At 72.4% G+C, this 54,610-nt stretch carries 59 protein-coding genes (2 of these 59 only partly in view); 23 read left to right on the forward strand and 36 right to left on the reverse strand.

Going from position 1 to position 54,610, the window contains the following annotated elements:
* Positions 1-1,565, forward strand: the 3' portion of a protein-coding gene (locus ACQPZ4_RS27085; RefSeq protein ID WP_433040918.1) for a tetratricopeptide repeat protein. It extends 1,123 nt beyond the left edge of the window; only the last 1,565 of its 2,688 coding nucleotides appear in the window; its start codon lies off the left edge, out of view; its stop codon occupies positions 1,563-1,565.
* Here ACQPZ4_RS27085 and ACQPZ4_RS27090 read toward each other — a convergent pair whose 3' ends face one another.
* Positions 1,566-2,426, reverse strand: a complete 861-nt coding sequence (locus ACQPZ4_RS27090) for a lipase family alpha/beta hydrolase (protein ID WP_433040921.1) — start codon at positions 2,424-2,426, stop codon at positions 1,566-1,568.
* Between the two features lie 220 nt (positions 2,427-2,646).
* Here ACQPZ4_RS27090 and ACQPZ4_RS27095 point away from each other — a divergent pair, with 220 nt between their 5' ends.
* Positions 2,647-3,186 carry a hypothetical protein gene (locus ACQPZ4_RS27095; RefSeq protein WP_433040924.1) on the forward strand — a complete coding sequence of 180 codons (540 nt, stop codon included), beginning with the start codon at positions 2,647-2,649 and terminating at the stop codon, positions 3,184-3,186.
* Between the two features lie 237 nt (positions 3,187-3,423).
* The gene (locus ACQPZ4_RS27100; RefSeq protein ID WP_433040927.1) at positions 3,424-5,244 is read left to right on the forward strand and encodes a glycosyl hydrolase 53 family protein; all 1,821 of its coding nucleotides are present in this window, start codon (positions 3,424-3,426) and stop codon (positions 5,242-5,244) included.
* A 46-nt stretch (positions 5,245-5,290) separates the two neighbouring features.
* Here the strand turns inward: ACQPZ4_RS27100 and ACQPZ4_RS27105 are convergent, their stop codons facing one another.
* From ACQPZ4_RS27105 to ACQPZ4_RS27120, 4 genes are read right to left on the reverse strand one after another with little or no spacing between them, the layout of a single operon-like run.
* On the reverse strand, positions 5,291-6,319 hold the full coding sequence (locus tag ACQPZ4_RS27105) for a LacI family DNA-binding transcriptional regulator (protein WP_433040930.1): 1,029 nt from the start codon (positions 6,317-6,319) through the stop codon (positions 5,291-5,293).
* 8 nt (positions 6,320-6,327) lie between these two features.
* Positions 6,328-7,164 carry a carbohydrate ABC transporter permease gene (locus ACQPZ4_RS27110; RefSeq protein WP_433040933.1) on the reverse strand — a complete coding sequence of 279 codons (837 nt, stop codon included), beginning with the start codon at positions 7,162-7,164 and terminating at the stop codon, positions 6,328-6,330.
* The gene (locus tag ACQPZ4_RS27115; RefSeq protein ID WP_433040935.1) at positions 7,161-8,081 is read right to left on the reverse strand and encodes a carbohydrate ABC transporter permease; all 921 of its coding nucleotides are present in this window, start codon (positions 8,079-8,081) and stop codon (positions 7,161-7,163) included. The genes ACQPZ4_RS27110 and ACQPZ4_RS27115 overlap by 4 nt, the downstream gene beginning before the upstream one ends.
* A complete protein-coding gene (locus ACQPZ4_RS27120; protein ID WP_433040938.1) occupies positions 8,078-9,379 on the reverse strand; it encodes an ABC transporter substrate-binding protein in 1,302 nt (433 codons plus the stop codon). The genes ACQPZ4_RS27115 and ACQPZ4_RS27120 overlap by 4 nt, the downstream gene beginning before the upstream one ends.
* Positions 9,380-9,642: 263 nt before the next feature.
* Between ACQPZ4_RS27120 and ACQPZ4_RS27125 the strand changes: the two genes are divergently transcribed.
* The gene (locus ACQPZ4_RS27125; protein ID WP_433040941.1) at positions 9,643-11,598 is read left to right on the forward strand and encodes a beta-galactosidase; all 1,956 of its coding nucleotides are present in this window, start codon (positions 9,643-9,645) and stop codon (positions 11,596-11,598) included.
* Between the two features lies 1 nt (position 11,599).
* On the forward strand, positions 11,600-12,181 hold the full coding sequence (locus ACQPZ4_RS27130; RefSeq protein WP_433040944.1) for a DeoR family transcriptional regulator: 582 nt from the start codon (positions 11,600-11,602) through the stop codon (positions 12,179-12,181).
* 51 nt (positions 12,182-12,232) lie between these two features.
* Here ACQPZ4_RS27130 and ACQPZ4_RS27135 read toward each other — a convergent pair whose 3' ends face one another.
* The 6 genes from ACQPZ4_RS27135 to ACQPZ4_RS27160 all read right to left on the reverse strand — a co-directional run bounded on the left by ACQPZ4_RS27135 (position 12,233) and on the right by ACQPZ4_RS27160 (position 16,726).
* Positions 12,233-13,285 carry an ATP-binding protein gene (locus ACQPZ4_RS27135; RefSeq protein WP_433040947.1) on the reverse strand — a complete coding sequence of 351 codons (1,053 nt, stop codon included), beginning with the start codon at positions 13,283-13,285 and terminating at the stop codon, positions 12,233-12,235.
* Positions 13,282-13,644 carry an STAS domain-containing protein gene (locus ACQPZ4_RS27140; protein WP_433040950.1) on the reverse strand — a complete coding sequence of 121 codons (363 nt, stop codon included), beginning with the start codon at positions 13,642-13,644 and terminating at the stop codon, positions 13,282-13,284. The genes ACQPZ4_RS27135 and ACQPZ4_RS27140 overlap by 4 nt, the downstream gene beginning before the upstream one ends.
* Before the next feature lie 136 nt (positions 13,645-13,780).
* A complete protein-coding gene (locus ACQPZ4_RS27145) occupies positions 13,781-14,779 on the reverse strand; it encodes an MEDS domain-containing protein (protein WP_433040953.1) in 999 nt (332 codons plus the stop codon).
* On the reverse strand, positions 14,776-15,147 hold the full coding sequence (locus ACQPZ4_RS27150) for a hypothetical protein (protein ID WP_433040956.1): 372 nt from the start codon (positions 15,145-15,147) through the stop codon (positions 14,776-14,778). Before ACQPZ4_RS27150 ends, ACQPZ4_RS27145 begins: the two co-directional genes overlap by 4 nt.
* Before the next feature lie 172 nt (positions 15,148-15,319).
* Positions 15,320-16,120 carry an SDR family NAD(P)-dependent oxidoreductase gene (locus ACQPZ4_RS27155; protein WP_433040959.1) on the reverse strand — a complete coding sequence of 267 codons (801 nt, stop codon included), beginning with the start codon at positions 16,118-16,120 and terminating at the stop codon, positions 15,320-15,322.
* A 51-nt stretch (positions 16,121-16,171) separates the two neighbouring features.
* Entirely contained in the window at positions 16,172-16,726 is a 555-nt protein-coding gene (locus ACQPZ4_RS27160; protein ID WP_433040962.1) for a nucleotidyltransferase family protein, read from the reverse strand.
* A gap of 81 nt (positions 16,727-16,807) precedes the next feature.
* On the opposite strand from ACQPZ4_RS27160, the gene ACQPZ4_RS27165 reads away from it, so the two are divergent.
* The 3 genes from ACQPZ4_RS27165 to ACQPZ4_RS27175 are packed head-to-tail and all read left to right on the forward strand — an operon-like array spanning position 16,808 to position 18,432.
* Positions 16,808-17,215, forward strand: a complete 408-nt coding sequence (locus tag ACQPZ4_RS27165) for a MarR family winged helix-turn-helix transcriptional regulator (protein ID WP_433040965.1) — start codon at positions 16,808-16,810, stop codon at positions 17,213-17,215.
* Between the two features lie 54 nt (positions 17,216-17,269).
* The gene (locus tag ACQPZ4_RS27170; RefSeq protein ID WP_433040968.1) at positions 17,270-18,154 is read left to right on the forward strand and encodes an NmrA/HSCARG family protein; all 885 of its coding nucleotides are present in this window, start codon (positions 17,270-17,272) and stop codon (positions 18,152-18,154) included.
* Positions 18,155-18,186: 32 nt separating this feature from the next.
* Positions 18,187-18,432 carry a hypothetical protein gene (locus ACQPZ4_RS27175; RefSeq protein WP_433040971.1) on the forward strand — a complete coding sequence of 82 codons (246 nt, stop codon included), beginning with the start codon at positions 18,187-18,189 and terminating at the stop codon, positions 18,430-18,432.
* A 68-nt stretch (positions 18,433-18,500) separates the two neighbouring features.
* On the opposite strand, the gene ACQPZ4_RS27180 is transcribed toward ACQPZ4_RS27175, so the two are convergent.
* Positions 18,501-19,025 carry a carboxymuconolactone decarboxylase family protein gene (locus tag ACQPZ4_RS27180; RefSeq protein WP_433040974.1) on the reverse strand — a complete coding sequence of 175 codons (525 nt, stop codon included), beginning with the start codon at positions 19,023-19,025 and terminating at the stop codon, positions 18,501-18,503.
* Positions 19,026-19,184: 159 nt separating this feature from the next.
* Here ACQPZ4_RS27180 and ACQPZ4_RS27185 point away from each other — a divergent pair, with 159 nt between their 5' ends.
* Positions 19,185-19,634: a group II truncated hemoglobin gene (locus tag ACQPZ4_RS27185; protein ID WP_433040977.1), complete on the forward strand. Its 450-nt coding sequence runs from the start codon at positions 19,185-19,187 to the stop codon at positions 19,632-19,634.
* Positions 19,635-19,827: 193 nt separating this feature from the next.
* Here ACQPZ4_RS27185 and ACQPZ4_RS27190 read toward each other — a convergent pair whose 3' ends face one another.
* Together ACQPZ4_RS27190 and ACQPZ4_RS27195 are read right to left on the reverse strand one after the other, a co-directional pair.
* Positions 19,828-20,433 (reverse strand): response regulator, encoded by a 606-nt coding sequence (locus tag ACQPZ4_RS27190; protein ID WP_433040980.1) that lies wholly within the window; start codon positions 20,431-20,433, stop codon positions 19,828-19,830.
* Positions 20,430-21,542 carry a sensor histidine kinase gene (locus ACQPZ4_RS27195; protein WP_433040983.1) on the reverse strand — a complete coding sequence of 371 codons (1,113 nt, stop codon included), beginning with the start codon at positions 21,540-21,542 and terminating at the stop codon, positions 20,430-20,432. Before ACQPZ4_RS27195 ends, ACQPZ4_RS27190 begins: the two co-directional genes overlap by 4 nt.
* A gap of 88 nt (positions 21,543-21,630) precedes the next feature.
* Here ACQPZ4_RS27195 and ACQPZ4_RS27200 point away from each other — a divergent pair, with 88 nt between their 5' ends.
* Positions 21,631-22,431, forward strand: a complete 801-nt coding sequence (locus ACQPZ4_RS27200; protein WP_433040986.1) for a hypothetical protein — start codon at positions 21,631-21,633, stop codon at positions 22,429-22,431.
* 11 nt (positions 22,432-22,442) lie between these two features.
* Here the strand turns inward: ACQPZ4_RS27200 and ACQPZ4_RS27205 are convergent, their stop codons facing one another.
* From ACQPZ4_RS27205 to ACQPZ4_RS27240, 8 genes are all read right to left on the reverse strand, one after another.
* The gene (locus ACQPZ4_RS27205) at positions 22,443-23,642 is read right to left on the reverse strand and encodes an MFS transporter (RefSeq protein WP_433040989.1); all 1,200 of its coding nucleotides are present in this window, start codon (positions 23,640-23,642) and stop codon (positions 22,443-22,445) included.
* Positions 23,643-23,686: 44 nt separating this feature from the next.
* Complete coding sequence (locus ACQPZ4_RS27210; RefSeq protein ID WP_433040992.1) at positions 23,687-24,088, reverse strand: SRPBCC family protein; 402 nt, start codon at positions 24,086-24,088, stop codon at positions 23,687-23,689.
* Positions 24,085-24,426 (reverse strand): ArsR/SmtB family transcription factor, encoded by a 342-nt coding sequence (locus tag ACQPZ4_RS27215; RefSeq protein WP_433040995.1) that lies wholly within the window; start codon positions 24,424-24,426, stop codon positions 24,085-24,087. Before ACQPZ4_RS27215 ends, ACQPZ4_RS27210 begins: the two co-directional genes overlap by 4 nt.
* An 11-nt stretch (positions 24,427-24,437) precedes the next feature.
* Complete coding sequence (locus ACQPZ4_RS27220) at positions 24,438-24,875, reverse strand: SRPBCC family protein (RefSeq protein ID WP_433040998.1); 438 nt, start codon at positions 24,873-24,875, stop codon at positions 24,438-24,440.
* A gap of 86 nt (positions 24,876-24,961) precedes the next feature.
* On the reverse strand, positions 24,962-26,386 hold the full coding sequence (locus tag ACQPZ4_RS27225; protein WP_433041001.1) for a non-reducing end alpha-L-arabinofuranosidase family hydrolase: 1,425 nt from the start codon (positions 26,384-26,386) through the stop codon (positions 24,962-24,964).
* A gap of 118 nt (positions 26,387-26,504) precedes the next feature.
* Positions 26,505-27,539, reverse strand: coding sequence for a LacI family DNA-binding transcriptional regulator (locus ACQPZ4_RS27230; RefSeq protein ID WP_433041004.1), 1,035 nt, complete (start codon positions 27,537-27,539; stop codon positions 26,505-26,507).
* A gap of 90 nt (positions 27,540-27,629) precedes the next feature.
* Positions 27,630-29,102 carry a non-reducing end alpha-L-arabinofuranosidase family hydrolase gene (locus tag ACQPZ4_RS27235; protein WP_433041007.1) on the reverse strand — a complete coding sequence of 491 codons (1,473 nt, stop codon included), beginning with the start codon at positions 29,100-29,102 and terminating at the stop codon, positions 27,630-27,632.
* Positions 29,103-29,110: 8 nt separating this feature from the next.
* Complete coding sequence (locus ACQPZ4_RS27240; protein ID WP_433066671.1) at positions 29,111-31,102, reverse strand: RICIN domain-containing protein; 1,992 nt, start codon at positions 31,100-31,102, stop codon at positions 29,111-29,113.
* A 363-nt stretch (positions 31,103-31,465) separates the two neighbouring features.
* Between ACQPZ4_RS27240 and ACQPZ4_RS27245 the strand changes: the two genes are divergently transcribed.
* Together ACQPZ4_RS27245 and ACQPZ4_RS27250 are read left to right on the forward strand one after the other, a co-directional pair.
* Complete coding sequence (locus tag ACQPZ4_RS27245; RefSeq protein ID WP_433041010.1) at positions 31,466-33,067, forward strand: glycoside hydrolase family 27 protein; 1,602 nt, start codon at positions 31,466-31,468, stop codon at positions 33,065-33,067.
* Between the two features lie 18 nt (positions 33,068-33,085).
* On the forward strand, positions 33,086-33,265 hold the full coding sequence (locus tag ACQPZ4_RS27250) for an RICIN domain-containing protein (RefSeq protein ID WP_433066674.1): 180 nt from the start codon (positions 33,086-33,088) through the stop codon (positions 33,263-33,265).
* 47 nt (positions 33,266-33,312) lie between these two features.
* On the opposite strand, the gene ACQPZ4_RS27255 is transcribed toward ACQPZ4_RS27250, so the two are convergent.
* On the reverse strand, positions 33,313-34,752 hold the full coding sequence (locus ACQPZ4_RS27255) for a sigma-70 family RNA polymerase sigma factor (RefSeq protein ID WP_433041013.1): 1,440 nt from the start codon (positions 34,750-34,752) through the stop codon (positions 33,313-33,315).
* 350 nt (positions 34,753-35,102) lie between these two features.
* Between ACQPZ4_RS27255 and ACQPZ4_RS27260 the strand changes: the two genes are divergently transcribed.
* From ACQPZ4_RS27260 to ACQPZ4_RS27275, 4 genes are all read left to right on the forward strand, one after another.
* Positions 35,103-37,838, forward strand: a complete 2,736-nt coding sequence (locus tag ACQPZ4_RS27260; RefSeq protein ID WP_433041016.1) for a beta-L-arabinofuranosidase domain-containing protein — start codon at positions 35,103-35,105, stop codon at positions 37,836-37,838.
* Between the two features lie 94 nt (positions 37,839-37,932).
* On the forward strand, positions 37,933-39,039 hold the full coding sequence (gene amcB, locus ACQPZ4_RS27265) for a cyclophane-forming radical SAM peptide maturase AmcB (RefSeq protein WP_433041019.1): 1,107 nt from the start codon (positions 37,933-37,935) through the stop codon (positions 39,037-39,039).
* Positions 39,040-39,046: 7 nt separating this feature from the next.
* Positions 39,047-39,238: a hypothetical protein gene (locus tag ACQPZ4_RS27270; RefSeq protein ID WP_433041022.1), complete on the forward strand. Its 192-nt coding sequence runs from the start codon at positions 39,047-39,049 to the stop codon at positions 39,236-39,238.
* Positions 39,238-41,913 (forward strand): tetratricopeptide repeat protein, encoded by a 2,676-nt coding sequence (locus ACQPZ4_RS27275; protein WP_433041025.1) that lies wholly within the window; start codon positions 39,238-39,240, stop codon positions 41,911-41,913. The genes ACQPZ4_RS27270 and ACQPZ4_RS27275 overlap by 1 nt, the downstream gene beginning before the upstream one ends.
* 30 nt (positions 41,914-41,943) lie before the next feature.
* On the opposite strand, the gene ACQPZ4_RS27280 is transcribed toward ACQPZ4_RS27275, so the two are convergent.
* Positions 41,944-42,492 carry an RICIN domain-containing protein gene (locus ACQPZ4_RS27280; protein WP_433041028.1) on the reverse strand — a complete coding sequence of 183 codons (549 nt, stop codon included), beginning with the start codon at positions 42,490-42,492 and terminating at the stop codon, positions 41,944-41,946.
* A gap of 46 nt (positions 42,493-42,538) precedes the next feature.
* Positions 42,539-43,006 (reverse strand): MarR family winged helix-turn-helix transcriptional regulator, encoded by a 468-nt coding sequence (locus ACQPZ4_RS27285; RefSeq protein WP_433041031.1) that lies wholly within the window; start codon positions 43,004-43,006, stop codon positions 42,539-42,541.
* A 60-nt stretch (positions 43,007-43,066) separates the two neighbouring features.
* Here ACQPZ4_RS27285 and ACQPZ4_RS27290 point away from each other — a divergent pair, with 60 nt between their 5' ends.
* Positions 43,067-43,867, forward strand: a complete 801-nt coding sequence (locus ACQPZ4_RS27290; RefSeq protein ID WP_433041034.1) for an alpha/beta fold hydrolase — start codon at positions 43,067-43,069, stop codon at positions 43,865-43,867.
* Between the two features lie 11 nt (positions 43,868-43,878).
* Here the strand turns inward: ACQPZ4_RS27290 and ACQPZ4_RS27295 are convergent, their stop codons facing one another.
* Both ACQPZ4_RS27295 and phzG read right to left on the reverse strand, forming a co-directional pair.
* Positions 43,879-44,004 (reverse strand): hypothetical protein, encoded by a 126-nt coding sequence (locus ACQPZ4_RS27295; protein ID WP_433041037.1) that lies wholly within the window; start codon positions 44,002-44,004, stop codon positions 43,879-43,881.
* A gap of 130 nt (positions 44,005-44,134) precedes the next feature.
* Positions 44,135-44,764: a phenazine biosynthesis FMN-dependent oxidase PhzG gene (phzG, locus tag ACQPZ4_RS27300; protein WP_433041040.1), complete on the reverse strand. Its 630-nt coding sequence runs from the start codon at positions 44,762-44,764 to the stop codon at positions 44,135-44,137.
* A gap of 129 nt (positions 44,765-44,893) precedes the next feature.
* Here phzG and ACQPZ4_RS27305 point away from each other — a divergent pair, with 129 nt between their 5' ends.
* Complete coding sequence (locus ACQPZ4_RS27305) at positions 44,894-46,066, forward strand: molybdopterin molybdotransferase MoeA (RefSeq protein WP_433041043.1); 1,173 nt, start codon at positions 44,894-44,896, stop codon at positions 46,064-46,066.
* A gap of 11 nt (positions 46,067-46,077) precedes the next feature.
* Here ACQPZ4_RS27305 and ACQPZ4_RS27310 read toward each other — a convergent pair whose 3' ends face one another.
* The 6 genes from ACQPZ4_RS27310 to ACQPZ4_RS27335 form a co-directional block, all read right to left on the reverse strand.
* Positions 46,078-46,428: an MmcQ/YjbR family DNA-binding protein gene (locus tag ACQPZ4_RS27310; RefSeq protein ID WP_433041046.1), complete on the reverse strand. Its 351-nt coding sequence runs from the start codon at positions 46,426-46,428 to the stop codon at positions 46,078-46,080.
* A 16-nt stretch (positions 46,429-46,444) separates the two neighbouring features.
* Entirely contained in the window at positions 46,445-47,089 is a 645-nt protein-coding gene (locus ACQPZ4_RS27315) for an SIMPL domain-containing protein (RefSeq protein ID WP_433041049.1), read from the reverse strand.
* A 52-nt stretch (positions 47,090-47,141) separates the two neighbouring features.
* On the reverse strand, positions 47,142-47,441 hold the full coding sequence (locus ACQPZ4_RS27320; RefSeq protein WP_433041052.1) for a hypothetical protein: 300 nt from the start codon (positions 47,439-47,441) through the stop codon (positions 47,142-47,144).
* 281 nt (positions 47,442-47,722) lie between these two features.
* A complete protein-coding gene (locus ACQPZ4_RS27325; RefSeq protein ID WP_433041054.1) occupies positions 47,723-48,085 on the reverse strand; it encodes a hypothetical protein in 363 nt (120 codons plus the stop codon).
* Positions 48,082-48,774 (reverse strand): cation transporter, encoded by a 693-nt coding sequence (locus ACQPZ4_RS27330; RefSeq protein ID WP_433041057.1) that lies wholly within the window; start codon positions 48,772-48,774, stop codon positions 48,082-48,084. Before ACQPZ4_RS27330 ends, ACQPZ4_RS27325 begins: the two co-directional genes overlap by 4 nt.
* The gene (locus ACQPZ4_RS27335; protein WP_433041060.1) at positions 48,774-49,103 is read right to left on the reverse strand and encodes an ArsR/SmtB family transcription factor; all 330 of its coding nucleotides are present in this window, start codon (positions 49,101-49,103) and stop codon (positions 48,774-48,776) included. Before ACQPZ4_RS27335 ends, ACQPZ4_RS27330 begins: the two co-directional genes overlap by 1 nt.
* 61 nt (positions 49,104-49,164) lie before the next feature.
* Between ACQPZ4_RS27335 and ACQPZ4_RS27340 the strand changes: the two genes are divergently transcribed.
* Positions 49,165-49,566, forward strand: a complete 402-nt coding sequence (locus ACQPZ4_RS27340; protein WP_433041063.1) for a BlaI/MecI/CopY family transcriptional regulator — start codon at positions 49,165-49,167, stop codon at positions 49,564-49,566.
* Entirely contained in the window at positions 49,563-50,555 is a 993-nt protein-coding gene (locus ACQPZ4_RS27345) for a M48 family metalloprotease (protein WP_433041066.1), read from the forward strand. Before ACQPZ4_RS27340 ends, ACQPZ4_RS27345 begins: the two co-directional genes overlap by 4 nt.
* 418 nt (positions 50,556-50,973) lie before the next feature.
* Here ACQPZ4_RS27345 and ACQPZ4_RS27350 read toward each other — a convergent pair whose 3' ends face one another.
* Positions 50,974-51,408: a hypothetical protein gene (locus ACQPZ4_RS27350; RefSeq protein WP_433041070.1), complete on the reverse strand. Its 435-nt coding sequence runs from the start codon at positions 51,406-51,408 to the stop codon at positions 50,974-50,976.
* A 183-nt stretch (positions 51,409-51,591) separates the two neighbouring features.
* On the opposite strand from ACQPZ4_RS27350, the gene ACQPZ4_RS27355 reads away from it, so the two are divergent.
* A complete protein-coding gene (locus tag ACQPZ4_RS27355) occupies positions 51,592-52,305 on the forward strand; it encodes a DUF1775 domain-containing protein (RefSeq protein ID WP_433041073.1) in 714 nt (237 codons plus the stop codon).
* Positions 52,306-52,334: 29 nt separating this feature from the next.
* On the opposite strand, the gene ACQPZ4_RS27360 is transcribed toward ACQPZ4_RS27355, so the two are convergent.
* Entirely contained in the window at positions 52,335-53,240 is a 906-nt protein-coding gene (locus ACQPZ4_RS27360; RefSeq protein WP_433041076.1) for an NADP-dependent oxidoreductase, read from the reverse strand.
* 143 nt (positions 53,241-53,383) lie between these two features.
* On the opposite strand from ACQPZ4_RS27360, the gene ACQPZ4_RS27365 reads away from it, so the two are divergent.
* Both ACQPZ4_RS27365 and ACQPZ4_RS27370 read left to right on the forward strand, forming a co-directional pair.
* A complete protein-coding gene (locus tag ACQPZ4_RS27365) occupies positions 53,384-54,034 on the forward strand; it encodes a cysteine hydrolase (protein ID WP_433041079.1) in 651 nt (216 codons plus the stop codon).
* A gap of 211 nt (positions 54,035-54,245) precedes the next feature.
* Complete coding sequence (locus ACQPZ4_RS27370) at positions 54,246-54,431, forward strand: hypothetical protein (protein ID WP_433041082.1); 186 nt, start codon at positions 54,246-54,248, stop codon at positions 54,429-54,431.
* 62 nt (positions 54,432-54,493) lie between these two features.
* On the opposite strand, the gene ACQPZ4_RS27375 is transcribed toward ACQPZ4_RS27370, so the two are convergent.
* On the reverse strand, positions 54,494-54,610 hold the 3' end of the coding sequence (locus ACQPZ4_RS27375; RefSeq protein WP_433041084.1) for a nuclear transport factor 2 family protein. Its footprint extends 291 nt past the window's final position; 117 of the gene's 408 nt are visible here — the last part of the coding sequence; its start codon lies off the right edge, out of view; it ends in the stop codon at positions 54,494-54,496.

The raw sequence follows: 54,610 nt of genomic DNA on the forward strand, positions 1-54,610 counted from the left end.
GGCAGCAGGAGCCGGACTGGCTGGCCCCGTTCCTTCCGGCACTGCTGCTGGAGCGGTACGCCGCCGACATGGTCGCCGGCGTACCGGCCTTGGCGAACTCGGTGAGCGAGGCGACGCGCGACGACCCGGCCCGGGGTGAGCGAGTGATGGTCATGCTCAGCCGGGCCGCGGCGCACACCGGCACGGCGAAGCTCGCGCTCGCGGCACTGCTGCGCCTCGACCCGTACCGGATGATCGCCACCGCGATCACGGTCGCGAGCCAGCTCACCTCCCCGTTGGATGCCCTGATCACGGCGTACCTGACCGAAGAGGGCGCCGGCCCGTTCACCGCGGCGGAAATCCGGCAGCTGTACGACATGGTCCCGCGCTCGGCCGAGGAGCTGATGTCGAGCAGCACCACGACGCTCCTGCGTCAGTACATCGCCGACCCGTCGGTGGACCCCGACGCTCCCGATACCCTGGCCGCACGCCTGCGCCTGGCGCGGGTGCTGCGAGACTCCGGTCTCCTCGGTGACGGCCGGCTCGCCGAGGCGGAGGCCGAATACCGTGTGGTGCTGGCCGTGCAGTCCCGGACGCTGGGCGACGAACATCCCGACACCCTGAGCACCCGGACTGACCTTGCTCGCGTCGTCGAAGAACAGGGCCGGTTCGCCGAGGCGGAGTCTGAGTACCGGGCGGTCCTCACTGTCAGGTCCACGGTACTCGGCGTCGAGCACGCCGACACGCTGTCGGCCCGTGGCAACATCGCCAACACGCTGCTGGCGCAGGGCCGGTTCACCGAGGCCGAGGCCGAGTACCGTGAGGTGATCGACGTGCAGATCCGTCTCCTGGGCCCCGAGGATCCCGAGACGCTCAGCGCTCACCACAATCTCGCCAACGCGGTGTTTCATCTGGGCCGCTTCACCGAGGCAGAGGCCGAGTTCCGCGAGGTGCTCGATCGACGTGTCCAGGTCGTAGGCGCGAACCACCCGTACACCCTGACGACCCGCAGCAACCTCGCCGGCGCACTGCGGGAGCAAGGCCGGTTCGCTGAGGCCGAAACCGAGTATCGCAACATCCTCGACGTCCAGACCCGGATGCTGGGCGCCGCACACGCCACCACGCTGAGCATGTACCACAACCTCGCTCTCGTGCTGGCCGACCAGGGCCGGCTCGAGGAGGCCGAGGTCGCGTACCGCGAGGTGCTCGTTGCCCAGACCTGGGTGCTGGGCAACGAGCATCCCGAAACGCTGCGCACCCGCAGCAACCGCGCCATCGTGCTGATGAAGCAGCGCCGGTTCGCCGCGGCGGAGGCCGAGTACCGCGCGATCCTCGCCCCGCAGAGCCGGGCCCTGGGCGCCGAACACCCCGAGGCGCTGATCGTCCGCCACAACCTCGCCCTGGTGTTGGAGAAACAGGGCCGGGTCGCCGAGGCGGAGGCCGAGTACCGCGACGTGCTGCTCGTGCAGACCCGGGTCCTCGGCGCGGAGCATCCGCACAGCTCAATCACCCGCGAAAATCTTGCCTCACTGCTCCGTGCACAGGGCCGGGAGGATGTCGCCGAGAGCGCCGAGCCGGCGGCCTGATCAGGCGCTCTTGGCGCTCGCGGAGAGCACGAGCTTGGTGACGGCCTCCGGATGGCTGACCATCACGGCGTGCGAGCTGCGGATCTCCACCGTCGTGGCCCCGGCCCGGGCGGCCATCGCCCGTTGCGCGGCCGGCGGGATGGCCTGGTCGTCGCGCGTGACGAGGTACCACGACGGAATGCTCGTCCAGGCCGCCGGACCGGACGGCTCACCGAGCGCGATCAGCGTGGCCGGACGCTGCGAGGCGGCCATCACCGCGGCCCGCCCGGCCGGCACGTCGGCGGCGAAGATGCGGCGGAACTGGTCGAGCTTGAGGTACACGTCCTGGTCCGTGGCGCCGCTGGCCGGATCGATCACCGGGGCGCCCGGGTACGGCCGCAGGTCGATGTATGGCCGCAAGTCGCCGCTCGCGCCACCGAGGTGGTTCGCGCCGTCGACCGACTCGCCCGCGGCCAGGGCGTAGGCGGCGATGTACACCAGCGCCTTGACGTTCGGGTTGCCGGTGGCGGCATCGGTGATGACCGCGCCGCCGTAGGAGTGCCCGACGAGCACGATGGGGCCGGAGATGGTGGACAGGAACGAGCGGAGGTACGCCGCGTCGCTGGACACGCCGCGCAGCGGGTTGGGCGGGGCGAGCACCGGGTACCCGCGGCGCTGCAGGTCCGCGATGCTGTCGGCCCAGCCGGACGCGTCGGCGAAGGCACCGTGCACGAACACGACGGTCGGTTTCGGGGCCGGACGGCCCCCGGCCGCGGCGCTGCCCGCGGCGGTCAGGGACAGGCCCAGCAGGACCGCGACCACGGCGGCGATGCCAGCCAGGGTGCGCCTGAACCTGGGAATGAAGGCGGTGTGGGTCACCATGTGTGCTCCTCGGACTCGATAATCGACAGCCGTGACGCTAGGCCGCGCGGCGGCGGCGCCGCTTCTGTCGCATGACCCAATCCGAGCGCATCTGCGCTCTCGCCGGCGGTGCCGGCAGCCGGGTCCGCGCCGCGGTGGGATCGGCTGTGCACGGCTGCTCACACGGCAGCACCCCGGGCTTTGGTTTCGGGCGGTCCGGCCGGCGGGTACCAGCGCCGGCATGGATCGTCATTTCGTCAAGGCGCTGCTGTTCGCCTGGGACCGGGCCGAGTTCCGGGCCGGCCTGCAGCATCTGATCGACCTCGACGAGGTGACGAGCCTGCTGGCCGCCCTGTCGGTCGAGGACCACGACCACGACGTCGAGCGGCGCGTGATGGACCTGCTGCGCTCCGGCCTGGACACGGCCGAGATCCGCCACGCGACGCTGTTGCTCGTCGAGGACGACGACGTCCGGCACAACCTCGCGGCCGGGATCGCCGCCAGTCTCGCCGACCGGCCGGAGCTGGCCGGGGCGATCCGGTCCGCGCTGGACGATCCGCAGGTGCGGGCCGAGTTGCGGGAGGCGCTCGAGTCGGCGCCGCTGCGGGCGGTGATCTGGCAGGTGGCCGAGCACCAGTTCGAGGGCCGTCGATGGGCGCTGATCCGGTCGGCGGTGCTGCTGCTGGTACGGCATCGCCACGCCCGCCGGCTCGCGCTGGCGCTGCGCCGCCACGGGGTCGTCCGTGCACTGCGCCGTCCGGAGCCGGGTCCGGGCGCGTGAGATCCCGGAAGACGATGAGCGAATCACCGTCATCGCACACAAGGTTTCAGGACGTTTCATCGCTCTGGTGGTGGTCTGATTCGTCATGCATGATGGCCCGAAATCTCCGGACGAAGGATTGCCACCATGCATGGTCAATCACGACGCTGGATCTCTGCCTGCACCGCGGTCGTCGCCGCCACGGCTTTCGCCCCGGCACAACCTGCCGCCGCCAACGAAACCCCGCCAGTCCAGGGCGTGGCGAGCAACATCGCCGGGAAGCCGTGGGTGACGTACTCGGCCAGTTCGGGGCAGGCGAGCGCGCGGCTCGCCGCGGACTCCGATGCGGCTACGGCGTGGCAGCCGACCGGGCGCGGCCCGCAGTGGCTGCGGCTGGACCTCGGTGGCGCCTACGACAACCTGCGCGAGGTTCGCGTGGTGTTCGCGGGCGCGAGAACGACGAGCCGCTACGTCGTGGAGGCCTCCGCGAACGGCGCCACCTGGACGGCGGTCGCTGACCAGAACCGCCACGCGTTCAGCCGCCCCGGCATCCGGTACCTGCGCATCAAGCTCACCGGAGCACCGGTCGGTATCGCGGAGGTCGAGGTCTACAACTACCTGCGTTCGGACCTCGTCGTCGGGGCTGACATCTCCTACGCCGACCAGGACGACAACCAGGACCACCTCACCTACTACGTCGACGACCCGGCTTCGGCGACCGACGTGCTCACGTCCGCGCGCAACGCCGGGATGCGGTACGTGCGGCTGCGCGTCTTCAACACCCCGCGCGACGAGAAGACCGGCGCCTATCTCGACCCCGCCTATCAGGGGCCGGATCGCACCCTCGCGGTCGCCAAACAGGTGAAGAAGCTGGGCATGGGGCTCGGGGTCGACCTGCACTACTCCGACTCGTGGGCCGACCCGAGCAAGCAGGCCAAGCCCGCCGCCTGGGCCGCACTGCCGTTCGACCAGCTCGTGACCGCGGTCCACGACTACACGCGCGATGAAATCCAACGGCTCGTGGCGCAGGGCACCGTGCCCGACAAGGTGGCGATCGGCAATGAGCTGATCAAGGGGTTCCTGTGGGGGTCGGAGCGGCCCGGGCCGTGGTTCACCGACCCCGCCGACTGGTGCTACGACTGCTACTTCAACCACGATCCCGCGTACGGCGCGCAGCCCGGCGGTGGCATCGCCTGGGACGACTGGCAGTCGACCGACCCGGCGCGGCGGGCCGACTACGAGGCGTCGTGGGACCGGTTCGCGACCCTGCAGGCGGCCGGGATCCGGGCCGTGCGGGAGGTCGCCGCGGCCAACCACCTCCGAATCGGCGTCGAGACGCACGTGATCATCGACAATGGACAGTTCGAGCGGACCCGAGAGTTCTGGCGGCAGTACCTGCACCGCCTGCACGCCAAGGGCCAGGACATCGACGTCATGGGGTTCTCGTACTACTCGGAGTGGCACGGCACGCCGGACGTCTTCGAGGCGCAGCTGCAGACCCTCGCCGCCGAGCACCCGGGCTACAAGGTTGACATCGCGGAGACCGCGCATCCGTCGGCGTTCTCCGATCCGATTCCGAACTCGCCGTACCCCGTGTCCGTGCAGGGCCAGCAGGACGCGCTGCTGCGGGTGTTCCGGATGGCCAACGACCTGCCCGACAACCGAGGGCTCGGCGTGCTCGTCTGGGAGCCGGCGCACTTCCAGTCGATGGTGAACTGGTCGACGTCCGCCTGGCCGGTGCTGCAGTGGAACTCCTCCATCAACGCGTACGGCATGGTGCCGCCGCCCGCCCCGACCGCGGTGCGGCTGCAGCCGGGCGACGGGCGGATCACGGTGACGTTCCGGGCGCCGACGGGCGGGAATCCGGAGCACATGCAGTACCAGATGAGCCTGGACAATGGCGCGACCTGGCGGACTCCCGAAGTGGCGGTGGACAGCGACGGCACGGTCGCGGCGAGCCTCACGGGGCTGCGCAACGGGGTGCGCTACACCGTGGCGGTCCGCGCCGTCAGCGCGCTCGGTGGACCCGGCGCCCCGGCCGCCGCCGGAGTGGTCGTGCTCAGGCCGACTCGCGGATGACGAGTGCGGACCCCGGCGCCCCGGCCCCGGCCGGGTGTGGTCGCGCTCAGGCCGACTCGCGGATGACGAGTTCGGTGGGGACGACGACGGCCGCCGGGGACTCCCCCTCGATCAGGCCGAGGAGGATGCGCACCATTTCGGCGCTGATCCGCGGGTATGGCTGGCGGATCGTGGTCAGCGGCGGCTGGGTGCCGGCCGCCACCTGGCTGTCGTCGAACCCGCCGACGGCGACGTCGGACGGGACGCGTTTGCCGGCGCTGTAGAGGGCGTTGAGCGCGCCGGCGGCCATCAGGTCGGAGGCGACGAAGACCGCGTCGAGGTCCGGGGCCTGCTCCAGCAGCCGGACCATGGCCGCCTCGCCGCCGGCGCGGGTGTAGTCGCCGTTGGCGATCAGGGCCGGGTCGGCGTCGTCGCCGAGGGCGTCGCGGTAGCCGGCGAGGCGTTCGGTGCCGCCCGGGGTGTCGAGCGGGCCGGTGATGGTGGCGATCCGGCGGCGGCCGGTGGAGCGCAGGTAGTCGACCATCTGGTGGGCGCCGTCGCGGTCGTCGGCGGCGACGTAGGCGGTGCGGCGCTCATAACCGAGGGGCTTGCCGCAGGCGACGACGGGCAGGCCGCGGTCGAGCAGTTCGGGGATGAGCGGGTTGCCGCGGTGCGTGGAGACGAGCAGCGCGCCGTCGACGTGGCCGGCGGTGAGGTACCGGCCGATGCGTTTGCGGTCCTCGATGCTGCTGGCCAGGGTGAGCAGCAGGGTGATGTCGTGCCGCGCCAGGGCCTCGGTGCAGCCGTGCAGCAGGACGTTGAAGTTCGGGTCCTCGAAGAGGCGGTCCTGCGGCTCGGAGAGGATGAACGCCACGGACCCGGAGCGCTGGGTGACGAGGCTGCGCGCGTGCTGGTTGACCACGTAGCCGGTCTTGCGCATGGCGCGTTCGACGGCGGCCTGCGCGGTGTCGCTGACGTCCCGGCCGCCGTTGAGGACCCGGGATACGGTACCCCGCGACACCCCGGCCGCCGCCGCCACGTCGTTGATCGTGGGGCGGCGGACGGGCTGCCGCCGGGGTTCGCGTGCGTTGGTCATGGGGCAGATCATCCCTTGACGGCGCCCGAGAGCCAATCGACGCGCCAGTACCGCTGCAGGGTCAGGAACAGCACCACCAGCGGGAGGATCGACAGCAGGGCCCCGGTGATCACCAGCGTGTAGAGCACGGGAGTCGTGTTGCCCTGGTTGAGCATGGTGTACAGCCCGACGGTCACCGGGAACCGGTCGTCGGAGGTGAGCATGATGAACGGCAGCAGGAAGTTGTTCCAGATCGCCACGAACTGGAACAGGAACACGGTGACCAGGCCGGGCACCATCGCCGGGGTGGCGATGCTGCCGATGATGCGCAGCTCCCCCGCTCCGTCGGTGCGGGCCGCCTCGATGAGCGAGTCGGGGATCGCGGCGGCGGCGTAGATGCGGGCCAGGTAGATGCCGTAGGGGCTGAGGATGCTCGGCAGCAGCACCGACCAGTACGTGTCGGTGAGGTGGAACTTCGCCAGCAGCAGGTACTGCGGGATGGCCAGCACGACGGCGGGCACCAGGACCCCGGACAGCAGGATGTTGAACACCGCCGTGCGCCCCGGGAAGCGATACTTGGCCAGGGTGTACCCGGTGATCCCGGAGACGGCCGTGGACAGCACCGCCCCGACCCCGGCATAGAGCGCCGTGTTGAGGATCCACTGCCAATACATGCCGCTCTGGTACCGCGTGAGCTCCGCGATGTTGTCCGCCAGCGCGCTGCCGGGGGCGAGCGTGAAGCTCGTGAACAGCTGCCCGTTGGTCTTCGACGCGGCGGTGACCACCCAGACGATCGGCAGCAGGCAGTACGCCGCCCCGAGCAGCAGGATGAGCGTCGGCAGGGTGGCCGGGCGGCGGGCGTTCACCGCTGCTCCTGTCCGAAGGCCCGGCGCTGGACGAGCTGCAGGAAGCCGAACGAGAAGACCAGGGTGACGACGGCCAGCACGACGGAGGCCGCGGCGGCCGAATGGATGTCGTCCCGGGCGAAGGCGTCCTGGTAGATCTTCATCAGCGGGGTCCAGCCCGACTGCAGGGCGTTGGTCAGCGGCCGCAGCGTGGTCGGCTCGCTGAAGACCTGCAGGGTGGCGATGAGCGAGAACACGAACGTCATGATCAGCGCCGGGGTGAGCATCGGAATCTTGATGCGCCAGGCGATCTGCCACTCGGTCGCGCCGTCCATGCGGGCCGACTCGTACAGCTCGCCGGGCACGGTCCGCAGCGCGGTGTACAGCACGATCATGTTGAACCCGGTCCCGCCCCAGACCGCGATGTTGGCCACCGAGAAGTAGATGCTGGTCGGGTTGAGCAGGTCCAGCGGCGGCTGCCCGAACTCCTTGAGCAGGTACTGGCCCGGCCCGACCGACGGCAGGTACATGAACCCCCACATGAGGCTGGCGATGACCGCCGGGACCGCGTAGGGCATGAAGATCGCGACGCGGGAGAAGGACCGGGCGCGGGCCCGCGGGAGGTCGAGCAGGAGGGCGAAGAGCAGCGCGAGGCCGAGCATGGTCGGCACGAGCACCGCACCGTACAACAGAACCCTGAGGCAGCTCTGCCAGAACTCGCCGTCGCCGAGCACGGCGCGGTAGTTGGCCAGGCCCACGAAGGACTCCGAGCGGGCCCGGGAGCCCAGGCCGAGCCCGGTGACCTTGACCCGGCGCAGCGAGAGGTACACGGTGTAGCCGATCGGCGCGACCATGAACAGCACGAACAGGCCGATCGCCGGGGTGAGGAAGGCGTACGGCACCCGGGCGGGCGCCGTACGCGCGGAGCGGCGTGTCATCCGGAGACCTTGAACCCGTTCTTCTTCAGGTCGTCGACCGTGGCCTGCTGCATCTGGGTGACCGCGGCCGGGAACGGGGTCTTGGCCGTGATGGCCTTGGCGAAGGCGTCCTTGTACGTGGCGTAGGTGACGTTCACGTTCGGGCCCCAGGTGACCCCGGCGGCGGTGCCGGCGTACTGCTTGGCCAGGGTGTAGAAGTCCGGCTGGTTGCTGAAGAACGCGGGCGGCTTGGCCAGTTCGCCGCCGGTCTGGGCGGCGGTCGCGGCCGGGTAGATGCCGCCCTCCTTGATCAGGCCGGCGACGGCCGCGGGGTCGGTGTTGAGCCAGGTGGCGAACTTGACGGCCTGCGCGATGTGCTTGGACTTGGCCGCCACGGCCGTGGAGGAGCCGCCCCAGCTGCCGGTCTTGTGCTCGCCGGCGGTCCACTGCGGCAGCTCGGCGATCTTCCACTTGCCGGCCGTGTCGGGGGCGTTGCCGGACAGCACGCCCGGGCCCCACACGGCGCTGGGCCAGGCGATGAGGGTGCCGTCGTTGAGGGCCTTGTTCCACTCCGGGGTGTACATCGGCTTGTTGTCGACGTCGCCGGCGGCGACCAGCCCGCCCCAGAAGTCGGCGAGTTTCGTGGTCGCGGCGTCGTTGACCTTGACCGACCAGGTGTCGCCGCTGACGCCGAACCACTGGGCGCCGGCCTGCTGGGCCAGGCCCGCGAACCAGCCGGGGTCGGCGGCGGAGAACGTCGTGAGGTACCGCTTCGGGTCCTTCTGGCGGACCTGCTTGGCCGTCTGCGCGAACTCGTCCCAGGTGGCCGGCACCTTGAGGCCGAGCTGGTCGAACACGTCGGCGCGGTAGTAGAGCATCATCGGGCCGGAGTCCTGCGGTACGGCGTAGACGGCGTCGGTGCCGAGGGTGATCGTGCTCCACACGCCCGGGGCGAACTTGGCCTTGGCGTCGGCGGTGTACTTGCTGATGTCAGCCGCGGCGTCGTTGCTGACCAGCGTGGGCAGGGCCTGGTACTCGGCCTGGAAGAGGTCCGGCGGGTTGCCGGCCTTGTTGGCGGTGAGGATCTTCGTGACGGCCTCGTCGCCCTGGGCCTGCTTGCTGACGCTGACCTGGATGTCGGGGTTGGCGGCGTTCCACTGGGCCACGACCTTGTCGATGCCGGGCACCCACGACCAGAAGGTCAGCTCGACCTTGCCGCTGGTGGTGTCGCCACCGTCGTCCCCGGAACTGCAGGCGGCGGTGATGAGCAGCGCGCCCGCGGCGGCCGCCGCGAGCAGGACTCGGATTCGCGATGTCATCTTGTCTCCAACGTGCGTTGAGTCGCCGGGACGATCGCCGAAGGTGGCCTCGGCAGCGTCGGCGGGCACGGCCCACTCGCTCGAGCACCTTCATGAGGTTCGGCATCGGCTCGGCGATCGGGGGGTGAACGACCGGGAGCGTTCACAGTTTTGGACCTCGATGGGGCACTGTCAAGACGTTGCTCGATGGTCAACTGATCCGGAATTATCTGCGATATGCTGCCGGTACAGAACTGGGAGCGTTCACAGCCGGGAGCCGGAACATGGATCAGCCGCACCAGCCGCCGCGCTTCCCGCGCGGCCTCGACGCCATCGCCTACGGCGGCGACTACGCCCCGGAGCAGTGGCCCGAGGACGTGTGGGCCGACGACGTCCGGCTGATGCGGGCGGCCGGCGTGAACCTGGTCAGCGTCGGCATCTTCAGCTGGGCGATGCTGGAGCCGGTCGAAGGGCAGTACACCTTCGAATGGCTGGACCGGAACCTGGAGTTGTTGCACCGCAACGGGATCCGCGTGGACCTCGCCACGCCGACCGCGGCGCCGCCGCCGTGGCTGAGCCACCGGTATCCCGAGACCCGGCTCGTCGACCGGCACGGCCACGTCCTCGGGCAGGGCGCCCGGCAGAGCTTCTGCCCCAGCGCGCCGCAGTACGCGCGGGCCGCGGCCGGCATCACCGAGCAGCTCGGCCGGCGCTACGGCGACCACCCCGCCGTCGCGCTCTGGCACGTGCACAACGAATATGCGGGGCTCAACGCCCACTGCTACTGCCAGACCTGCGCCGAGGCGTTCCGGGCGTGGCTGCGGGCCCGGCACGGCGACCTGGCCACGCTGAACGCGGCGTGGGGCACGACGTTCTGGAGCCAGCGGTACGGCGACTGGGCCGAGATCGAGCCGCCGCACGCCGCACCGGCCCCGGTGAACCCGGCCCAGCAGCTGGACTTCCTGCGGTTCTGCTCCGACAACCACCTGGAGAACTACCGGCGGGAGCGCGACATCCTGCGCGGGCTGTCCCCCGACGTCCCGATCACCACCAACTTCATGATCGCCAACTGCAAGGCGGTCGACTACTGGAAGTGGGCCGGCGAGGTCGACGTCGTGGCCAACGACCACTACCTGCAGGCCGAGCGCGACGACCCGCACGTCGAGCTGGCCATGTGCGCGGACCTGACCCGAAGCCTCGCCGGCGGCGCCCCGTGGCTGCTCATGGAGCACTCCACGAGCGCGGTGAACTGGCAGCCCCGCAACATCGCCAAGCGCCGCGGCGAGCTGGCCCGCAACAGCCTCGCCCACGTCGCCCGCGGCGCCGACGGGGTCATGTTCTTCCAGTGGCGGGCCTCGCGCTACGGCGCCGAGAAGTTCCACTCGGCGATGCTGCCGCACGGCGGGACCGGCACCCGGATCTGGCGCGAGGTCGCCGAACTCGGGCAGCGCCTGGCCGGCCTCGACCGGCTGCGCGGCACCCGCGTCAAGGCGGACGCGGCGATCGTGTGGGACTGGGAGTCCTGGTGGGCCCTGGAACTGGAGTGGCGCCCGTCGGTCGACCTGACGTACCGCGAACGGGTCGAGGCCTACTACACCGCGCTGTGGAAGGCCCACCTGACCGTCGACTTCGTCCACCCCGAGGCCGACCTGAGCCGGTACCCGCTCGTGGTGGCGCCGTCGCTGTACCTCACCACGGCCGCCGGGGCCAAGAACCTCGACGCGTACGTCACCGGCGGCGGCACCCTGCTCGTGTCGTACTTCTCCGGCGTCGTCGACGCCAACGACACCGTGCACCCGGGCGCCCATCCGGGCGCGCTGCGCGACCTGCTCGGCGTGACCGTCGAGGAGTACCTGCCGCTGCGCCGCGATCAGCGGGTGACCCTCTCCGACGGCACGGTCGCCGACGTCTGGGCCGAGGACCTCGCCGCCGACGCCGCGGAAGTCGTGCTCACCTACGCCGACGGCCCGGCCGCCGGGCAGCCGGCGACGACCCGCAAGGCGCACGGGCGCGGCACGGCCTGGTACGTCTCGACCCGCCCGGACCCGGCCGGCCTGCGGCGCCTGCTGGCCCCGGTGCTGGCCGAGGCCGGCCTGGCGGGGTCGCCGGACCTGCCGGACACGGTCGAGGTCGTGCGCCGCCCGCCCTACACCATCGCGATCAACCACGGCGACCGCGCCGCCGAGGTCGGCGGGGTCACCGTCGAGGCCGGCACGGTCGAGGTCATCGAGGAGGCATGAGGTGCTCATCGAGGCGCGCCGCGCCGGAATCGTCACCACCACCCGCGAACTCGGCGGGGCGGGCCTGCGGGAACTGAGCCGGCGCTTCGCCGTGTCGATCCCGACCATCCGCCGCGACCTGGAGATCCTCGCCGACCGCGGCCTGCTGCGCCGGGTCCACGGCGGCGCGATGCCGGTCACGCCCGACCGGCCGGCGGTGCCCGCGCCCCGACCGGCCCCGGACGACCTGCGCGAGGCCGTGCAGCTCGTCCAGCCGGGCATGGTGGTCGGCATCTCGGGCGGCCCGAAGGCCGTGCGGCTGGCCGAACTGCTCGACGACGTGCCCGGCCTGACCGTGGTCACGCCGATGCCGGTCGTCGCCGCCGCCGTGCACAACCCGCATACCCTCGTGATCCTGATCGGCGGCGTGCGCACACCGGGCGGCAGCCACGCCGGGCCGCCCGCCGAACGGGCCCTGCAGGCGCTGAACCTCGACCTCGCCGTCGTGCAGGTGCTCAGCCACCCGGCCCACGACACCCTCGCCGCCGCCACCGACCGCGCCCTGCTCGCCCGCGCCGCCCGGCGGGTCCTGCTGCAGCCCTGACCGGGCACGTCACGCCCCGGCACCGGCTGGACGCGGTGACGCGCCGGGCTCTCACGCCGGCGGCGGTGGGGCCGGCGGCCGGGCCAGGCGGGAGGCGCGCTCGGCGGGCAGTGGCACCGGCGGCCGGGTCCTCGTGCGGTGCGCGGCGAGGGCGGCCCGGGTGTGTGCGGTCTCGGCGCGGGCCATCGCGCCGCTGATCTGGCGGTCGCGGTCCGAGGCGATCCCGGTCGCGGCGCGGACGGTGAAGGTGCCGTCCTCGCGCCACATGTCGATGTCGTCGCAGGCCTGCCGGGCGAGCCACAGCCCCGCCCCGGCCCGGCCCGCTCCGGGCCGGGCCCGGTAGCCGGCCGCCGCGTCGGGCCGGCCCCGGCCGTGGTCGGTGACGCGGGCCTCGACCGTCTCGGCGCCGACCCACATGGTGAGCTCGACCGTCGGGGCGCCGTGCAGGTAGGCGTTGGTGAGGATCTCGTTGAGCGCGGCGACGAAGTCGGTGCGCACCAGCGTCGGCACGCCGGCCAGGTGCGCGGTCGCCAGTTCGCGCAGGCCGCGCAGGTCGGCGATGGTACTGGACCCGGCGTGCAGCACCGGCAGGTCCGCCGGTAGCGGGACGGGCATCCCCAGGTCGAGCTGGTCCAGTACGGTGCCCGGCTCGGCGTGCCCGGGGTTGGGACGGGCGCCGCCGGGGCCCAGCAGCAGGGGGTGGGTGGCAATGACGTGGCGCAGGAGCGGTTCGGGGGCCGTGGCCGGGTAGGCGCACACGACGTCGAACCGGTCGGCGGGGTCCAGGTTGGCCGCCGCCTCGCAGCGGGCGGCGCGGGCCCACGCCACCTCGGTCTCGCCGGGGTCGGGTTCGGCGATGACGGTCGCGCCGCCGCCGAACCGGGACGCGTGGCGGCGGTAGCCGGCCAGCGCGGCGGCCGGGCGGGAGTGGATGTCCGGCCGCGGCGTGCGCAGCACGACCCGGTCGGCGAGCAGCGCGCTGATCGCGGGCTCGTGCGCGCCGTCGCAGGCCAGCACGACCGGATCGGCGGACCAGCCGGTCCCGGCCAGGCGGGTGAGCAGGTCGCCGAGGTCGTCGTAGAGCAGGGCGGCGTGGCGGGTCACGACCGGCCCCCGGTCGCGACCGCATCGGTGATCAGGTGTACCGCCGCCGCCACGCCGAGGCGCTCCAGGGTCCGCACCATCTCGTGGCCCGGGGTGACCAGCAAGCGGCAGGACGCCTGCCGGGCCCGGCTGCGGCGGGCGGCGTCGAGCAGGACCCGGGCGCCGGCCACGGCGAGGAAGTCGCAGCCGCGCAGGTCGATGATCAGCACCTGGCCGGCGCTCAGGCCGGCGACGCTCCGGCGCAGGACGGCGGCGCAACCGGCCTCGGTGGCCGCGTCCAAGGGACCGAGCACCGCCAGGGTCATGGCCGGGCCCGCGGCAGCAGCCGCAGCGCCGTGCTCCCGCCGTAGCGTCGCCACCGGCCTCACCGCCCCTCACCGCCTCCATCGGTGTATGCACCGGCGGCGATCGGCCACGACGTCGAGCCGGCCGCCGGCATCCCATCGTCGCACGGCGCGACCGGCCCGGGCATCCAGCGGACGGGCCGGAAACCGGTCAGGCCTCGGGCCCGCGGTGGGTGAGCGCGTGCGGGAAGTACAGGCGGACCGCGGTGTTGCCGGGGGTCGTCCGGGTCAGGACGATGTCGGCGAACTGCCGGGCGATCCACAGGCCCAGGCCGGTCGGCGACTGTGCCGGCGGCCGGTAGCCGGCGTCGGGCGGGATGGCCCGGCCGCCGCTGTCGTCGACCTGGACCACCAGCATGCTGCCGTGCCGCCACCCGCGCAGCCGGACCGGCGCCGTGCCGTGCTGCAGCGCGTTGGTGAGCACCTCGTTGACGGCCGAGCTCACCTGCCGCACCGCGGGGGCGGCGAACCCGCGGGCGGCGGCCCACGCCGTGATCGCCTCGCGGCCGGTGGCGATGTCCGGCAGTACCGACAGGGCCAGATCGGTCTCGGCGACGTCCGGCGGGGCGGGCATCGCGACCTCGGCCCGCCCGGCCAGGTAGGCGCTGGCCGGGACGAACGTCGTGCTCAGCCGCTTGCCCCGGTCGGTCAGCTCGTGGTCGTGGATGCTGCGCACGTTCTCGATGACCAGGGTCGGGTGCCGCCGGCTGTCCCACAGGCACGTCACCGGGCATCCATAGCTGGCGTAGGCGTCATTGCACACCGACTCGTACGACAGGTACGCCGCGACCCGGTCGACCGGCGCGTCCAGGTCGGTGGGGATGTCCGGCTCGGCGATCACGTGCACGCTGCGGCCCAGCGCGTGCTGCTGCTCCAGGAACCGGCGGAACGACTCGTAGGCGAACCCGAGGCGCTGGTAGAACGCGTCGGACTCACCCCACGTCAGCGCCTCGGCGTCGGCGTCGGGGCCGAGCAGCGCCCGCAGCCTGCGCCGCGTGTCGGGGCTGACCACGATCAGCGTCGGCTCACCGGTGCTGACATGGCGCCGCAACACCGGCAGCAGCGAGCGGTCCAGCGCATCATCGGAATCCACGATCAGCGCGGTGTGCTCGAAGCGGCCCCGCGTCGGCCGACCGATCGGCGCGTTCATGGTTTCGCTCCCCGACCCTCGACCTCGTCCGGATCGGCGCGCGGGTACCGGTCGAGCACCAGACCGGGCAGGTCCGTCGCCCCACAGACCTCGGCGATCTCCCACACCGCGACCGAACAGCTCACCTGCACGATCGCGTCCGCCGCGGCCGCGGCGGCGGCCACCGCCTCCAGGACGTGCATGCCGGCCGCGCTGAAGAAGGTCACGCCGCCCAGATCGATCACGGTGACCACGCCCGCGACCGCCGCGCACAACCGCCCGGCCACGGCCCCGGCGTTGACCTGGTCGACGACGCCCACGACCGCGATCCGGTCGTCGGTCCAGACCAGCTCGCACCCGTCGAGCCGCTCCGAGCGCCTCACCGGCACGACAACCACCGACCAGCAACGGCGTCCGCGGTACGGGTCATGCCCTCAGTCTGCCACTCCCGTCACATTCCGCAATGGCCCCCGCGGAGCGGGTCACCGCCTCTTCGTCACCCCCGCCGGCGCCCCGGCAATCCTGAGCACGGCGGCGCGCCCGGCCATCCAGCGGCGGACCTCAGCCGGTCACGTCGACGTCGTAGTGGCTGGCCAGGTCGGCGACGACGAGCGCCCGCCCGGTCAGTGACATCAGCCCCGGGTCGGCGGCGAGGGCGGCGACCACCCGCCCGACCCCCTCGGCGCTCTGCGCGCCGGTCAGGTCCAGGTGCTCGGCGAACTGCATCACGCCCTCGGTGCGCACCAGCCCCGGATACAGCGCCACCGACGCCACCCGGTCAGCGGCGAGCTGCCCCGCCATCGCCTCGGCGAGCCGGTCGTCGGCCGCCTTCGCCACGCTGTACGCCACCCCGTACGACGGCTCGTGCCGCGCCCCGGCCTCCATCGACACGGTGACGATCGCGGCCGGCGAGGAGCGGCGCAGCAGCGGGGCGCAGATCGCGCTCGTGACATAGTGGGTCCGCACCCCACTGGCGAACATCGCGTCCCACAACCCGAGCGGCTGCTGCCAGAACGGGGCGTTCCACTCGGCCCACTCCCCCGCGTTGAGCCGTTCATAGCCGGCCCAGGCGTTGTTCACCAGCAGGTGCAGCGCGCCGTGCTCGGTTTCGATTCGCTGTTGTACCGCCTGAATCTGCGCCTCGTCGCGATGGTCGCACACCACGCCGATCCCCCGGCCGCCCGCCTCGCTGACCGCCGCCGCCGCGTCCTCGACGGTGCCCGGCAGGTGCGACGTCGGCCCGGACGCCCCGCCGGAGCGGGCGGTGATCCAGACCGTCCAGCCGGCTCGCCCCAGCGCCACCGCGATGCCCCGCCCGATGCCCCGGCTCGCGCCCGTCACCCATGCGACCCGCTCCGCCATACGCGCGACACTACTGCCGTACGCCTGGGTTCCCTTCGCTCGGCGTGCGTGCTAGATCTCCAGCCGCAGTCCGGCCCATCGGTCGAGCCATCCCTTGACCTCCAGGCGGCGCCGTACCGTCGCGCGGCCCGCCGCGTTGTCGAACGCCGGAGAAGGGCGGACAACCATGCCCACCAGGTCGGCCGGCCCATGACAGCACACCAGGCGAACAGCGTCTCCCCGCAGCGTGACCGCGACACACGTTGCCGTTTCGGGCCAGCGCGAGATCGCGTCCAGGGCGGACGTGTAGGGCTCATCGCCATTGCGCAGATGCATCCGTGCCTGATTGCGAATCTCCCACGGCACCCCAGGCAGGGCCGCCATGGCCTGCGCTTCGGCGCGTGCGTCCTCGCGCGGGTCCAGCCTCTCCGGATCGAAGTAGGCGACATCCACGTCGCGCTCCGGCGACGCCGGGAGGCCGCTGATCGAGTCCCAGACCCGGTTACGTACGAAGCCGGCACCGATCCACCAATCCGGCAACGCAAGATCGGCCGCAGCCCGCAGGACGTTCATCGCCGTCGGATCCGACTCGATCATGCCGACGACGTCCTGCGCGCTCAGAACCACCCAGCGACCCTATTCGCGAGCAGGTGCCCCGGTCCACGGCGGTAGACTCGGCGTTCGAAAACCGGACGAGGGCAGGCGGCCATGGACTACGGCGACAAGCTCTTCTGGCTCTCGGTCCTGATCCAGCGCAAGTACGCGCAGATCTGCGCCGAGCTCGACCTGACCCCCATGCAGGCCACGCTGCTGTGCGCGATCAAGGACGAGCCGGGGCGGATGACGCAGCTCGCCACCTCGCTGGGCATGACCAAGAACGCGCTGAGCCAGCTCGTGGACCGCACCGAGCGGCGCGACCTGGTCAGCCGGGTGAGCTCGGACGAGGACCGGCGGGTCATCATGCTCGGCGTCACGCCCGCGGGGAAGGTGCTCGCCGAGGCGGTGTTCGCCGAGACCGCCAAGCGCCTGCCCGACATCGCGGCCGGCCTAGACCCCGAGGACCAGCGCGCCCTGGAACGGTTGGCCACTGCCGTCGTGAACGCATCCTTGCTTTGATTCATGGCGTGAACTAATCTAGTTCACGCCATGAACCAACGAAGGGTGGGTACCGTGACAACGCAGGACAGCGGCACGATCGTGGTCTTCGGCGCGACGGGACAGCAGGGCGGGGCGGTCATCGACGGGCTGCTGGCCCGGGGAGCGCGGGTGCGGGCCCTCGTCCGCACCCCCGAGTCCGACCGGGCGCAGGCACTGGCCGCCCGAGGCGTCGAGCTGGCGACCTTCCGCATCGACGACCCGGCCGCACAGATTGCCGCGCTGGAGGGGGCCGGCGCGTTCTCCTTCATGACCCCGGACAGCAGCAGCCCCGAGGAGATCGAGGACGAGGTCCGGCTGGGCGCCGCCCTCGTCGACGCGGCCGTCGCAGCACGCGTACCGCACGTCGTGTTCAACTCGGTCAGCGGCGCGGAGCACGACTCGGGCGTCGCCCACTTCGCGTCGAAGGGCCGCGTCGAGCAGTACCTGCAACAGTCCGGGCTGCGCGCCACGGTGGTCCGCCCGACCGCCTTCATGGAGAGCTTCGCGCACGTACCGCTGACCGTGGAGCACGGCGAGCTCGTACTCAAGATGCCACTGCCGGACGGCGTCGGCCTCAAGCTGGTCGCGCTCAAGGACATCGGCCACGTCGCCGCCGCGATCCTGTGCGGTACCGCGGATGCGCCCGGCGGAGCCCTCGAGATCGTGGCCGACCAGCTGACGGGCAGCCAGATCGCCGCCGCGTTCGGCGCACATGCCGGCCTGCCGGCGCGCTATGAGGCCCTGCCGCTGAGCGCCGTCACCGACACCGAGGACCGCGCGATGTTCCGCTGGTTCGCGCAGGCGGCGGCGTACCCGTCCGACCTCGCCGCGGTGAAGGCGATCGAGCCGGCGGTCTGGGACCTGCCCGAGTGGATCCGCTCCTCCGGCTGGACCGCCCCCGCCGACACCGGTGCGTAGCCTTGCCCGGTGGGACCTTCGGTGGAGATCGCGTGGTCGCGGCCGTTGCACAGAATCCGGGAACGGTCGCGGCCTCCGACACCCTCATCGTAGCCGAGCGGCGCGGCGACGGCCCCGCCTACTGGATCGTGATGAGCCTGCTCCCGGCAGCCGGCCGGACTGCGCAGGACGTGACCGCGGCCTACGAGTCGGCCACCTCGCCCGGCGAGCGGCCGGTGTGCGTCCGGCTGGCCCGCGGCGAATGGGAACTCGACCCCTCGGTACTCCCGGCCGACTGAACCTCGGGTTCAAGGGCACACGCTCATGCCACGGCGGTCGTCAAGCGGCCTGGCGCAGCCGCCGGCCCTCAGCCAACCGCGATGTCGGCGAAGCGGGGAGCACCGGGCTCAAGATCGACCCGAGCGGCACGGGCGGTGAAGCAGATCGCGTGGTACCACCCACACAGCAGCAGCACGTCGAGCAACTGCCGCTCGTCGAACACCTCCCGCGCGGATCGCCACAGTTCGTCGGCGATGTCGGACGAGTCGTGCAGGGCGTCCACCAGCTGGATGAGCGTGGCTTCGCGCGCAGCCGTCCAGCAGGGATCGTCAAAGCGTCCGCGGGTGAGCGAGGCGATCTCGGCTGCCGTGAGTGCGGCGCGGTCGGCGAAGACCATCACGTGGACGCCCCACTCGTACTCGCAGCCGCAGCGCGCGCAGGTACGCAGGATGACGATCTCCCGCTCGCGAAGGGTCAGGGTCAGGTCGCGGCCGAGTTCGTACCTGCCCCAGTGGCTCATCGCGGCGGTCATCGGCAGGTTCCTGGCGAACGTCCGGAACAGGCCGATCGGCGGCGCACCGGCCGGCATCATCGCGGCGAGCTGCGCCGCCACGTCCGGCGTGAACGGCGGTTCGAGCGCTGGGATACGAGCCATGACCCCTCCAGGCGATTCGGATTCAGAAGCACCGTACCGCTTCGCTTTCCGAAGCACCAGAGCCCGCTGCGCCGGCAGGACGGTGCGCCGTCGCCCCCGCTGCGGCAAGCTGTTCCGATGCAGAGTGTGTACGAGGCGGCGGGTGGCGAGGCGGGTCTGCTGCGACTCGCCCACGCCTGGCACGAGCGGGTCATGGCCGACGAGATCGTCAGTCACGCGTTCAGTCACGGGTACCATCCGCAGCACACCGAACGGCTGGCCGCGTACTGGGCCGAGGCGCTCGGCGGCCCGGCCGTCTACTCGCAGCGCTACGGCGACGAGACGTCGGTGGTGCGCATGCACAGCGGCAACGGCCTGCACGAGGAGATGGACCGCAGGGCGATCGCGTGCTTCGATGACGCCCTGGACGCGGCCGGGCTGACCGCCGAGCCGCTGCGCCAGGTGCTGCACGACTACTTCGCCCACAGCACGACGACCACCATGGCCCAGCATCACGAGTCCGCCGACACCGTCCCCGACGGCCTGAGCATTCCACGCTGGTCCTGGAACGGTCCGCAGCCATCATGATCTAGCCAGGCGCGTGCCTGGTCGACCCGGGCCGGACGCACACCAACTTGGTCAAGCATCGCCGTCAGGACCGCCTTCGTCTCGCTGACCGGCACCCAGATCGCCACCGCGGTCAGCTCGGTCGAGCGTCGAGATCACGTTTGCGCTCGTGTCGCCGTTGGGGCGCGACGCGCTGGTGGCCGGCCCTCGCGGATCAGAGCCAGCCGTGTTCGCGGGCCTTGAGGGCGGCCTGTTCGCGGCTCGCGACGCCCAGCTTGGACATGATCGCGGTGAGGTGGTTGCGGATCGCGCCGGGCGACAAATGCAGCCGCCGGGCCACCACCGTCACCGGAATGTCCGGTTCGCTGTGTCGTAGGACGTCGAGTTCGCGCGGGCTGAGCGGGCACTCGGGCAGGCTCAGCGCGTCCGCCGCCAGGCCGGGGTCGACGTAGCGGCCGCCGGCGTGCACCCGACGGATCACGTCGGCCAGCGCACCGCCGGGCGAGCCCTTCGGCAGGAAGCCCTTGGCGCCGGCGGCGAGCGCCCGGGGCAGCTGCGCCGGGCGGCCCTGGCCGGTCAGGATCACCACCGCGCACGACGGCACCGTACGCTGCAGCTCGGCCGCCACCTCGATGCCGTCCAACGCCGGCATTCGCAGGTCGACGACGGCCACGTCGGGACGATGGGCACGGGCGGCCTCGACCGCGGCACGGCCGTCGGCGGCCTGGGCCACCACGTCGAGGTCCGGCTCCAGCCCGAGCAGGGCGGCCACCGCCACGCGGATCAGTTCCTCGTCGTCGGCGAGCAGGACCCGGATCACGATGACGAGGGTACGACGGCCTCGACCGTGAACTCGCCGTCCCCGGCCCGGGTGCGCAGCACGCCGTCGGACTCGGCCAGCCGGTCCGCCAGGCCACGCAGGCCGTCGCTGTGCGCGTCGGGCGCGGCTCCGGCCGGTACCCCATCGTTGGTGATGGTCAGGCGCACCTCGCCCGCGGTGTTTTCGATGGTGAGCGTGCACCAGCGGGCCCGGCTGTGCCGCAGGACGTTGGTGGTCGCCTCGCGGACCACCGCGGCCAGCACCGTTTGCGCGGGCAGGTCGCCGTCGGGCACCGTCACCGTGCAGCGCACGCCGGAGGAGTCCAGCACCCGCTCGATCGCCGCGAGCTGCTCGCGCAGCCCTGCCTGCCGGTACCCGTACACCGCCTCCCGCAACTCGACGAGCGTCGCCGCGGCCAACCGGCGCACCTCGGCCGCCTCCCGGCCGGCCCGCGCACTGTCCACCGCGGCCAGTCGCTCCGCCAGCTCGGCCTTCAACGCGATGATCGACAGGTTGTGCCCGAGCAGGTCGTGCACGTCCCGGGCGAAGCGCAACCGCTCCTCCGCGGTGATCAGCCGCGCCTGCGCCGCACGGCCCTGCTCGGCCTGCAGCAGGACGTCCCACAGCCACACGTGCAGCACGTTGATCGCGGCCAAGCCGGCGCCGAACCCGGCCGTGATGATCAATGTGTCGCCCAGTGTGCCCGGCGTGACGAGCAGCGCCAGCGCGACCGTGACCGCGCTCAGCCCGGCGGCGATGACCGGCCGGGTGAGCACCGCCACCAATCCCACGATGCACGCGGCCAGCCACGACCAGGTCGGCCAGCCACCGCCGGCCGGGCCCACCAGCGGCAGCGACGCGACGGCGGCCCCGGCCAGTGCCATCCGCGCCCACCGCCGGGTACGCGCGCCGATCCAGGGCGTCACGAGTGTGTACAGCACGGCGACCTGGGCCGCTGAGAACAGCACGATGCCGAGCGCGCCGACCGCCTGCCGGGCCGGGTCCGGCTCACGCCACAACCCGACCGCCGGCAGGAACAACGCCGCCGACGCGTTGGTGATGAGCACGACGAACGTGACGACCCTGACCCGGTCCAGGCGCTGCTGCATGAGGCCGACTGTAGGCCCGCGTCCGTCACGCCCGGACCGTGAAAATGTCACGGGTCGCCGGCGTTCCGACGACCGCACGCTCGGCGGCATGACAACACTCGCTGCACCCCGGACCTCCCGGCGGACCTTCGTCCGCCACGTCGTCGAAATGGTGCTCGCCATGGCGGTCGGCATGGTGGTACTCGACCCGCTGTGGCCGCTGCCACCCGCGATCGCCGACCGGACCGACGTCAGCGCCCTGGTGACGGTCACCGACATGGCGGTCGCGATGGCGGTGTGGATGTGGCACCGCGGGCACGGCCGCGCGGCGGTGGCCGAGATGACCGCCGCGTCGTACGTGCCGTTCCTGCTGCTCCTGATGCCCTGGTGGGCCGGCCTGGTCACCGACCGGACCGTGCTGATCGGCGGGCACCTGCTGATGCTGCCCGCTATGCTCCTGGCCATGCTCCGCCGCGCCGGGGAGTACGGAGCGCCGCGGCCGGTGCACGTCGAGCGGCACGGCCTGCTGGCCCGCTGGCCGAGCGTGCTGGGACTGCTCGCCACCGCCGACAACCTGGTCGACCCACGGCCCATCCCGTTGCCGGCGATGATGATCCTGCCGCTGGGGTACCTGGCGATCGGCACGGCACGGCGCACCCTGCGACCGCGGCCGGTCCTGCTCGCCCAGCTCGGCGCGCTGGCCGGCTACCTGGTCCTGCTTGTCGCGGCGGTCGCCGCCGGGCCCGGATGGGGTCAGATCCTGGTCGGGGCCGGCTGGATCTTCCACGCCGGCTGGGACGCCTGGCATCACCGGCGCGACCTGGTCGTACCGCGGCCGTTCGCGGAGTGGTGCGCGGTCGTCGACCTCATCATCGGGATCTCCGTCATCACGGTCGCCATCTCCCGGTGACGACCGACCGCTCAATGGTCGGAGTGGTGGAGCTCGATGCGCCGGAACATCGGCAGCGCTGCCACGACGAGCATGGTCAGGGCGGCGATGGTACCGCCGGTCAGTGCGACCGGCGCCGCGCCGATCACGGCAGCCAGTACCGGTGCGGCGGTCTGACCCAGCGGAAAGGACACGAACGACCAGAATTCGTCGTGGGCGCCCACGCGGGACAGCAGCCGTTCGGGAATGTGGGTGAGGTTCACGGTCTCCCACGTGACGGTGAAGAGCTCGGTCGCCACGCCCGCCAGGAACGACGCCGCGGCGAGCCAGAGCAGGCCCGCTCCGGCGCCGAGCAGGATGAGCGGGAGGGCGCCCAGTGCCATCGTCGCCAGGGCGAGCGGCATCGGGCGGCGCAGCAGCGAGACCCTGACCAGTACCAGGCTGGCCAGCAGCGCCCCGACCCCGAGGGCGCTCAGCACCAGCCCCCAGCCCGCCGGGCCGATCGTGTGGAAGGCGATGACCGGCCCGAGTACCGCCCAGACGCCCCGGTTGGTGGCGTTGAAGACGGCGAAGGCCAGGGTCACCGACCAGAACCACGGGTGGGACGAGAAGTACGTCCAGCCCTCCCGCAGGTCGCCGACCATGGTCCGGCCGCCGGCGCGATGCGGTGGGTCGGGGATCGCGATGCGGGCGAAGCACGCGGCGGCCAGCAGGAACGAGGCGGCGTCGGCGGCGATCGCCCAGCCGCCGCCGACGGACGCGGTCAGCAGGCCGGCGGCCGTCGGGCCGAGGATGCGGGCAAGGTTGTTCGCCGACGCGAGGAGGGAGCTGGCCCGCTGCAGCCCGCGCCCCGACGCCAGGTTGGACAGGATGCCGCGCAGGACGGGCGTGGTGAGGCCCTGGAAGACCCCGTTGCCGACCGCGAAGGGCAGCAGCAGTACCGGATGCTGGTGCGTGATCAGCAGGAGCGCGACGCCGGCCTGGGTGAGGCCGGCGCCCAGACTCGTCAGGGACAGCACGGTGGAGCGGCGGTAGCGGTCGGCGATGCCGCCGCCGACGAGCATGGTGGCGACGGTGGCGACCATCGCGGTACCGGTGACCGCGGCCACCCAGAAGGCGCTGCCGGTGAGGGCGAGCACCCCGAACGCGAGCGCGACCGGGGACATGGCGCTGCCGGCAAGGGAGATCGAGCGCCCGGCGAAGTACCAGCGGAACGACGCGGCGATGGGCACGGGTTGCCAGCCTGCCAACACCGGGCCGGCGCATCAACCGGGTTTCAGGCTCGCACGGCCGAGACGGTCTGCAGGCGACCGAGCTGGTCGTGCCAGCCGGTGCGGTGTCCGTCGAGGTGCGACGCCGACAGGCCGTGGTGGGTGAGCACCACGACCGTGGCCGGGCCGTCGGCGGTGAGGACCACCTCGACCGTCGAGGCGCCGGGCGGCAGGTCGCCGCTGCCGGGGATGCCCCAGCTGAACACGACGCGGTGCGGCGGGTCGATGACGCGGTACTCGCCGCTGGCCGCGACGGTGCCGAAGTCGAGGAAGAACCGGCCGCCCGGGTGCGGGTCGAGGTCGGCCCGCTCGCCGATCCACGCCACGATGAGCGCCGGGTCGGTGAAGTACGGGAAGACCACGTGCGGCGGCGCCTCGATGCGGACGGTCGCGACGATGTCGGTCATGGCTGCCTCGGCCGGGGGTGGGCGGTCTCGACGGCCTGTTTGAGCCGGCCCAGCGCGTCCGGCCAGAACTCGCTCAGCATGCGGCGGACCGGCTCGAGGGCCTCGGCGCGCATCGTGTACAGGCGGCGGACCCCCTCCCGGCGCTCGTTGAGCAGCCCGGCCTGCTTGAGGACGCCGATGTGCTGGCTGACCGCCTGTTGCGTCAACGGGAACGCGGCCGCGATCTGGCCGGCGGCGAGCTCGCTGTGCTGGACCAGCCGCAGGATCTGCCGGCGGTGCGGGTCGGCGAGCGCTCGCAGTACCAGATCGGGCGTTGTCTCCGTTCTGTGATCGGCCACGGTTCAGGGTCTCAGACCCGGAACGGGCTGCCGGAGCCGGTCTCGGCGAGGGTCCGGATGCTGGCCATGAACTGGTTCCACGCCGCGACGCAGGCATCCCAGCAGGCCAGGTCCGGGGTGAGGCCGGCGTGCCGGAAGTGCAGCCGGCTTCCCGTTTCAGTGCCCTGGATGTCGTACTGCATGTGCGTCCCGAGCCACTCCGCGGTGTGCCCGGTCGGCGTGGTCCCGTCCGGCGCGATGGACTCCCAGACCACCCGGTGCGGGCCGGATTCGAGCACCCGCACGGCGTTGGCGCCGTACGGGCCGAAGCTGGTGACGAGGACCCCACCGGCCGCGCCGTCGCCCTCGGTCGGGCCCCACCAGCGGCTGACCCCGTCCGCGGAGGTGAACAGGGCCGCCACCGCGGCGGGCTCCATCGGCAGGTCCATCTCGTACGTGAAGTCGTGCATCTCAATCCCCCTTCACAAGCGGCTGCTTGTACAAGCAGTCGCTTGTGAAGCTAGCGAGCGCCGCCGCCCGCGTCAAGGAGCCGGGCTCAGCGCTGCAGCGTCAGCAGGCCCGGTCGCCACGGCAGCAGGTTGTAGTCGCCGCCGGCGCTGGGGTTCTTGCCCTGGTACAGCAGCTGCAGGTGGCACGGGTCGACGGTCTTGGTCTGGTCGGGGTTGGTGCGGACCAGGTCACCGTGGCTGATGTCGTTGGTCCAGCTCGCGCCGCTGTTGGCCTTGCCCGCGAACGGGTTGCTCTCGCCGGCCGCGTTCGGGGTCCACGAGCCGCTCAGGCTGGACGCCGTGAACGAGCGGAAGTAGCGGCCGTTCGCGCCGATCGCCTCGACCAGCATCAGGTACTGGTTCTGGTTCTGGACCTTGTAGACCTCGACCGCTTCGAACAGGTTGTACTGCGAGTCGCTCATGATCGTGGTGTAGCTGGAGCCGAAGTTGCCGGGGAAGTTCCCGATCGGCATCGAAGCCCGGTAGATGTTGCCGTTGTCACCGGCGAAGAACAGGTACATGTTCTGGCCGTCGCCGATGAGCGTCTGGTCGATCACGCCGGTGCCGGAGCCGGAGATGCTGCCGGTGAACAGGGCCTGCGGCGAGGACCAGCCGTTGGGGTTGGCCGGGTCGCTGGACGTCTTGTAGTTGAAGGCGTTGGGACCCCACTGGTAGGCCAGCACCCAGATGTTCTTCGGCGCGAAGTAGAACAGCGTCGGCGCCACCGTGCCCGAGCTCATCCCGATCTGCGTCGCCGAACCCATGTCGGACCAGTTCGTGAAGGTACTGAAGGCCATCGAGCCGTACTGGCCGCTGCTGTTGACGTTCGACCCGTACACCAGATGCTTGCCGTTGTGGACGACGTTGGTGAAGTCCTTCAACGACACCCACCCGTTGGCCGGGCTCGCGAGGGCACCCGTCGACGACCAGCGGTAGGAGGACGGCAGGGCGCAGGTCGGCGTGGCACTGCCCGACGGGCTCGGCGACGGCGAGCGGCTGGACGACGGCGAGCGGCTGGGCGACGGCGAGCCGGGCGGGCCGCTCGGCGACGGTCCGTTGCAGGCGGTGCCGTTCAGCGTGAAGTCCGCCGGTACGGGGTTGGAGCCGGCCCAGGAGCCGTTGAAGCCGAAGGCGGCGGTGCCGCCGGTGGGGATGGCGCCGTTGTAGCTCACATTGGTGACGGTGACCTGCGCGCCGGACTGCGCGACCGTGCCGTTCCACAGCTGGGTGACCGTCTGGCCGGCGCCGAACGTCCACGTGAGGCGCCAGCCGCTGACGGCGTCACCGAAGTTGGTGATGGTGACGTTGGTATTGAAGCCGCCGGGCCAGGAGCTCGCGACGGCGTAGTCCACGCGGCATCCGGCGGCGGCCTGGGCCGGGCCGGCGGTCAGCACCGCAGCGGCCCAGGCCACGGTGACGGCGGCGGCACAGCCGGCGGCCACTGCCCGCGAGCGGGCGCGAGGAAGCCTCATCAGATCCTCCGGATTTCGGCGCAGAGAATGACTTTCGCGAATGTTAGCGCTCACGCGAGCGTCGTCAATGCGGACGAGCGGCCGAAGGGTCAGTGACCGCCGCGAATGGCTGTAACTTTCAGCGCGCGGGCGGGGCGGTGCTGCCCCGCACCACCAGCGCGGCGCCGAGCTCGACCCGGCTCTGCGCGGGCCGCTCCCCGGCGGCCAGGGCCAGCACGAGCCGGGCGGCCGCGGCCCCCATCTCCGCGAACGGCTGGTGCACGGTGGTCAGCGGCGGCCCGGCCCACGCGCACTGCTCGATGTCGTCGAAGCCGACCACGCTGAGCTCGTCGGGGATGCGCAGCCCGCACAGCCGCGCCGCCTCGTACACGCCGAGGGCCTGCAGGTCGTCGCCGCACACCACGGCGGTCGGCGGCTCGGGCCGCCGGAGCAGGTCCAGGCCGAGGTCGCGGCCGTCCTCGAAGGTGAAGACGCCGCTGCGGCGCAGCCGCTCGTCGAAGGGCACGTCGGCGGCGTCGAGGCCGGCCCGGAAGCCGTCGAGGCGGGCCCGCGCGGACAGGTCCTTCACCGGCCCGGTGATCACGCCGATGCGGCGGTGGCCCAGGCCGAGGAGGTGCCGGGTGGCCGCGAGGGCGCCGCTCCAGTTGTTCGACCCGACGGACGGCACCGGGTACACGTCGCCGATCGGGTCGAGGGTCACCACCGGGATGTCGTTGGCGTCGAGCAGGTCCAGGTGCTCGGCGGTGAACCCGGCGAAGCCGGCCACGACCCCGACCGGGCGGCGCACCAGCAGCGGCTCGATCCACGACTGCCCGGCCGCGGCGCGGCGGCGGATGTCGGTGAGGCTCACGGTCAGGTCCCGGGTGGCGGCCACGTCCTCGATGCCGCGCACCACCTCCAGGGCGATGTAGCTGAGCATCCCGGACAGCAGCACCTCGACGCCCGTCGTGCCGGGCGGGCCGGCCGGGCGGCGGTAGCCGTGCTCGCGCAGCAGCGACTCCACGCGGCGGCGGGTGTCGTCGCCGACCCCGGCCCGGCCGTTGAGCACCTTGGAGACGGTGGGCTGCGAGACGCCCGCGAGCTGCGCGATCTCGGCCACCGACAGCTCACCGCGCCAGCGCACCCGCGCGGCCGACGGACGCTGCTCGATCACACCGGGCAGTGTACGGGAGCGTATTCGAGAAAAGCGTTATGACCGGCCGGCCGCCGGGGTCGCCCCGGTCGACCGGCCGGACGCTCCGGTTCAGCGCTGCAGCGTCAGCACACCCGGACGGTACGGCAGCAGCCCGTAGTCGCCGCCGGAGCTCGGGGAGCGGCCCTGGTACAGCAGCTGCAGGTTGCACGGGTCGATCGTCTTGGTCTGGTCCGGGTTGCTGCGGACCAGGTCGCCGTGGCTGATGTCGTTGGTCCAGCTCGCGCCGCTGTTGGCCTTGCCGGCGAACGGGTTGGACTCCGACGCGGCCTGCGGGGTCCACGACCCGCTCAGGCTCGACGACGTGAACGAGCGGAAGTAGCGGCCGTTCGCGCCGATCGCCTCGACCAGCATCAGGTACTGGTTCTGGTTCTGGACCTTGTAGACCTCGACGCCCTCGAACAGGTTGTTGGTCGAGTCGCTCATGATCTGGGTGTAGGACGAGCCGAAGTTGCCGGGGAAGTTCCCGATCGGCATCGACGCACGGTAGATCTTGCCGTTGTCGCCGGCGAAGAACAGGTACATGGTGCTGCCGTCACCGATGATCGTCTGGTCGATCGGGCCGGTGCCGGAGCCGGAGATGGTGCCGGTGAACAGGGTCTGCGCCGAGGACCAGCCGTTGGCGTTGGTCGGGTCGATCGACGTGCGGTAGTTGAACGACGCGCCGCCCCACTGGTAGGTCAGCACCCACATGTTCTTCGGCGCGAAGTAGAACAGCGTCGGCGCCACGGCCCCGAAGTTCATGCCGTTCTGGCTCGCCGAGCCCATGTCCGACCAGTTCGTGAACAGGCCGAAGTTCATCGAGCCCCACGTCGAGCCGGTGTCGTGGGTGGTGGCGTAGACCAGGTGCCTGCCGTTGTACACCACGTTGGTGAAGTCCTTCAGCGACACCCAGCCGGACTTCGGGGTGGCCAGGGCGCCGGTCGACGACCAGCGGTAGGAGGACGGCAGCGTGCAGCTCCCGCCGGTGTTGCCCGGCGTGGTCGGGGTGGTGCCGCCCACGCGCACGAGCTGCCACTGCTGGTTGGTGCCGTTCCAGTCGCTGTACTGCACGACCGCTCCCCCGTCGGCGGTGGAGGCGCCCTGGACCTCGACCGCCTTGCCCGAGTTGCGGTTGATCAGCCGCACGTAGCCGCTGTCGGAGTCGGCCAGGCGGAACTGCTGGTTGGTGCCGTTGCCGTCGGTCCACTGCACGAGCTTGGCGGAGTCGGCGGTGGAGCGGTTGTACACGTCCAGGACCTTGCCCGAGTGCCGGGCCTTGAGCCGGTACCAGCCGCTGCCGGAGTCCACGAACTGCCACTGCTGGTTCTGCCCGCCCGACTGGGCGTACTGCTGGATGCAGGCACCGTCCGCAGTGGACACCCCGCACACGTCGAGGGCCTTGCCGGAGTTGCGGTTGACGAGGGTGTACCACGCCGAGGTGTCGACGGTCGCCGCCGAGGCGGAGGTCGCGTTCAGGGCGACCACCACCCCGGCCGCCACGACGGTCGCCGCCAGCGCGGCGCCGAGCGCTTTGCGTTGCACGGAGTCTCCTAAACGGTCTGGGTGAACGAACGGACGGTGACGGCGCCGCCGAGTGCCCTCGTGGCGTAGTTGAAGACGGCGTAGCGGTAGCCCATGAAGAACTGCCAGGCGTTGTTGAGCGTGAAGGCGGAGCCCAGCGCGGTGAAGGTCGTGCCGTCGGTGCTGTAGGAGAACCGGGCCTGCCGGCCGGAGCCGGGCCGGATGTCGGCGGTGGCGCGCAGCCAGATCCGGCCCCCGGAGACGCCGGCCGACGCCGCCACGGACCCGGTGCCGGTGGTGTTCCAGCTGCCGTCCATGCTCAGGCCGTTGACCATCGTCACGCGGGTGGCGCCGTTGTCGCGCTGCACGCCGATCCAGGCCGACGAGTCGCGCAGCATGGCCAGGCCGGTGCGGTCCCCGTCGGTCATCGCCGAGTAGTCCAGCTCCACGGTCGCCGTCGAGGACGGGCCCTGGATGCGCTGGGTCAGCGTGTTGCGGGCGTTGTACAGGTCGCCGGTCACCGTCGCGGTCTGCAGCCGCAGCCCGCTGCCCGCCGACCATTTCGTGTTGTCCGGGTTGTGGTTCCACTCCCACTGCGGGCCGAGCGCGCCGCCGGTGAAGGTGTCGGTGCCGATCATCGGCCTGACGGTCTTCGTGGTGGCGATGTTCGGCCGCGGGTAGTTGACGCCCCAGGCGCCGTTGACGGTCTGCAGCACCGGCCAGTCGCCGCTCCAGCTGATCGGGGCGAGCGTCGGCACCCGGCCGCCCGGGTAGGCGTCGGTGAAGGCCATGTAGTACCAGTCGCCGTTCTGGGTCGCCACCAGCCCGCCCTGGTGCGGCACGCCGCCGCCGGAGATCGGGCCGGGCGTGTTGAGCAGGACCTGGCGCTGCTCGTACGGCCCCCACGGGCTCGTCGAGCGCAGCACGTACTGGCCGTTGGCCGGGCGGGTCAGCCAGATGTAGTAGTAGCTGCCGCGCTTGTACATCCGCGAGCCCTCGAGCGTGCCGACGCTCGAGGGGGTCTGGTACACCGTCTGCGAGCGCACCTCGGAGGTCAGGTCCGAGGACAGCTGGGCCACGCTGATCGTGGTGTTGCCGTAGGCGACGTACGGGGTGTCGTTGTCGAAGAGCAGCCCGGCGTCGTAGTAGCACTTGTTGATCCGGGCCTTCTTCGACCAGCCGCCGTCGACCGCGGTGGAGCTGTACACGTAGGTGCGGTTGAACTCCGTGCAGCCCAGCCAGTAGAACGTGGCGTTGCTGGGCCGGTAGTTCAGCGCCGAGGCCCAGATGCCCTTGACGTAGGCCCGGCCGCCGCTGAGGTTGTAGGCGTTGGAGTCGAAGTCCAGGTTCGGCACCGAGTGCCCGGCGTACTCCCAGTTGACCAGGTCGTAGGAGCGCAGGATCGGCGCGCCCGGCGAGTAGTGCATCGTCGAGGCGGAGTAGTAGTACGCGTCGCCGACCCGGATGATGTCGCCGTCGGCGAAGTCCTGCCACACCACCGGGTTGGTGAACTGCCCGGTGCTGCCGCCACCGTCGGTGCGCACGAGCTGCCACTGCTGGTTGGTGCCGCCCCAGTCGGTGTACTGCACGATGTTGCCGCCGTCGGCCGTGGCGGCGTTCTGGACCTCGACCGCCTTGCCCGAGTTGCGGTTGAGCAGCCGCACGTAGCCGCTGTCGGCGTCGGCCAGGCGGAACTGCTGGTTGGTGCCGTTGCCGTCGGCCCACTGCACGATGCTCGCGCCGTCGGCGGTCGAGAGGTTGTAGACGTCGAGGACCTTGCCCGACGAGCGGGACTTCAGCCGGTACCAGCCGCCGCCGGAGTCGACGAACTGCCACTGCTGGTTCGCGCCGTTGTTGCGGGTCCACTGGGTGATGCGGGCGCCGTCGTCGGTCGCCGAGCCGTAGACGTCGATCGCCTTGCCGCTGTTGCGGTTGACGAGGACGTACCACGCGCTGGTGTCGACCGTGGCGGCGGCGGCCGGGGCGATGTGCAGCGCGACGGCGGCGACGGCGGCGAGCATCAGCACGGCGGCGAACGCGGTTGCGTGGCGGTGAGGGCGGAAGGGCATGAGCCACCTCACGGGCTTGTGAGCGTTAACAGAATCGTCGAGGTCGATGAGATTGCCAGAGGACGGCCGGGCATTCAACCCGAAAGAAGTGGTTATGCGGGCCGCGCCGGAATGGTCGCCCTGCGCATCGACGGTGTTTTGCGGCATGGATGACGACCTATTGAACGCCGCGGAACATTGTGGCAACGTCACGAGTCGGCGGGTCTCCCCCGCCACACCCCGCCCCTCGTCGCCGCCGGTGTCCGACCCCCGCCAGGATCGGACTGTTAGCGCTCACATCCCGGGCGGCGATGCGGTACCGCAGAGGAGTACCAGATGCATGGAACGAGACCCTGGCTTGCCCGCACGGTCACGCTGCTGCTGGCCGCCGGCGCCGCCGTGTGGTTCATCGGCGTGCGCACCGCCGAACCGGCCCAGGCGCTGCCCAACAACCTCGCCCTCACCCCGCCGATGGGCTGGAACGACTGGAACGCGTACGGCTGCAACGTCTCCGAGACCCTGGTCAAGCAGACCGCGGACAAGATCGTGTCCTCGGGGCTCGCGGCCGCCGGCTACCAGTACGTGAACATCGACGACTGCTGGATGCAGCACAGCCGCGACGCGTCGGGCAACCTGCAGCCCGACTTCGCCAAGTTCCCCGACGGCATCTCCGGCACCGCCGCCTACGTGCACGGCAAGGGCCTCAAGCTCGGCATCTACGAGGACGCCGGCACCCTGACCTGCGCGGGCTACCCGGGCAGCCTCGGCCACGAGACGCAGGACGCGCGCACCTTCGCGGCGTGGGGCGTGGACTACCTCAAGTACGACAACTGCAACAACAACGGCAGTTCCACGACGCAGCAGTACATCGCCCGCTACTCCGCGATGCGCGACGCGCTCGCGGCGACCGGGCGGCCGATCGTGTACAGCATCTGCGAATGGGGCGTCAACGCGCCGTGGACCTGGGCGCCGAACGTCGGCAACCTGTGGCGCACCACGGGCGACATCCAGCCCAACTTCGGCAGCGTGCTGAACATCTTCCACCAGAACGTCGGGCTGGCCTCCTACGCCGGGCCGGGCGCCTGGAACGACCCGGACATGCTCGAGGTCGGCAACGGGATGTCCGCCACCGAGGACCGGGCCCACTTCAGCCTGTGGGCGCAGATGGCCGCCCCGCTGCTGGCCGGCAACAACCTGGTCAACGCGAGCGCCACGACGCTGTCCATCCTGGGCAACAAGGCGGTGATCGCGGTCGACCAGGATTCGGCCGGCAAGCAGGGCCGGATGGTGAGCTCCTCCGGCGGGCTGGACGTGCTGGCCAAGCCCCTCGCCAACGGGGACGTGTCGGTGGTGCTGTTCAACGAGAACACCACGACCGCGACGATCAGCACCACGGCCGCCGCGATCGGCAAGTCCGGCGCGTCGTCGTACGCGCTGAGCGACCTGTGGAGCGGGGCGAGCAGCAGCACGAGCGGCACGATCAGCGCCAGCGTGCCCGGGCACGGCGTGGTGATGTACCGGGTCGCCGGCGGTACCACCGGAAACCCCAGCGGCTCGACGACCACGATCCGCGGCACGGGCTCCGGCCGCTGCCTCGACGACCCCAACGGCAGCACGACCAACGGCGTGCAGCTGGTGATCTGGGACTGCAACGGCGGCGCGAACCAGCAGTGGACGTACACCGGATCCAAGCAGTTCCAGGTGCTCGGCAAGTGCCTGGACGCGTACAACAACCAGACCTCACCGGGCACGAAGGTGGAGATCTGGGACTGCAACGGCCAGACCAACCAGCAGTGGAACGTCAACGCCAACGGCACCATCACCGGCGTGCAGTCCGGGCTGTGCCTGGACGTGAGCGGCGGCGGTACCGCGAACAACTCGCTCGTGCAGCTGTGGACCTGCACCGGCGGCACCAACCAGCGCTGGACCCGCGCATGAACTGACCCGCCGCCGCGAATTTTCAGGTGGTGCGGCTCCGAACCACGTCGCCGACATCGGGGCGGTGGCTCGGGCCGGATCGTCGGTGCACCGTCAGGCCGCTGCATTGACGTGCCCGGCGCGTCGCACAGCAACGGCACCCGGGTCCAGCTCTACGACTGCTGGGGCGGCGCCAACCAGCAGTTCCGCCTGAGCTGATCCGAGGGCGTGGTGTGGCGGTCGCGCGCGGCCGCCACATCACCGTGTCAGGACAGCGCCGGGCGGACGGTGAACGTGCTGCCGGCCCGGAACTGCGCGGTGCCGTCGGCCTGGCGCACCCACAGCTGGTCGCCCTCGCGGTGGATGAAGTACCCGCGGTAGTTCGACGCCTCCAGCATCACGTCGCCGCCGCCGGTGCCCAGCGGGCAGAAGGTCGCGTCGCCGCGGAACAGCCACGTGCCTTCGTCGTGGCTGAGCCGCAGCCGCCAGGAGGCGTGCCGCAGGTACTGCCCGTCGGCGGCCCGCAACGAGTAGCAGTTCGCGTCGGCCAGGCCCGGCACCGCCTCGAACGTGGCCCGCCGGCGCGCCGCCGCCGTGTCGGGGGCGACGAGGATGCCGAGCTGCCCGTCAGTACCCAGGAAGCGGCCTGCGGCGACGTCGAGCTCCAGCGACACCGGTCCCGGGTGCAGGCCGGGCGGCGGCGTGGACGGCGCCGCCACTGACGGCAGCGCCACGGGCAGCGCCGGCTGGTCGCGATCCGGCCAGGCCACCGCGACGGCCGCGACCGCCGCCCCGGCGACGAGGGTGCCCGCCACGAGCTTCGCCACCGGCACCCCGGCCAGCCAGCCCGCCTTCGCCGCCGCCGGGGCCGCCGGGTGGCTCGCCACGGCGCCGGCGACCGGCCCGGCGTCGTGCATGGCGAGGCCGGCGGCGAGCGTTGCCGGTACCGGCAGAACCGCGAATCCGGTCAGCAGCCGCTCGGTGCCGACCATGCCCTCGGCCGCCCGCGCACAGGCGACGCAGGACCGGGTGTGCCGGGTGATCCGCTTGCGCCACAGCGGGCCGGGAATGCCGTCCCAGCCGGCGACCACCGTGTCCAGCCAGGGACAGCGGGGCCGGGCCTCCAGGGCCACGACGAGGACCCGGGCCTGCTCGAACCGGTCGCGCATCCGCTGGACTCGCACCCCGGCGTGCAGGACGCTGACGCCCAGCGCGGCGGCGAGCTCGGCGCGGGTCAGCTCCTCGCCGATCTCCAGCCACCACAGCGACCACAGCACCCGGTCCTCGGGGTCGAGCCAGCCGACCGCGCGGCCGACCTGCCGCCGCTGCGCGGACAGCTCCACCCGCAGCGTGGTGAGGTCCTCGAAGTCCTCGGCGTCCGGCGCGCCGCTGAGCACGTCCAGCGGCGCCCGGCGCGCGGCGGTGACGCGCTCCCGCTGCAGGAAGGTGCCGGCCTGCCGCACGGCGATCGCGGCCAGCCAGGCCCGGAAGCTCTCCGGCTCCCGCAGCGACGGCAGCTGCCGCAGCGCGCGCAGCATCGTGTCCTGCACGACGTCGTCGACCGCGGCCGGATGCCCGGCGAGGGCCCGGCGCACGATCGCGTACACCAGCGGGAGGTACGCCGCGACGAGGTCGTCGCGGGCCCGCTCGTCCCCGGCCCGCGCCGCGGCGACCAGCGGCGTCACGCTGCTCTTCGTGGTTCCCACTGTCGCATCACCGGCCCGTCGAGCGACCGCCACGACGGCGCGGCGGGCAGGCGGGCGCCGCCACGATCGGGGAAGTCGGGTCTCCATCACAGCACACCCGCGATCGTTCATCGACGACCGCAATCGCGACCTTCTCTCCCGCGCGGCCATAACACTTTTCCGAGCCCGCCGCTGTGATCGCTCACACCACATCGACAGCGAACGGCCTGCCTGGTCAAGCAGTTTCGAATCCATCGACTTTCAGCAACATGTGCTGCTATGTTAGCGCTCACTTTCGCGCGGCACCGGGCAAGCTCCGCCGGCTTGCCTCCGCTCGGTGCCGCCGCGCCCGGTGAAAGGAACGCACCCTCATGTCCTCACCCAGACTCTCCCGCCGCGGCCTGCTGCAGACGACCGGCGCCGCCGCCGTCGCGACCGCCGCCGCGCCGCTGTTCGCCGACGGTGCGGCCGAGGCCGTCGTCGCGCCCGCCCGGTCCGACATCGGCGTGGGCGCCTACGCGTTCGACCTCGGGCAGGTCCAGCTCGGCGCCGGACGATGGCTGGACAACCAGAACCGGACGCTGTCGTACCTGCGGTTCCTGGACGTGAACCGCATGCTGTACAACTTCCGCTCGAATCATCGCGTGTCGACGGGCGGGGCCGCGGCGACCGGCGGGTGGGACGCGCCGTCGTTCCCGTTCCGCACGCACATGCAGGGCCACCTGCTCACCGCCTGGGCGCAGGCCTATGCCGTGCTCGGCGACACCACCTGCCGCGACAAGGCCAATGCGATGGTCGCCGGGATGGCCGCCTGCCAGGCCAACAACGCCGCCGCCGGATTCAGCACCGGCTACCTGTCGGGCTTCCCCGAGTCGGACTTCACCGCCCTGGAGTCCGGCACGCTGTCCAACGGCAACGTCCCCTGGTACTGCATCCACAAGACCCTCGCCGGCCTGCTCGACGTGTGGCGGCTCATCGGCAGCACCCAGGCCCGCGACGTGCTGCTGGCCCTGTGCGGCTGGGTGGACTGGCGCACCGGGCGGCTCAGCGGCAGCCAGATGCAGTCCGTGCTCGGCACCGAGTTCGGCGGCATGAACGCCGTCCTCACCGACGTGTACCAGCAGACCGGCGACGCCCGCTGGCTCGCCGCCGCGCAGCGCTTCGACCACGCCGCGGTCTTCAACCCGCTCGCGTCGAACTCCGATCAGCTCAACGGGCTGCACGCCAACACGCAGGTGCCGAAGTGGATCGGCGCCGCACGGGAGTACAAGGCGACGGGCACGACCCGCTACCGCGACATCGCCGTGAACGCCTGGGCCATGACCGTGAACGCGCACTCGTACGTCATCGGCGGCAACAGCCAGGCCGAGCACTTCCGCGCGCCCAACGCCATCGCGGGGTACCTGACCAACGACACCTGCGAGCACTGCAACAGCTACAACATGCTGAAACTTTCCCGCGAGCTGTGGCTGCTGTACCCGGACAACACGGCGTACTTCGACTTCTTCGAGCGCACCCTGCTCAACCACGTCATCGGCGCCCAGAACGCGGCCGACAGCCACGGCCACGTCACCTACTTCACGCCGCTGAAGCCCGGCGGCCGCCGCGGGGTCGGGCCGGCGTGGGGCGGGGGCACGTGGAGTACCGACTACGACTCGTTCTGGTGCTGCCAGGGCACCGGCGTGGAAGTCAACACGAAGCTGATGGACTCCATCTACTTCTCCAACGGCACCACGCTCACGGTGAACCTCTTCGTCCCGTCGACGCTCACCTGGACCGCCCGCGGCATCACCGTCACCCAGACCACGGCCTACCCGGCGAGCGACACCACGACGCTGACCGTCTCCGGCGGCGGCTCCTGGACCATGCGCATCCGCATCCCGGCCTGGGCCACCGGCGCCACCGTCGCCGTCAACGGCACCGTCCAGTCGATCGCGGCCACGCCCGGCACGTACGCGTCACTGACCCGCACCTGGACGTCCGGCGACACCGTCACGGTCCGGCTGCCGATGGCCGTGGTCGCGCGGGCCGCGAACGACAACGCCAACGTCGTCGCGCTCACCGACGGCCCGGTCGTGCTGGCCGGCAACTACGGCAGCACGGCCCTGTCCGCGCTGCCGGCGCTGACCACCGCCTCGGTGACCCGCACCAGCACCACGGCGCTGGCGTTCACCGCCACCGCCAACAACACCACGGTCGGCCTCGGCCCGTTCCACGACGCGCAGGGCTTCAACTACACCGTCTACTGGAGCGCCAACGGCCAGGGCGGCGGTACGGGCACCGCGACCTTCCGCCTCGCCAACGCCGCGAGCGGCCTGGTGCTGGGCATCCAGAACATGTCCACCGCCGACGGCGGGCTCGCGCTGCAGTGGGCCGACAGCGGCACCGCCGACCACGACTGGGAACTCGTCACCGACGGCAGCGCCGTGCGGCTGCGCAACGCCAACAGCGGCAAGGTGCTGGGCGTGAACGGCATGTCCACCGCCGACAACGCGGCCGTGCTGCAGTGGACCGACAACGGCACCGCCGACCACCGCTGGTCCATTGTGGACAACGGCGACGGTACCCACAAACTGCGCAACGCCAACAGCGGCAAGGTCCTCGGCATCACCGGCAACTCCACCGCCAGTGGCGCGCCGGCGGTGCAGGCCCCGGACGACGGCAGCGCCGACAACGCGTGGCGCTTCCTGCCCGGCGGGGCGCGGCGCATCCAGAACCTCGGCAGCGGCCTCGTCCTCGGCGTCACGAACATGTCCACCGCCGACGGCGCGCTGGTGCTGCAGTGGGCGGACAACGGTACGAGCGACCACTTGTGGACGGCGGTCGTGGACTCCGGCGGGTACCTCCGGCTCCGCAACGCCAACAGCGGCAAGGTGCTCGGCGTCGAGAACGGCGGCACCGGCAACGGCGTCCGCGCGGTGCAGCTGCCCGACACCTCCGCCGCGGACCGCCGCTGGCGGCTGCGGTACGGCGCCAACGGGTACTTCCGCCTCCAGTCGGCGGGCGGGCGGGTCCTCGGGGTCAACGGCGCCTCGACCGCCCAGGGCGCGCAGGTCCTGATCTGGGACGACAACGGCACCAGCGACCACCTCTGGCGGTTCGTCTGAGGTCCGGCATCCCGGACTGGCATCCGCCGAACGGTACGAGGCTCTGGACATCCGGCGATTGACCCGTGCCGCTCGCAGCCGGGAGCCTTCGTGCATGGAGTTCCACCGGCATCTCAGCGGAACGTTCCAGACGGTCGTCGTCCAACCCACATCGCGCTGTGCCTGGGCATGTGAGTACTGCTATCTGCCGACGAAGGACCAGCGGCTCGAGATGCCGGTCCCGGTGGCCGAGGCGGTCGCCGCCAGCATCGCCGCGCAGGACGGCGACCGGCCGGTCACCGTCGTGTGGCACGGCGGCGAACCGCTGTCGCTGCGCCGGGACCGGTTCGAGCCGCTGCTGCGGCCGTTCGCCGGGCTGCAGGCCGCCGGCCGGGTCCGGCATGCGGTGCAGACCAACGCCGGGCTGATCACCGACGCATGGTGCGCGCTGTTCACGGCGTACGACGTATCTGTCGGCGTGAGCATCGACGGGCCGGCGTGGGCGAACGCGCAGCGCCGCGACGGCGCGGGAAATCCGACCTTCGACCGGGCGATGCGGGGCATCGCCACGCTCCAGCGCAACGGCCTGCCGTTCACGGCCATCGCGGTGGTCACCGCCGACACCGTCGGGCGGGCCGACGAGATCATGGAGTTCTTCGAGCGGCTCGGGGCCCGCCACGTCGGGTTCAACCTGGAGGAGCAGGAGGGGGCCAACACCCGCGACCCGGGCATCGGCCGCCCGGCCGCCGCGCGGTTCTGGCGGCACGTGCTGCTGCGCCGGGCGGCCGGGTCGGCGCTGCCGGTGCGCGAGATCGACCGGCTGCTGGCGCACCTTCGCCGGCGGCGGGCCGGCAACCGGCCGCCGCAGCCGCGCTACGACCCGATCCCGACGGTCGCCTGGAACGGTGACGTGGTCCTGCTCTCCCCCGAGCTGGCCGGCGTTCCCACCGCGTCGTACGGCACCTTCGTGGTCGGCAACGTCACGTCGCAGACCCTGCCGGAGCTCATCGGCCGGGCCCACGAGGTGCGCTACGTCGCCGAGTTCGGCCAGGCGCTCGAGCGGTGCGCCGCGGAATGCGAGCTGTACAGCTACTGCGGCGGCGCCCAGGCCGCCAACCGCTACTTCGAGACCGGCACGTTCGCCACCACCGAAACGGCGTACTGCAGCAACACGTACAAGGCGCTGATCGACGCGCTCAACGATCTCACGACGCACGTCTGAGGAACCGATGACCATTCTGGACACGCTCGCCGCCTCCCGGTCGGAGCTGCTGGCCCACCTGCTCGACGCGACCCACCCGGTCCTCGGCGACGACGATGACGACGACGACTGGAGCAAGTGGAGCAACTGGTCCAACTGGAATCCGCTGTGGGGCAAACACGACACCGACCCCGTGGTTCCCTGGCCGGGTCGTGCCTAGTGCCGCGGTGGCGGGCCGGCGACGACGGCGTGCCGACCGGCGGCGACTTCCTCTTCGTCAGCTACTCACGCGACGATGACGCCTACGTCCAGGGGCTGATCGCGTTCCTGGGCGAGCGCGGCGTGCCGGCCTGGCACGACCGCGAGATCCCGACCGGGCAGCGGTGGCAGACGGCCCTGCGCCAGTGCATCGAGGTGTGCGCCGGCGTGGTCGTCGTCATGTCCGCCGCGGCGGCGGCGTCGCGCTGGGTGGCGATGGAGGTCGCCCACGCCCGAACCGTCGGCAAGCCCGTCTTCGGCCTGCGCCTGGCCCAGGAGACCATCGACGCCGTGGCCGGTTCGCTGCAGGTCGAGGACGTGCGCGGCGACCGGATGCCGTCCGACGCGCTGGTCGCCCGGCTGCGCGGCGCGCTGACGGACCGGGTGCCGCTGCGGTACGCCGCCGGTGTGGTCCCGGATGCCGCCCACTGTTTCCAGCTGCGCCCGGTCGCGGCGCGCATCGAGGCGGAACTGGGCGGCAGCGGTTCCGTGATCCTCATGGGCGGGTCGGCCCGGATCCTCACCGGGCTGGCCGGCGTCGGCAAGACGCAGCTGGCCGCGGCCGTGGCCCGGCAGGCCCGCAACAACGCGGAGGTGGCGATCCTGCTATGGATCATCGCGACGAGCCGGAGCAACATCATGACCGCCTACGCGGCGGCCGGGCAACGGCTGCTGGACGCCGGCGACGACGTGGACGTGGCCGCCACCCGGTTCCTGGAACATCTCGCCGGTACCGCCGAGCGCTGGCTGATCGTGCTCGACGACGTGGGCGACCCGGCGCACCTGGAGGGCCTCTGGCCGCCCCGGACCGCCCGCGGCCGGGTGATCGTCACGACCCGGCGCGCCGACGCCGCGCTGAGCACGCACGGTGACGTCGTGCCCGTCGACGTGTTCACCGCCGCCGAGGCGCACCGGTTCCTGGCCGAGAAGCTCGCCGCCCACCCGGACCGGTTCACCGACGCCGACCTCGCGGGCGTCGCCGCCGATCTCGGCCATCTGCCGGTGGCACTGGCCCAGGCCGCCGCGTACATCCTCGATCTCGGCATCACCTGCGCGGGGTACCGCAGCCGGTTCTTGGATCGTCGCCGGACGATGGCCGACCTGGCACCGGGCAGCCTGCCCGACGACCACCGGCTCCCGGTGGCGGTATCGCTGTCGTTGTCCGTCGACGTGGCCGACACCCTGCGCCCGGCCGGGGTGGCCCGCCCGCTCCTGGCCGCCCTCAGCGTCCTGGACCCCAACGGCGTTCCCGTCGCGCTGCTGTCCACGACGGCGGTCCTGGACTATCTCACCCGCCACCGCGGCCCGGCCGCAGCCGCGCCGCCGGACGTGGACGGGGACGACGCGCGCGACGCCCTCGCGGTCCTGACGCGGCTCAGCCTGGCCGGCGTCGGCGCGGACCGGGTGACGGTGCACGGCCTGGTGCAGCGCAGCGTCCGCGAGGTGACGGACGCCGGCACGATGGCCGCCGCGATCCGGGCAGACGCCGCGGGCCTGCTGGCGATCTGGCCCGAGATCGAGCGGGACCCCGTCCTGAGCCAGACCCTGCGCGACAACACGGCCGCGCTCCGCCGGGTCGGCGAGGAGCAGCTGTGGCCGCTGTTGTTCCGGGCCGGTGAGAGCCTGGACGCGGCCGGGCTCACCGCCTCGGCCCTCGAGTACTGGGAGCGGCTGGCCTCCCGCGCCGGCGAGCTGCTCGGGCCCGACCACCCGGACAGCCTCACCGCGCGCAACAACCTCGCCGACGCCTACGAGGCGGCCGGGGCGCTCGACCGGGCGATCGAACTGTCGGAGCGGACGCTGGCCGACCGGGTGCGCGTGCTGGGCGCCGAGCACCCCGACACCCTGCGCTCGCAGACCACGCTCGCCCGCGCCTGCCAGTCGGCCGGGCGCCTGGACCGGGCGGTCGAGCTCTTCGAACGGGCCCTGGCCGCCCGGGAGCGGGTCCTCGGCGAGGACGATCCCCTCACCCTGGGCTCCCGCAACAACCTGGCCGGCGCCTACGCGGCGGCCGGCCGCACGGACGAGGCGATGGTCCTGTACGAACGGACCCTCGCCGACCGGGTGCGCGTCCTCGGCGCCGACCATCCCCGCACCCTGAGCTCACGCAACAACCTCGCCATCGCCTACGCGGCGGCGGGCCGCACGGACGAGGCGATCGCCCAGTACGAACAGACCCTGGCCGACCGGGCGCGCATCCTGGGCGGCGACCATCGCAGCACCCTGATCTCGCGCAACAACCTCGCCAACGCCTACGTGTCGGCGGGGCGCCTGGATCGGGCGATCGCGCTGTACGACCAGACGCTGACCGACATGGTGCGGGTGCTCGGCAGCGACCATCCCGACACGCTCGGCTCCCGCAACAACCTCGCGTACGCCCTCCAGGCGGCGGGGAGGCACGAGCGCGCCATCGCCCTGCACGAGGCGGTGCTGGCCGACCGGCTCCGGGTCCTGGGCCGGGACCACCCCGACATCGTGCAGTCGCGCGGCAACCTCGCCGGCGCCCTGGCGGCGGCTGGCCTGACGGAGCGGGCGATCGCCCTGTACGAGATCGCCCTGGCCGACGCCACCCGCCTGCTGGGCCCGGACAACCCGGTCACCCGGGCGCTCGAGCACGTGCTGGCCGGGCTGCGCTGACCGGCCCGGCCAGTACGCACGCTCGGCCCGCTACGCGCGGCGCACCCAGGTGAACCACTCGTTCTGGGCGTTGAAGTCGCAGGTGAACTGGATGACCAGGGCGCCGGGGGTCGAGCTGCCGCCCTGGATGTTCAGGCACTTGCCGCTCTTCATGTTCTTGAGCAGGTAGTAGTCGTCGATGCCCTCGCGCTTGGCGTAGATCGGCAGCCACCAGTCGTTGCCGCCGGCGCTGGCGGCCGCGCACGTGAACAGGATGACGTGGGCGCTGTTGGCCGTCGAGCCGCCCTGCACGTTGAGGCACTTGGAGCTGGCGACGTTGCGGATGTGGTAGTAGTACGTGCCGTTGGAGTCCTGCGGCCCGGGTTCGAACCAGTAGTTCATGACGTCGGTGTTGATCGGGTTGCTGAGCACGACCTGCGTGCTCTGGGCCGTGGCGCCGCCCTTGGGAATGATCCAGTTGCGGTGGTAGGCGTAGATCGACCACACGTCGGTGGCCGCGGCGGCCGGCGCCGCGTCGATCGCCAGCAGCCCGGCGGCGATCGTCGCCGCGGCGAGCACGGCCCTCAGGAGTCGGATCATGCGCTTGCTCCCCTCGTGATGTTCGCACCACGGTAGGAAGCGCCTGTTAAAGATGCGTTGGACCGCCGTCCTCGAGGATGTCGAGCAGATCCTGCAGGGTGCGCATGGCCTCGGCGAAGCGGTCGGCGCCGACGAGCCCGGCCCAGTGCTGCTCGATCTCGGCCACCCGGTCGCCGGCGTCGGCCAGGGCCCGCGCACCGAGGGGCGTGGGGCTGATCAGCTTCGCCCGGCCGTCGTCCGGGTCCGGCCGGCGTTCGAGGTAGCCCAGCGCCTGCAGGTCGTTCACGAGCTCCGACGTCGCCGCCAGGCTCAGCTGGGCGCGGGTGGCGAGCTCGGTCAGGCGTACCGCCTCGCCGCGCAGGTTGCCGAAGATCTGCAGGTGGGGCGGGCGCAGGTCGGCGTAGCCGCTGCCGGCCGCCGGTTCGAACAGTTCGGCGCGGAACTGCTGCTGCAGCCGGCCGAGCAGTTGCCCGACGGCGAGCCGGTCGGTGGGCAGGTCCCTTGACGACGTCACGGGATCGAATGATACTTCGGGTACCGAAGCTTCGGTTTCCGAAGTACATTTGGAGGAGCCATGAGCACCGTCGCCACCCGGCTCGGTCCGCTGCACGTCGAGGTCGACGGCGACGGGCCGCCGGCCGTGCTGTGGCCGAGCCTGTTCGTGGACTCGACCACGTGGACGCGGCTGCGGCCCGCGCTGGCCGCCGTCCGGCGGCTGATCCTCGTCGACGGGCCCGGCCACGGCCGCAGCGGGCGCCCGCCGGAGTCGTTCACCATGGACGACTGCCAGGCCGCGGCGGGGGACGTGCTCGACCGGCTCGGGATCACCGGCCCGGTCGACTGGCTGGGCAACGCCTGGGGCGGCCACACCGGCCTCGCCTTCGCCGCCGCACAACCCGATCGTGTACGCACCGTGCTCACCATCGGCACGCCGGTCAGCGCGCTGCCGGAGGGCGAGCGGCGCTCGATCCGGCTCGGGTACGCCGTGCACCGCCTCCTCGGCCCGCGCCCGGTCGCGACCGTCGTGGCCGATGCCCTGCTCGGCGGCGGGTACCGCAAGTCCGACCCAGAGGCGGCCCGGATCGTCGTCGCCGGGTTCGTGCGGTCCGACCGGCCGGGCATGCGGGCCGCGATCCGCAGCATCAGCCTCGACCGTACCGACGCCACCGGCCTGCTGCCGCAGGTCAAGGCGCCCACGCTGATGGTCACCGGGGCCGACGACGCGAGCTGCTCCCCGGCCGACACGGCGGCGTGGGCGGCACTCATCCCGAACGGGCAGCACCGGGTCGTGCCCGGCGCCGGTCACGTCGCGCCGCTGTTCGACCCGGCCACCGCCGACGTCATCGCGCAGTTCTGGGCCGACGGGACGAGCTGACCGGGGCGGCCTCAGCCCAGCAGTTCCCGATCGATCTCGCGCTGGTCGGCGACGCGCTCGCGTTCGTCGGCGGCCTGCTCACGCAGGTCGGCGAGGTGTTCACGCTCGCCCGCGACGCGGTCCCGCTCGTCGGCCATCTCGAGCCGCTGATCGGCGGCCGCCTCCCGGCCCTCGGCCCGCCGGTCGCGCGAGTCGGCGGCGCGCTGCCGGAGCCGGAGGATGTCCTCACGCCGCCCGGCCGCAAGGTCGCGTTGATCAGCGGCGGGCTCAGGGCTGCAGGCGTTGCGGCGTCCAGCCCGCGGCGCCCCGGTCGTACCGCAGCCGCCGGTGCAGCCGGTCGACGCTGCCGTGCCAGAACTCGATGCCGGCCGGCGTCAGCCGGTAGCCGGCCCAGCCCTCCGGGCGGGCGATTGTTTGGCCCGTGGCCAGCAGGTCGGCGGCGCGCCGCCGCAGCGCCGTCTCGTCGTCCAGCGGCGCGCTCTGCCGGGACGCGGCGGTCGTGGCCTGCGCGGCGGCGGGCCGCTCGGCGAACAGCGCGTCGGACTCCGCCGGCGGCAGCTGCTGCACCGGCCCGGTGACATGGATCTGCTGCACCGTCTCGCGCCAGTAGAACGTGGCCGAGGCGTAGGGCCGCGCGGCGAGATCGGTGCCCTTGCGGCTGCCGGTGTGGCTGGTGAAGATCAGCCCGCCGGCGTCGATGCCCTTGAGCAGCACGACCCGGCTGGACGGCGTACCGGCGGCGTCGGCGGTGGCCAGCAGGATCGAGGCCGGCTCGCGGACCCCGCGCGCGACGGCGGCGTCCAGCCATTCGCGCAGCAGGGCGACCGGGTCGCCCGGCGGCTCGTCGAACTCGGGCAGCACCAGCGCGGTGTCACCCGTCAGCGTCTCGCCCGTCATGATCACAATCATAGCGATCGACCTCGGGCCGCGGCCTCACAGCGGTGGCATCGGGATCGGGAGGTCTTGGTTGCACGCCCGAACCCGCCACGCCACGCCCGTGACACCCGCTCGCGGTTCGGTGTGCGCATGCCGACCCTCGCGCCGCTGACGGACACCGCCATGCCCTGGGCCCAGGCCCACGCCACGGCCCGGGCCGCCGCCGGGCCGCTGCCCGCGATCCGGGTGCCGGTCGCGGAGGCGGCCGGGCAGATCCTCGCCGGGCCGATCCGCGCCGCCGTCACCGCGCCGGGGTTCGACACCGCGGCCATGGACGGGTACGCCGTCGCCGGACCGGGCCCGTGGCAGGTCGTCGGCCGGGTCCTCGCCGGCCGCCCGGCCCACCCCCGGCCGCTGCGTCCCGGCGACGCGGTCGAGATCGCCACCGGGGCCCGGGTTCCGGCCGGGACCGGCGCTGTCGTGCCGTACGAGGACTGCCATCGCGACGGCGGCACCGTGTCCGGCGCCCGCACGGCCCGGACCCACATCCGGCGGGCCGGCGAGGACGCGGCGCCCGGCGACCTGCTGGTGCCCGCCGGGCGGCCCGTCACCGCCGCCGCCGTGGCCGCGGCCGCGCAGGTCGGCGTCGAGGAGGTCCTGGTCCGTCCCCGGCCCGGCGTCGGCCTGCTCATCACCGGCGACGAGGTCGTCCTGCGCGGACGGCCCGGCCCCGGCCAGGTCCGCGACGTGTTCACGCCGCTCGTCACCGCCGTGACCGCCCGGGCCGGCGGCGAGGTCCAGGCGTCCCGGCGCATCGGCGACGACCCGGACCTGTTGCGGGAGGCGATCGACGCCTCGCCCGCCGCGGTCCTGGTCGTCACCGGCTCGTCCTCCGCCGGTGCCGCCGACCACCTCCGCACCGTGCTGCACCAGCGGTCCGCGACCTGGCACGTCGACGGCGTCGCCTGCCGGCCCGGACACCCGCAGACCCTCGCCCGCACCCCCGGCGGGACCTGGATCGTCGGCCTGCCCGGCAACCCGTACGCCGGCCTCGTCGCCGCCCTCACCCTCCTCGAACCGCTGCTCGCCACCCTCGCCGGCCGCCGGCGGCAACCCCTGCCCGTCGCGCCCGTCACCGGCGAGGCGGCGACCCTGCCCCGCGCGGCCCGCGTCGTCCCGGTCGAGACGGGCCCGGACGGCGCCCGCATCGTGCCCGGGGCCCGGTCCGCCAGCCTCCGGGCCGCCGCCACCGCCGATGCCCTGGCCGTGCTCGGCCCCGGCTGGAGCCCCGGCGGCGCGGCGCCCCTGCTGCACCTGCCCTGACCGCGCCCGGCCTACCTCGGGTGCAGCTCGAGGTACTGCGTCCACACCTTCTTCGGCACCGTCATGATCCAGGCGTTCACGATGAGCTCGTCCAGCTCCTGCAGATCAAGAGCCGACAACCAGGCACAGACCCAGTTGTACCGCATGTCGCTCGCCGAAGGCAGGAAGAACTTGTCCGGCTCGCCTTCGACCAGCGCGGCCCGGGCTTCCTTCGGGTACCCGAAACCCAGGCTCGTCTCGTCCCGCGACAGCGCCGCGAACACGATCGCCCCGACCCGCCACTTGATCCGGTCCCGCACGACCACCTCATAGGCGCGCGGCAGGTCGACCGTGATCGCCCGGATGTCGTCGACGCCGACCACGGCCGTCCACCCTCTCTCAGTCGCGCGCGATGGCATACCCGACGATCGCCGCCGCCGACACGATGACGTGCCCGGGCGCGAGGTTGGCCTCGAGCGCGTCGGCGGTCGCGCTGGCGTGCGTACGGTACCGCTGCGCATGGGGTGAATCGGCATCGACATCCTCGACGTGCAGGACCGCCCCGAGGCGCACGCCCGCCGAGTCCGCGTACAGCTCGGCCTTGGCCCGGGCCGCCGCCATCGCCTTCTGCCGCGCGCCGGCCCGCAGCTCCCGCTTGGCCGACACGTCGAAATCGACGCCCTCGATCTCATTCGCCCCGGCCGCGACCACGTCGACCAGCATCGGCTCCACGTCGTCCAGCGCCCGCGACTCGACCGCGAACCCGGCGTGACACAGGTACCCGATCACCCGGGTCGTCCCGTCGACATACTCCGTCGCCGTCTTGAGGTCCAGCCGCGACGACTGGACATCCCCGTCGGACACGCCGTGCTCGCGCAGGACGGCCCGGACCGCACGGACCGCGGTACGAGATGCCTCGAAAGCCTCGGCGGGCGTCCGCTCCGTCCGCGAGATCTTGAACCGCACCCGGACCAGGTCCGGCATGGCCTTCACACTCGCAGCCCCGAAGACCGCGATCCCCCATGGATGCTCAACCATCTGCATGGCGCGGACTGTAACCACGCCCATCGAAGCGGATGGACTCCTCCGGATCGAGCTACCGCACAACCGCCCGCAGCGCGGCGGCCCCGGACTCGTCGAGCCAGTCGCCGAACGTCCGCAGCCCCGGGTGGATGACCCGCAGCGCCTCGATGTCCGCATGCCACCGCCCGCCGCGGCGCCACCGCCGGACCGTCTCGATGAACATCGGCCCGAGCGCGGCCGCCTCCTCGTCGCCGATCTGCTCGTACCGCACCGCCACCCCGGTCGCCGCGCTGATCGCCGCCACCGCCTCGACCGGCGTCGGCTCGTCCCCGGCGGTCCTGGCCGCGAGCCACCCTGTCCGCCGCGACGGCACAGTTCACCGGGGCCCTGCACCGCCTGCTGGTCGCCGGCGCCGCGCTGCGCTCGGCCCATCGCAACCGCACCCGCGGTACCCGTCTGGTGCGCCAGCCTCTCACCGCGCTGCTCGCGAAACCCGCCGAGATCCGTGACAACGAGACGGGGGCTCGTCACGAAACGGGCTTCTGCCTCCAGTGCGGGACCCGCCTGCGCATCCGCCCGACCGGCCGCCCGCCCAAGTACTGCGGCCCGACCTGCCGCCAACGCGCCCGCCGCCGGCGCTCGCAGGCCTGACGATCAGGCGGCTCGCATACGGTGACTGGCGAGATGGATCCGGCGGTGGGCGTAACCGGGCCACCGGGAGTCGGTGTCGCCCCGGTACTTCACGACGCTGAGCCGCACGGCCGGCGCCACGATGCCGGCCAGTGGGGCGTCGAGCTCGAACACCAGGTCGTCGAGGTCCTCGGCGACCGCCTCGTTGTCCTCGCGCAGGCAGACGTGCACGACGATCTCGTCCGGCGTGGCCTGCACGCTGACGCCGAGCACCTCGGGGCCGATGAGGCCCTGTGACGCCTGCAGGACGAACAGGGTCGCCCAGTTCTCCCAGTCGAGCCGCGGCCCCGCCCCAGGGCCGGTCAGCACCGCCGGGTATGTCGTCACGTCGCCGGCGAGCAGCAGTCGGGCTCGGAATGCAGGGCCCGGGCCGGTTGGCAGCACGCGTCGCCGCGCCAGGCCTCGCGGCCCTCCTTGACGGCGACCGCGGCGATGGCCAGCGCCGCCGCCGGGTCGGCCCACCACCACCCGAACAGCATGTTGACGGCGAGCCCGGCCAGCAGGACCGCGGACAGGTACGTGCACAGCAGCGTCTGCTTCGAGTCCGCGACCGCCGAGGCCGATCCGAGTTCCCGCCCGGCGCGGCGTTGCGCGGCCGACAGCAGGGGCATGACGGCGAGCGAGACCGCGGCCAGGACCAGCCCGGCCGCCGAGTGGCCGGCCCGGTCGCCGAGCAGCAGTGCCCGGGCCGATTCGGCGGTGACGTAGGCGGCCAGCGCGTAGAACGACACCGCGATGATGCGCAGCGCCACGCGTTCGCGGCGCTGGGGGTCGGACCCGGAGAACTGCCATGCGACCGCGGCGGCCGAGGACACCTCGATCACCGAGTCGAGGCCGAAGCCGATGAGCGCCGTCGAGGACGCCCGGGTGCCGGCGGTGATGGCGACGACCGCCTCGACGACGTTGTACGTGATGGTCGCCGCGACGAACAGCCGCACCCGGCGGGTGAGGACGGACCGGCGCGCCGCGGTGGGGCCGGGCGAGGGCCGCGGGGTGAGCGGCAGCGGTACGGCCATCAGCAGCACCCCTCCCGCTCGGCGGCCGGGCACGCGGCCGGGTCGACGGCCAGCACCAGCCCGAGCAGGTCCCCCAGCGCGTGCGCGAGGCGGGGGTCGGCCAGCTCGTACCGCGTGCGGCGGCCCTCGGGGACGGCGACCACCAGGCCGCAGCCGCGCAGGCAGGCGAGGTGGTTGGACAGGTTCTGCCGGCTGGTGCCGAGGGTTGCGGCGAGCTCGGCCGGGTAGCCGTGGGCCTCGCGCAGGGCGAGCAGCAGCCGGGCGCGGACCGGGTCGGACAGGGCGTGGCCGAACCGGGCGAGCACCTGCCCGTGCGTCAGCGTCTCCACCCCTGCGATAGTACAGCCAATGCTGAATTCAGCCACCCATGTACCAATACCCCGGGTTACGATGGCGCTTCGTCGGTGGGAGGGACGCGAGGTGCAGGGGTTCGGCGACTTGGAAGCGGCGCTCATGGAGCTGCTGTGGGAGCGCGGCGAGCCCACCACGGTCCGCGAGACGCTGGACGGGCTGCAGTGGCACCGCGAGCTCGCCTACACGACAGTCCTGACGGTCATCGACAACCTGTACCGCAAGGGCTGGCTGCACCGCGAGCTCGACGGCCGCGCGTACCGCTACACGCCGGCCCTGACCCGCGAGCAGTGCGTGGCCCGGGCGATGCACAACGCGCTGGTCGACAGCGGCGACCGGATCGAGGCGCTGACCCACTTCGTCGGGCAGATGAGTCTCGACGAGGCCGTGGCGCTGCGGGCCGCGCTGCGCACCTACGAGCGCCGGATCGCCGGCCGGTGAGCCCGTTCCTGCTGGCCGCCTTCACCGTCGTGCTGGCCCTGTCGGCGGCGCCGCGGCTGGCGTCCGCGCGCTGGGTCGTGCGCGCGCCCCGGCTCGCCGTCGGCGCCTGGCTCGGACTGTCCGGTGCGGTGCTGCTCTCGGCCGTGCTGACCGGTCTGACGCTGCTGCTGTACTGGGACCGCGCCCACGACCTGGTCAAGGGCGCCTGGCACATCTGCCTCGACGCCCTGCTGGGCCGCCACGACCGCCCGGCACAGGCGGCCGCCGCGATGGGCCTGGCGTTGCTGCTCGCCCTCGGCGAGCGACTCGCCGTCCACGCGCGGCGGCTCGTGGTCGCCGCCCGGGCCCGCCGCGCCGAGCTGCGGCTCGCGGTGCGCATCGGCGGGCTGCCCTCGCCCCTGCCGGGGGCCAGCGTCGTGCGCCACGGCGAGCCCGCGGCGTACCTGCTGCCCGGGCCGAGCCTGCCCGGGCGCCCGGCCGAGATCGTGCTCACCACGGCCGCCGTCGAGCGCCTGAAGCCACCGGAGCTGGCCGCCGTCCTAGCACACGAGCACGCGCACCACGACGGCCACCACTACGAGATCACGCACTGGATGCGCCTGCTCACCGCCGCCTTTCCGCGGGTGAGCTGCTTCCGGGTCGGCCGCCGGCAGGTGGACCGGCTGGTCGAGCTGTGCGCCGACGACGCCGCGACCCGGCGGGCGGCGCGCATCGACCTGGCCCGGGCGCTGGTCAGCATGGCCCAGCCGGCGTCCGGGCCGCCGGGCACGCCGCCGGGCACGCCGTCGGGCACGCCGCCCGGGGTCCTCGCCGCCTGCGGCGGCGACGGCCTGGAACGGCTGCACCGGCTGCTGGCCCCGCCGCGCCCGCTGCCGTGGTCGTCCCGCGCCGCGATCGTGACCGCGATCGCCGCCATCCTGCTCGCTCCGGCCGCGATCGCCACGTTCGACCGGTACGTCGCCTGGGCGCCGGCGGTGCTGTTCCTGTAGCGCCCGGCTCGTGCGGGCCTGCGCGCGCCCCGGCAGCTCGACGGCCGCCAGGAGACACCGCGCGAATCCTGGCAGTGAAGTCCCCGATCAGCCCGAGCGCGAGCCTCAGCCCGCACAAGCGCCCGCGGCCGCGAACGGGCCGCGAACGCAAACGCGCCGCGAACGCAAACGCGCGCCGCGAACGCGAGCGGGCCGTGAACGCGAGCGGGCCGTGAACGCGAGCGGGCCGTGAACGCGAGCGGGCCGTGAACGCGAGCGGGCCGTGAACGCGAGCGGGCCGTGAACGCGAGCGGGCCGTGAACGCGAGCGGGCCGTGAACGCGAGCGGGCCGCGCCGGAACGACACCCAAGGGGATTGGATTTGGCCGGCGCGGCCCGCGGGGCGATGCTACTACTAATGTGCTTAGGAGTCACGCGCCTCAACTGGAGGCGATGGACAGGCCCGAGTCGCCGGGCCCGGTGCTGAGCTGCGTGCCCTCGGCGAACGCGCTGTCGAAGCGCGCCTGCAGGGCGTCGAGCTGTGAGAACTCCGCGCTGTGGGCCGACTCACTGCCCTGCGCGGCGAAGACCGAGTCCGACGACTCCGAGTCGTTGGAGTAGTTCGTGAAGTCCGTCGACTCGTACCGGCTGCCGTCGGCCCCCTCGAACTCGACGTGCTGGCCGGTCTGGAAGTCGGTGGACTCCGACGCGCTGTGGTCCTCGCCGTAGACGCCGAACTGGGACGCGAAGTCCTGCTCGCTGCCCGAGGCCTGGTGCAGCTGGTCCAGCGCACCGGACTCCTGGCCCATCTCGAACTGTCCGTATTCCATGCCGCCCGCCTCGTGCCCGCCGCCGAAGTCGCCGTACTCGCTCATCAGGTTGGTCCTCTCATACCAGGGGAATGGCTCCGATGAGCCTGACACTACTATCTCGCTTCGTAGACATGACTCCCGAAATCGTGCCAGCCGCTGACAGATGGCCGTCTCCAGCTCGACCTCCTAACTGGGGTAGTTGTACGGTACCGGTCGGCTCGATCCCCCAGCACGAGGAGCGCCGTCATGGTGAACAACGGCCTGCGACGCCTGGCCGCGTACGGCGCCGCGATCACGGCCGGCCTCACGGCCGTGCTGCTGCCGGCCGTACCCGCCGCCGCCCATGTGACGGTCAGCGCGGACAACCCGCAGGCCGGCGCGCGCAACGTCGCGATCACGTTCACCGGCGAAGGCGAGTCGTCGAAGGCCGGCATCAGCGCCGAGCGGGTGGCCCTGCCGCCCGGGATCGCGATCGGCGACGTCCAGCTCGTCGCCGCACCGGCGGGCTGGACGTTCAGCGCCGGAACGGACGGCTACACGATCTCCGGCCCGGCCCTGCGCCCGCGCGCCGACGCGGTGCACACCATCCGCGTCGCGCGACTGCCGCTCGAGACGCGCACCCTCGCCTTCAAGACCCTGGAGACGTACAGCGACGGCAGCGTCGCCCGCTGGATCGACCTGCCCGAGCCCGGCAACCCGGAGCCGCAGCATCCCGCTCCCCTGCTGACGCTGCACCCGGCGGCCGTGCCGAGCTCCGCCCCGAGTACCGTCCCGAGCCCAGCCGCCGAGCCGGGCACCATGACGCCCGTGACCGGCAGCCCCACACCGGTTGCCGCGGACACCGGCACGGGCAGCGGCAGCACGGTGGCCGCGATCGCGCTCATGTCCGCCGCGCTGCTGGTCGTCGTCGGCGTGCTGGCCCTCGTGGTGCGCAGCCGGCGACCCCGCGCCAATTCGTGAAGCCGGCCGCGAACCACGGCCCGGCCCGCCTACGCCACGAGCACGATGCGCGCGCGGACGGCACCCGACTCCAGGCGGCGGTGGGCCTGCGCCGCCTCGGGCAGCGGCATCGTGATGCGCTCCCGCATGCGCAGGCGGCCCTCGGCCAGCAGGCTCATCGCCTCGGCCAGGGCGCCGGGCGCACGCTGCGGGGTCGGGGACGACAGCCGCACCCCGAAGTCGCGGGCGTGCGGGTCGGACAGGGTGAGCACGCGGCCGGGCGAACCGGCGAGGGCGATCGCGTCGGCCAGTACACCCGTGCCGGCCGCATCGAAGACGGCGTCGACCGGCCCTTCCGCGCGGATTCGGGCGATCAGGTCCGGCCCGGCGACGACGGGCGTCGCGTCGAGTGCACGGGCCAGGTCCGCGTCGGCGGGTGAGCGCACGACGCTGAGCACCCGCACGCCGCGGGCCGCGGCAAGTTGGGTGGCGATGATGCCGACCGCGCCGGCCCCGCCGAAGAGCACAAGGGACTGGCCTTCGTGTACCGCCAGCTCTCGCAGTACACCCGCTGCTGCTTCTGCCGAGCTCGGCAGGGCCGCCGCATCGGCCCAGGGGACATTGGGTGGTTTTGGCGTCCAGGTGGCGGCGAGCGCATATTCCGCGTAGCCGCCGAGTTCGAGCAGCAGCGCGGCCACCTCGTCGCCGACGCTCGCGCCGGTGACGCCGGGTCCCAGTGCGTCGACGGTACCGGCGGCCTCGAACCCGAGCACCGCCCGCGGCGGCAGCGCGAACGCCTTCAGGTGCCCCGACCGGATCGCCAGGTCGGTCGGGCTGACGCCGGCCGCGTGCACCCGGATGCGGACCTGCCCCGGGCCGGGCTCCGGCAGCGGCACGTCGGTCCAGGTGAGCACGTCGGGCGGGCCGAATCCGTCCAGCACCACGGCCTTGGGCATCGCAGGCTCCTCACGCATCGGGCCGGGGCAGCGCTCCCGGGGCCATCGCAGCATACGTGACATGTCATGTATTTGGTGGTGACCGGCGCCACGCCGAACCGCCGGGCGCGATTGCGGGGCCTTGCATCGGGTAGGGCGCCGCGATGGAGATCCGGCAGGCCGACACGGCGGTCGTGTACACCGATCCGCAGAACGACGTGCTGAGCGAGCACGGCACCAGCTGGCCGGAGGTCGGCGCCAGCGTGACGGAGAACGGGACCGTCGCGAACATGGAGCGCATCTTCCAGACCGCGAAGCAGTACGGCTATCCGGTGTTCATCTCACCCCACTACTTCTACCCCACCGACCACGCGTGGCAGTTCGACGGCCCGCTCGAGACCGCCGAGCTCGACACGCACACCTTCGACCGGTCCGGGTCACTCGAACTGGCCGGTTTCGTGAACTCCGGAGCGGACTGGCTGGATCGCTTCAAGCCCTACATCCAGGACGGCAAGACGGTCGTCGTCAGCCCGCACAAGGTGTTCGGGCCGCAGAACAACGACCTCGTCCTGCAACTGCGCAAGCGCGGCATCCAGAACATCATCCTCGGCGGCATGCTCGCGAACATGTGCGTCGAGGCGCATCTGCGCGAGTTCCTCGAACAGGGCTTCGAGGTCGCCGTGGTCAGCGACGCCACCGCGGGACCCCGCCACCCGGACTGGGGCGACGGCTACCAGGCCGCGATCGTCAACTACCGGTTCCTGGCCCACGCGGTACTGTCCACCGACGAGACCGTCGCGAGCATGGCCCACTGACAACCGTTTGTCTGAAGCTCGGAGCAGGGCTCGGCCGGATCGTTGCCGGGCGACAGCCACGTGCACAGCGAGTGGTCCTGGGACACCGCGGTGGGCGACATGGAAGGCCGAGCGCGCGGGAGCCTTCGACCCGGCCACGTTCGAGGACGAGTTCCGCCACGCGCTGCGGGCGACCGCGCAGTCCGGCCGGGCGCTGGAGGTCAACACCCGGGTGCCGTTGCACACGACGTTGCTGCGCTGGTGGCACGACGAGGGGGGCGATGCGATCACGTTCGGCAGCGACGCCCACCTGCCCTCGGCCGTGGCGCACGGGTTCGCCGACGCCGCGCAAATGGCCGAGGCCCACGGCTTCCGGCCCGGCCGCAGTGCCTTCCACCGCTGGAGCCGGGCCGCCTGAGCACCCCGCGGCAAGCCGGCCGATCAGCCCGGCCGGCTGAGCGCCCTGCGGCAGCCGGCCGATCAGGCCCGGTGCCACGCCTCGGGTGGCGGGACGTGGCCGTCGGTGGCCTGCCAGTAGTCGCGGCTCTCGGTGATGAGCCCGGCGTCGTCGAAGCGGGCGAACGCGCACCCGGCGAT

The sequence above is a fragment of the Dactylosporangium sp. CS-033363 genome, assembly GCF_050942475.1.
Taxonomy (GTDB): domain Bacteria; phylum Actinomycetota; class Actinomycetes; order Mycobacteriales; family Micromonosporaceae; genus Dactylosporangium.

Excerpts from the sequence above, each read along its gene's own strand:
- ACQPZ4_RS27295 (WP_433041037.1), bottom strand. The coding sequence starts at position 44,004 with ATGGCCGACGAGCGGGACCGCGTCGCGGGCGAGCGTGAACACCTCGCC.
- ACQPZ4_RS27195 (WP_433040983.1), bottom strand. The coding sequence starts at position 21,542 with ATGCAGCAGCGCCTGGACCGGGTCAGGGTCGTCACGTTCGTCGTGCTC.
- ACQPZ4_RS27315 (WP_433041049.1), bottom strand. The coding sequence starts at position 47,089 with ATGCAGATGGTTGAGCATCCATGGGGGATCGCGGTCTTCGGGGCTGCG.
- ACQPZ4_RS27305 (WP_433041043.1), top strand. The coding sequence starts at position 44,894 with ATGCCGACCCTCGCGCCGCTGACGGACACCGCCATGCCCTGGGCCCAG.
- ACQPZ4_RS27145 (WP_433040953.1), bottom strand. The coding sequence starts at position 14,779 with ATGAACGCGCCGATCGGTCGGCCGACGCGGGGCCGCTTCGAGCACACC.
- ACQPZ4_RS27165 (WP_433040965.1), top strand. The coding sequence starts at position 16,808 with ATGGACTACGGCGACAAGCTCTTCTGGCTCTCGGTCCTGATCCAGCGC.
- ACQPZ4_RS27225 (WP_433041001.1), bottom strand. The coding sequence starts at position 26,386 with ATGAGGCTTCCTCGCGCCCGCTCGCGGGCAGTGGCCGCCGGCTGTGCC.
- ACQPZ4_RS27290 (WP_433041034.1), top strand. The coding sequence starts at position 43,067 with ATGAGCACCGTCGCCACCCGGCTCGGTCCGCTGCACGTCGAGGTCGAC.
- ACQPZ4_RS27125 (WP_433040941.1), top strand. The coding sequence starts at position 9,643 with ATGGATCAGCCGCACCAGCCGCCGCGCTTCCCGCGCGGCCTCGACGCC.
- ACQPZ4_RS27115 (WP_433040935.1), bottom strand. The coding sequence starts at position 8,081 with ATGACACGCCGCTCCGCGCGTACGGCGCCCGCCCGGGTGCCGTACGCC.
- ACQPZ4_RS27270 (WP_433041022.1), top strand. The coding sequence starts at position 39,047 with ATGACCATTCTGGACACGCTCGCCGCCTCCCGGTCGGAGCTGCTGGCC.
- ACQPZ4_RS27155 (WP_433040959.1), bottom strand. The coding sequence starts at position 16,120 with ATGGCGGAGCGGGTCGCATGGGTGACGGGCGCGAGCCGGGGCATCGGG.
- ACQPZ4_RS27260 (WP_433041016.1), top strand. The coding sequence starts at position 35,103 with ATGTCCTCACCCAGACTCTCCCGCCGCGGCCTGCTGCAGACGACCGGC.
- ACQPZ4_RS27280 (WP_433041028.1), bottom strand. The coding sequence starts at position 42,492 with ATGATCCGACTCCTGAGGGCCGTGCTCGCCGCGGCGACGATCGCCGCC.
- ACQPZ4_RS27210 (WP_433040992.1), bottom strand. The coding sequence starts at position 24,088 with ATGACCGACATCGTCGCGACCGTCCGCATCGAGGCGCCGCCGCACGTG.
- ACQPZ4_RS27340 (WP_433041063.1), top strand. The coding sequence starts at position 49,165 with ATGGCGCTTCGTCGGTGGGAGGGACGCGAGGTGCAGGGGTTCGGCGAC.
- ACQPZ4_RS27360 (WP_433041076.1), bottom strand. The coding sequence starts at position 53,240 with ATGCCCAAGGCCGTGGTGCTGGACGGATTCGGCCCGCCCGACGTGCTC.
- ACQPZ4_RS27095 (WP_433040924.1), top strand. The coding sequence starts at position 2,647 with ATGGATCGTCATTTCGTCAAGGCGCTGCTGTTCGCCTGGGACCGGGCC.
- amcB (WP_433041019.1), top strand. The coding sequence starts at position 37,933 with ATGGAGTTCCACCGGCATCTCAGCGGAACGTTCCAGACGGTCGTCGTC.
- ACQPZ4_RS27120 (WP_433040938.1), bottom strand. The coding sequence starts at position 9,379 with ATGACATCGCGAATCCGAGTCCTGCTCGCGGCGGCCGCCGCGGGCGCG.
- ACQPZ4_RS27365 (WP_433041079.1), top strand. The coding sequence starts at position 53,384 with ATGGAGATCCGGCAGGCCGACACGGCGGTCGTGTACACCGATCCGCAG.
- ACQPZ4_RS27330 (WP_433041057.1), bottom strand. The coding sequence starts at position 48,774 with ATGGCCGTACCGCTGCCGCTCACCCCGCGGCCCTCGCCCGGCCCCACC.
- phzG (WP_433041040.1), bottom strand. The coding sequence starts at position 44,764 with ATGACGGGCGAGACGCTGACGGGTGACACCGCGCTGGTGCTGCCCGAG.
- ACQPZ4_RS27245 (WP_433041010.1), top strand. The coding sequence starts at position 31,466 with ATGCATGGAACGAGACCCTGGCTTGCCCGCACGGTCACGCTGCTGCTG.
- ACQPZ4_RS27105 (WP_433040930.1), bottom strand. The coding sequence starts at position 6,319 with ATGACCAACGCACGCGAACCCCGGCGGCAGCCCGTCCGCCGCCCCACG.
- ACQPZ4_RS27220 (WP_433040998.1), bottom strand. The coding sequence starts at position 24,875 with ATGCACGACTTCACGTACGAGATGGACCTGCCGATGGAGCCCGCCGCG.
- ACQPZ4_RS27185 (WP_433040977.1), top strand. The coding sequence starts at position 19,185 with ATGCAGAGTGTGTACGAGGCGGCGGGTGGCGAGGCGGGTCTGCTGCGA.
- ACQPZ4_RS27355 (WP_433041073.1), top strand. The coding sequence starts at position 51,592 with ATGGTGAACAACGGCCTGCGACGCCTGGCCGCGTACGGCGCCGCGATC.
- ACQPZ4_RS27350 (WP_433041070.1), bottom strand. The coding sequence starts at position 51,408 with ATGAGCGAGTACGGCGACTTCGGCGGCGGGCACGAGGCGGGCGGCATG.
- ACQPZ4_RS27090 (WP_433040921.1), bottom strand. The coding sequence starts at position 2,426 with ATGGTGACCCACACCGCCTTCATTCCCAGGTTCAGGCGCACCCTGGCT.
- ACQPZ4_RS27200 (WP_433040986.1), top strand. The coding sequence starts at position 21,631 with ATGACAACACTCGCTGCACCCCGGACCTCCCGGCGGACCTTCGTCCGC.
- ACQPZ4_RS27240 (WP_433066671.1), bottom strand. The coding sequence starts at position 31,102 with ATGCTCGCCGCCGTCGCCGCCGTCGCGCTGCACATCGCCCCGGCCGCC.